Below are 57671 nucleotides of genomic sequence, written 5' to 3' on the forward strand. Positions count from 1 at the left end.
GGCTTCTGACCGGGTCTTCGATGGGAGTGATGGAGGGCGGCGGCTCTGGCTGGTTCCTTGCGCATTGGATGACCCATGGCGCGCCGCCGATGGATGCGCTGGCAGTCGACAGCCGTCGCTTTGGCCCATGGGCGGATCGCGAGTATCGGGTGGCAAAGGCGGTTGAATGTTTTGGCCTCCAGTTCGGAGTGCATTACCCGCATGAGGAACGCCCCGCCGCACGCGGCAAACGCCTGACGCCGCTTTATAACCTGATGCTGGCGCGTGGCGCACAGATGGGCGCGGCTTATGGATGGGAGCGCCCGAACTGGTTCGGCGCGCCCGCGCGGCTCACCTTCGGGCGGCCCGACTGGTTCGATGCTGTGGCGCAGGAATGCCGGATGGTGACGGAAGGCGCGGGCCTTGCCGATATGTCGGTCTTCTCGAAATTCGAGGTGAGAGGGCCGGGGGCGCGCGCCTTTGTCGATGCGCTTGGCTGCAATATGGCGCCGAAGACCGGGCGGGTGGGGCTGACCTATGCGCTGAGCCCGGCGGGCGGCACCGAGGCGGAATTCACGGTCGCCTGTCTTGCGGAGGATCATTTCTATCTGACTTCGGCTGCGGCGGCAGAGATGCGCGATGATGATCTTCTGCGTGCCCGGGCACCCGGATCTGATGTGGAAATCAGCCGGGTCAGTGACGATTTTGCGGTGATCGGTCTGATGGGCCCGGCGGCGCCCGCGATCCTCGGGCGGCTGACCTCTGACCCGTTCGGCGCCTGGATGTCGGTGCGTGAGATGACGGTCGCGGGGATCCCGGTCCGCGCGTTGCGGCTTTCCTATATCGGTGAGGCGGGGTGGGAGCTGCATGTCCCCGCCGCCCGCGCGGCAGAGCTGTTCCTCGCGCTGGAAGCCGCAGGCCAGCCCGAGGGGATCGGCTGTTTCGGGTCTTATGCGATGAATGCGATGCGGCTGGAAAAGGGCTATCCCGCCTGGGGTGCCGATTTCACCACCGAACGCACACCCGCCGAAACCGGAATGGGGTTCCTTGTGAAACCCGATCACGATTTCCCTGGCCGCGAGGCGCTTCTGGCCCGTATGGCCGACCCTGCGCGGTGGGAGATGGTGCTCCTGGAAATCGACCCCGGCGAAAGCGAGCCCTATTACGCGCATTCTCTCTGGCAGGGCGCGGCCCCGGTCGGCATCGTGACCTCGGCCGCGACCGGGCATCGGACCGGCAAGGTTCTGGCGCTTGCCTATCTGCGCGACCGGAATGCGCGGGATGGGCTGGAGGTTGAGATTCTCGGCACCCGCCGCAAGGTGCGGATCCTTGATCGTCCGCCTTTCGACCCGGACAATCTCCGGCTGCGGAGCGGAGTGACATGAGCCCCCCGGTGCCGCGCGCGGTTGCCATCGTCACCGGCGGCCTTTCCGGCATCGGTCATGCCGTGGCGCTGGATCTTGCGGCGCGCGGCTACCGCGTCGTGGTCGGCGCGCGTGATCTGGAAAGCCGGGCGCGGCTGGATGCTTTTGGCGCACTGACCGGGGCGGCGATTGCCGGCGGCGGCGAGGTCAGGGCCGATATGCTCGACCTCACCGATCCGGGTTCGGTTGCCGGGTTTTGCGAGCGCACGACCGAGCGTTTCGGCCCGGCGGATGTGCTGATCAACGCCGCCGGGATCACCGCCGAGCAGCCGGTCGAGGGGCATGGCGATGCGCTCTGGCGAGCCATCATCGACACCAATCTGACCGGTGCCTTCCGGATGATCCGGGCCTGTCTGCCGGGAATGAAGGCGCGGGGCTGGGGGCGGATCGTCAATATCGGGTCCACCGCCGCAACGGTGGGATGGAAGGACAATCCGGCCTATTGCGCCTCGAAAGCCGGGCTTCTGGGTCTGACGCGCTGTGTCGCGCTGGAGGGGGCTTCGCATGGCGTGACCTGCGTGATGGTCAGCCCGACCTGGGTCGATACCCCGATGATGGCCGCTGATCTGGCGCAGGTCGTGGCCCGTGAGGGCCGGGGCCGGAGCGTCGAAGAGGCCCGCGCAGAGATTGCCGCTGAAAACCCGCAGGGCCGCATCATCCAGCCCGGCGAAGTCGCGGAGCTTGTGGCTTTTCTGATCACCGATGCCGCCAAAGGCATCACTATGGAGGAGGTGAAGATCACCGGCGGCGCGCTCTGGTGAGCGTTTCCGGTGGGCAGAACACACCAGACAACCGACAGGGAGATTGCAATGACAAAGAAGAGCATGAATGCCGCTGTGTCACTTCTCGCATTGGCCGCCATGGCCGGTGGGCCGGCGCTGGCGGCTGACCCCGGCGCTGTCGATGAGCCGATAAAGCTCGCCATGCTGGAATGGACGGGCGCGCAGATCGCCGGCAAGGTCCAGGAAAAGGCGGACTATAAGGTCGACTATGTGACCGCCGGGAACTACCCGCATTTCCAGGGGCTTGCGGACGGAGATGTCGCGGCTTCGGTCGGGATCTGGCTGAATAATGTTGGGGATATTTACCCGAAAGTCCTCGCTGAGGGCAAATTCGAGGATATTGGCAGTCTTGGCCTGGCCACGAATGAGGGCTCGCTCTATCCGAAATTTATGGAGGAGCTTTGCCCGGCTTTGCCGTCATGGGAAGCGCTGAATGATCCGGAATGCGTGGCATTGCTCGCGATGCCTGACACGCTGCCGAACGGGCGGTTTCTGGATTACCCGGCCGATTGGGGGTCGCGCGCGGCGACGATCATCCTGGACAATAACCTGCCATTGACCGCGACGCCTTCGGGGTCGGAAGGGGCGCAGCTGGCCGAGCTCCGCGCAGCGGCAGCCGCGAAGACACCGCTGGTCATGATGTTCTGGGCACCGCATTTCATCCTCGCCGAGGGCGAGACCGGCTGGATCGGGATGCCGCCTTGCAAGGATCAGTCCAATGAGCATTGCATCATGCCGCCCGACGTCAACAAGGTGGTCTGGTCGGGCTTTGTGCCGAAATGGCCTGCCGCCTATGAGATCACCACCGAAGATCAGCAGAAAATGATGCTGGCGATCGACGAAAAGGGCCAGTCGCTGGATCTGGTGACAACCGAACGGGTCGCCGCGCATGAGGCGATCTGGCGCCCCTGGCTTGATCAGGCGCTGAACTGAGGCCGGGGCGGTGATGAGCGCCGTGGCATCAGACAGTATCACGCTCAGCTCCCGGGGATTGTGGAAGGTATTCGGACTACGGCCCGGCCACTACTTTGACACCACCGGCTGCCAGATCGACCCAGAGGCGCTGGTCGCGCGCCTCAGGCAGGAGGGGCATATTCCGGGTGTGGCGGATGCCACATTCGATGTCCGCAAGGGCGAGATTTTCGTCATCATGGGGTTTCCGGGTCGCGGAAATCGACGCTGGTGCGCTGCCTCTCGCGGCTGCCGGATATCGGACATGGGGTGCTGGAATTCGAAGGACGGGATCTCTCGCGCATCTCGGGGCGTGAACTGACCGAAATCCGGCGGCGCAAGATGGGGATGGTGTTCCAGAGCTTTGGGCTGATGCCGCATCTGACGGCACTGGAAAACGTCGCCTTCCCGCTGAAACTGCAAGGCGTAGCGAGAAGCCTCGCGCCGGACCCGGAACTGTGGTTCCTTGATGAGCCGTTTTCGGCGCTGGATCCCCTGATCCGGCGGCAGATGCAGGATGAATTCCTGCGGCTGCAGCCCCAGCTGAAAAAGACCATCATCTTCATCACGCATGACATTATGGAGGCCTGCCGGCTTGCCGATCGTATTGCGCTGATGCGGGGCGGGCAGATCATCCAGATCGGACCACCGGCTGAAATCCTGCTGCACCCGGCTGATGACTATGTCGCGCGCTTCACCGCCGAGGTGGCGTTGAGCCGGGTGATACGGGTGCGCGATCTGATGAGCCCCGGCGGGATATCGGGTGCCGCAGACGGCCCCGAGGTCGCGCCTGAAGCCTTGTCAGAGGCGCTTTTGCCCGATCTTGCCAGCGGGCAGCGGAAGTTCGCGGTCGCCGGCACGCGGGGAATGGTACTTGAGTCCGAATCGGTTCTGGCGGTGCTGCGGCGTGATGCCTCTGGCAGGGAGGAACTGTGATGCGGCATTTCACCCGGGAAGAGATGATCTGGGCGGGGCTCGGTGCAGCTTGGGCTGAACCAGACCATCATGGCGGCGCTGTCGATGATGGTGATCGCGGCGCTGGTGGGCACGCGCGAGCTGGGCCAGCAGGTCTGTGTTGCCCTGTCAAAGGCCGATGCCGGAGCGGGGCTGATCCCGGGGGCATCATCGCCGCCATCGCACTGGTCGCGGACCAGCTGTTGCGGGCGCCAGACGGCAGATCCGGAGGGAAATCCGGCGGGAAGACATGACGCAAAAGGGCAAGAGGAGGGTCAGATGAACAGGATCTACGCTTTGTGGTCACATCCGCGGTCGATGTCGACCGCGATGGAGCGGGTGATGCGCGAGCGCGGGGACCTCGACTGCGCGCATGAGCCGTTCATGTATGACTACTATGTCCATCGCGCGATAAGGCAGATGCCGCATTTCGATGTCCGTCCGGATCACCCGGTCAGCTATCCCGCGATCCGCGACCATCTGCTGGCGCGGGCGGCGAAGGGCCGGTTTTCTTCAAGGACATGTCTTATTATGTGATGCCGCATATCCTGGCGGATGCGGCCTTTGCGCCGCATCTGGTCAATGCCTTCCTGATCCGCGACCCGCTGGCTTCGATCACCTCTTACTACAGGCTCGACCCGGAGGTCAGCCTCGACGAGGTCGGGCTCGAGGCGCAATGGCGTCACTACAGCGCGCTGAAGGCGGCAGGCCGGAACCCGGTTGTGCTTCGGGCCGAGGCGGTGCGCGAGGACAGTCGCGGCACGATGGCGCGGTTCTGGCAGGCGGTCGGGCTGCCATTTTCCGAACGTGCCTTCACCTGGCAGGATGAAAAGCCGAAGGACTGGGATCAGGTCGGCGGCTGGCATGGGGATGTCAGCGCTTCAAAGGGGATCCGCCCGCTGAGCGCAACCGAGGCCGGGGAAGCGCGCACCAAATTTGACGCTCTCGCCCTGACGCATCCGCGTATGAAACGCGATCTGGCGCATCATTTGCCCTATTATCAGAAGCTTCTGGCCGAAGCTTTGTGCTGAACTGGCGGGTCGCCGCGCGAATCGTCCTGGGGCGCAGAAAATGCCTCTCCTTTGACCCATGAGAAGAGAATAATTCCCCTGCCGGGGCGCAAAGTCTGACTGGCCCCTTCCCTTGCCGCGCCTTGCCGGAATCGAGACTATTTCGCCTGAAACCACAGGTGACCCCATGTCTTACGCAGCCGGCCCGGCCAGAGATGCCGGTCAGTCTCCCCCCTCCGGCCTTGCGCGGAGCCTCGCGGATCTGGCGCTGCGGCTGACCACGCGGCGGGCGGGGGATGGGGAGATCAGCCTGCCGCCCGGGCGCGAGCTCCGGCTGGCCTCGCCTGTCTGGTATGAGATCTGGTCGCGCGATGCGGCGCGGCTCGGGCGGCTGGGGGTTGCGGTCCTGCCCGAACAGATCGCCTCGCTGGCCTCTGACGAGCGGCAGGCGCTGGTCTCCGCTCAGCTGGCGCTGAGCGGGGCGGGGCCGGGGCTGCCAGACTGGCTGAAACCGGCGCTCAGCCGGGCCAGAGCGCGCCTGGAGATGCGGCTTTCCTGGCTCGACTGAGCTCCTTCGCTGTCTCAGCTTTTGCCGATCCAGGGCAGGAAGCGCCGCTCCATCCAGCGCAGCAGGATCTCGGAGATCGTGGCCAGAGCCGAGATCACGAGGATCCCCGCGATCACCATATCGGTCACCAGAAACTGCGCCGCCGACTGGATCATATAGCCAAGGCCCCGTGTTGCCGCGACCAGTTCAGACGCGACCAGCGTCGTCCAGCCCGCCCCGAGCGCGATACGCATGCCGGTAAAGATCGATGGAAGGGCCGCGGGCAACATCACCTCGCGGATCAGTTGCGCACGGGTGGCACCAAAGGTGCGGGCGGCGCGGATCTGGTTTTCGCCCGCGGCTTTGACGCCCGAGACGGTCGAGATCACGATGGGCGCCAGCATGGCGATGCCGATCACGAGGATTTTCGAGCCTTCGCCAATGCCGCACCAGATGATGATCAGCGGCAGATAGGCCAGCGGCGGCAGCGGGCGGATGAATTCGACCAGCGGATCGAGGATGCCGCGCCCGATCTTGGACGTGGCGATCAAAAGTCCGACCGGCACCCCGATCAGCATGGTGAAGAACAGCGCGGCAAAGACCCGCCAGAGGCTCGCGCCCATATGCTCCAGCAGCGTGGCATTGGCGTAGCCGTCAAAGGCCACCCGGGTCAGCGCCGCCCAGACCTTTGCGGGCGAGGGCAGGAACACGGGCGAGGCCCAGCCCGCCCAGGAGGTCAGTGCCCAGATCAGGATCAGCCCGCCGATGGTGGCCGTGCCCAGCAGCAGCCCCCAGGGCAGGCGCAGCTTTGGCCGGTCGCCCCTGGTGTGCGGCGTGCTGAGGGCGGAGGTATCTGCGGTATTGTCGGTCATCAGGCGGGCTCTTTCTCATAGATCGCGGCCAGCAGGCGTTCGCGGGCGGCGATAAAGCCGGGCTCGGATTTCAGGGCGCGCGGGTCTTCGCCCCGGATGAAGCGGCGGCCATAGTCATAGCTTTCCTGAAAGCTGATGCGGCCCGGATCCGGCGCAAGGACCACGACCGAGGTCGACAGAAACAGCGCCTCCTCGACCGAATGCGTGATCAGAAGCGCGCCGGTATGGCTCTGATCCCAAAGCTGAAGCAAAAGCTCATGCATCCGGTCGCGGGTCATGGCGTCAAGCGCGCCAAGGGGTTCATCCATCAACAGGAAATCCGGCCCCGAGGCCAGCGCGCGGGCAATCCCCACCCGCTGTCGCTGCCCGCCGGAAAGCTGCCAGATATGTTTGTCTTCCTGACCTTCCAGATGCACCGCCGCCAGCCAGCGCCGGGCGGTGGCCTCGCGCTCGTCCCGCGCCACCCCGGCCAGTTTCAGCGGCAGCGCGACATTCTCGACCACGGTGCGCCAGGGAAACAGCGCGTCATCCTGGAACACCACCGCCCTGTCCGGGCCCGGCCCGGTGACAGGGGCACCGCCGATGCTGACCTGACCGGAACTGGGCTGCAAAAAACCGGCAGCCAGGTTCATCAGTGAGGTCTTCCCCGATCCCGACCGCCCGATGACCGAGATGAAATCACCCTGCGACAACGACAGGGTGACGTCTTTCAGCACCGGGGTGGCAGTGCCGGGATAGGTCAGGGAGATATGCGACAGGCTGAGAACAGACATGATGCGACTTTCAGAACGGCAAAGCCCGGCGCCGGGAAAGGCGCCGGGATCCGGGGCTTTTCGCCCGGGCGGATTACTTCAGCGCGGCCTCGGCAAAGCCTTTGTTCACAAAGGCGCTGTAATCATCCTTGGCGGTCGCCGAACCCTGTTCCTGCAGGAAGGCGGCAGTGTTTTTGATGGCTGCCGCAGTGGCGCCGCCAAGGAAGGCATCTGAGGTCTGGTCTTTCAGCCCGGCAAAGACATAGCCCTTCAACAGCGCCGGCACGTCTGCCGCAGGTGCGCCGGTCAGCTCGGCGATCTTCTTCGCCGCGTCACTGTCGGCCCCCCAGGCGGCGGGGTCTTTGATATAGGCATCGGTCGCCTCGCCGGTCACTTTGACGAAAGCGGTGACGATTTCGGGATGCGCCTCGGCATAATCCTTGCGCACGATCCAGGCGTCAAAGGTCGGGCCGCCCCATGCTGCCACGTCAGAGCTGTCGGCCAGAACCGTGCCGCCGGTGGTCTTGATCTGGTTCAGCACCGGATCCCAGATATAGGCGCCGTCAATATCGCCTCGCTCCCAGGCGGCCGCGATTTCCTGCGGGCGCAGGTTCAGAAGGTTCACCTCTGAAGCCGGGATGCCCCAGTGTTTCAGCGCCGTCAGCAGCGAATAATGCGCGGTCGACACGAAAGGCGTCGCGATCTTCTTGCCCTTGAGGTCTTCCGGTTTCTCGACCCCCTTGACGGCCAGCGCTTCGGCTTCGGCGATATTGCCGACGATATAGATGGTCTCGATCGGCAGATCCTGCGAGGCGGCTGCGGTCAGCGGCGACGAGCCGACATAGCCAATGTCGATGGACCCCGCCGCAACGGCTGCGATGACATCGGCGCCGCCGCCGAACAGATGCCATTCGACATCGGCGCCGGTGGCGCTTTCATAGGTTTTGTCGGCCTGGGGCACGCGCGAGGGCTCGACGATCTGCTGCCAGCCGATCCGCAGCGTTTCGGCGAAAGCGGGCAGCGAGACGCCGGCAAGCAGGCCAGCAAGAGTCAGGGTGGTGGTCAGTTTGCGAAGGGTCATAATGGTCTCATTCCGGGTTGTCACAGGCTGCCAGGGCGGCGTTTGCATGGGTCAAATCTGGCCGGGAAAGCCGTTTCAGGCCATTCTGAAGAGGCCACCGGTTAAAGCGAGCGCCATTTGCCGGCCCCGCGGGGAGGAGAAGAATATTCCCCTCCCCCGGTCAGCATCGCCTTTGAGGGGGCAGAATCAGCCGGTGTCGCCCAGTTTCCCGGCGCTCCGGTGTTTCAGGCGGTTGCGGTTTTGGTTTCACTCGATATAAGATGTAATAACATAACGTATTGAGGTCGCCATGCCCGCCAGCCCCCATCCGAACCTGCCCCGCTCCGGAGATCGACGCCTGCCTGTGACCGTGCTTTCGGGCTTTCTCGGCGCCGGTAAGACCACGCTCCTGAACCATATCCTCAACAATCGCGAGGGCCGCCGCGTCGCCGTCATCGTCAATGATATGTCCGAGGTGAATATCGACGCCGACCTTGTGCGCAGCGGTGCCGAACTGTCGCGATCCGAGGAAAAGCTGGTCGAGATGACCAATGGCTGCATCTGCTGCACCTTGCGCGATGATCTCCTGAGCGAAGTCCGGCGCCTCGCCGAAGAAGGCAGGTTCGACTATCTGCTGATCGAATCAACCGGAATTGCCGAACCCCTGCCGGTCGCCGCGACCTTTGACTTTCGCGACAGTGACGGCGCTAGCCTTTCGGATCTGGCGCGGCTGGATACGATGGTCACCGTGGTCGATGCGGTCAATCTGACGGCGGATTTCTCAAGCCATGATTTCCTCGCCGATCGGGGCGAGAGCCTTGGCGAGGCTGACACCCGCAATCTGGTCAGCCTGCTGACCGACCAGATCGAATTTGCCGATTTGATTGTCCTGAACAAGGCCGGGCTGGCGGGGCCGGTGCGTCTTGATCAGGCCCGCAAAATCATCCGTGCCCTGAACCCCGGGGCGCGGCTGATCGAGACCGATTTCTCGCGCGTTTCGCCCTCGGACATCTTCGATACCGGGCTTTTTGATTTCGACCGCGCCCATCTGCATCCGATGTGGGCGAAGGAGCTTTACGGCTTCGCGGATCACCAGCCCGAGACCGAAGAATACGGCATTTCCTCATTCGTTTACCGCGCGCGTCAGCCGTTTCATCCGCAAAAGATCTATGACCTGTTCAATGGCGATCTGCCGGGGGTGATCCGGGCGAAGGGGCATTTCTGGATCGCCTCGCGCCCGGACTGGGCGGTGGAATTCTCGCTTGCAGGCGCGATTTCAGGGGTCACACCACTGGGGCGCTGGTGGGCGACGGTGCCGCGTGATCGCTGGCCGACCCATCCCGAGGGGCTGGATCAGGTCATGCAGCATTGGGCCGAACCCTGGGGGGATCGCCGGCAGGAGCTGGTCTTTATCGGCGCGGGCATGGATGAGGCGGCGATCCGGGCAAGCCTTGATGCGGCGCTGATGCCGGAGGCCGGGACAGAACGGGCAGGGACGACCTGGGCCGATCTGCCCGATCCCTTCCCCGACTGGTCCCGGCGCGAGGCGGTCTGATCCATGACGCGCAATCTGGTGACAAGCCTGCGCGGACGCGCCCGCCCGCGCCCGATGGAGCGGTTTGACCGCCTGCCGCCCGATCTGCGCTGCTGGCTGTCGCAGGCGGTGCTGCCCTGGAGCCCGCATTCCGCTCTGCGGCTCTGGACGCGGCTGCGGCGTGAAACCGGAGGAGACCTTGCCCGGATGCTGGAACGGCTTAATCAGGCAGAACAGAGACTGATTTCGCGCGATGCGCCTGTCATCTGGGGTGGGCCACGCCAGGAAACGCCCCGACCCGCCGGGACTGCAATTCCAGGGCTTGTTTCTGGCGGCGCGGCGTTCTGCCCGGATGATCCCTTGCGCAATGGCGCTGGTCTCACGGGGCGGTGAATTGCGGCCGCCACGGGGCGGCGGGTATGAAGGAGTATGGTCTTGCGGCTCCTCTCTCTCCTCGCCTGGCTCGCGCTGCCGCAGATGGCGCGGTCGCATCCGCATGAATTTGTCGATACCGGCCTCACTTTCCGGTTCGATGATCAGGGATCGCTGGCGGCGGTGTCGGTCGAATGGGTCTATGACGACCTCACCTCGCTTCTGATCCTGAGCGATCTGGGCATGGATAGGGATGGCGACGGCATCCTGACGGCAGAAGAGGCGGAGAGGCTGAACGAGATGGCGACAAACTGGCCCGAGGGCTTCGACGGCAATCTCTGGCTGAGCCAGGGAGGCAGGCCGGTTGCGCTTTCGCGCCCGCAGGAGGGGGCGGCGGACCTATGGGAGGGGCGGATCCGCATGACCCATATCCGCGCCTTGCCCGAGCGACGCGACCCGGCCGGCGGCGAAATCCGCCTCCAGGCCTATGATCCGTCTTATTACATCTTTTATGATCTGGCCGGAACGCCTGGCGTCCAGGGGCAACCTGGCTGCCGCGCCCGGGTTGAGCCCGCCGACAGTCGCCGCGCGCAACAGCTCTATGATGAGGCCCTCGCACAGCTGAGCGATGCAGAGCTGGAGGCCGGGACCTATCCCGAAATCGGCGGCGCCTTTGCCGATACAGTGCTGCTTGACTGCGAGACACCATGAGGGGGCGGCGGTTTTTGCTGCCGGGGCTGGTTCTGCTGGTCTCCCTGATCGCGGTCGCGGTCTTTACGACGGGGCTGGATGACGGGTTGGCGCGCCGGCTGATCCAGGTCCAGCGTGAGTTTCAGAATGCGCTCGGTCAGTCGCTGCGGGCGCTTCGCGCCGGAGAGGCCGGGGCCGCGACCGGATTCCTGGGTCTCTGTTTTGCCTATGGCTTTTTTCATGCGCTTGGGCCGGGGCACGGCAAGGCGCTGATCGCCGGCTATGGTTTCGCAAGCCGCGCCACGCTGCGACGTCTCATCTGGATTGCCGGGCTTGCAGCGCTTGGCCAGGCGCTGGTTGCGATTGTGCTGGTCTATGGCGGGATCTGGATGTTCGAGGGCGCGCGCGACCGGATCGAAGGGCTGGCCATGGTGATCGAGCCCCTCGCAATGCTGGCAATCGCCGGTCTCGGGGCCATGCTGTTGCATCGCGGGCTGCGGCGGTTGCGGCCCGCAATGGTCCATACGCATCATCACCATGACGAGACCTGTGGCTGCGGCCATGGTCATGCGCCCGGCCCCGAACAGGTTGCCGCCGCCTCCGGCTGGCGCGAGGTTCTGGCGCTGGTGGCGGGGATCGCGTTCAGGCCCTGTACCGGCGCATTGTTCCTTCTGGTCCTGACCTGGAGGCTGGGGATCAACGGGCTGGGGATCCTTGGCACAATCGTGATGGCGGCGGGCACCTTCCTGATCACAGCGCTTGCGGCGACCCTCGCGGGCTGACCCGCCAGGGTCTGACGCTGGCCTTGCCCGGCGCCAGCCCGCGCCTCTTTGCGGCGGCCGAGATCGTGACCGGCGTGATCGTCATGATCCTTGGCCTGAGTACGGCGTTGAGGTTGCTTTAGGACAGCACCTCGCTGGACGCCAGGGCCCAGACCCGGGTCTGCCCGAGGTTCGGTCTCTCGGGATCACGGTGAGCCATATCGGCGGCGCGTCGGTCCTGCCCGATCTGCCCGGCCAGATCCCGCCGGACTATCAGATTGCCTGCTTCACCGCAAATGGCGTTCATGCCCTCCTCCCCCCGCGCGCAGGATCGCGAAGCCAGGGAAGACCGTTACCGCCGGCTCGATTACGCGCAATCAGGTGCTGCGGGCCCTCAAATTCCTCGGTCGCGATTTGTGGGGACGCTCAAGCGGCTGTTACCGCCGGAGCCGCGCCGAACCGAAAATGCATTGTCTGAAACTCTTGCGCCACCGCCTCATGGCGCATGACTTTGGTCGTAAGGTCGCTGACCTGCAGGTCCCTGTGACCGTTCAGAATCGCGACACCACCTTCGGCACATCTCGGAAAAAGGCCGTGCGATCAGGCCGTCCCGGGATAGCCGAAACTCGACCGTCAGCTGAAATTTGCAACATAGCCATCGGCGCTTATCGATCATCTCGCGGTGAGACGTTCGCGATGGCGATGGTGGAAGAGGCCGCCGACCGCATACCCCGCCGCCAATCCAGGGGGGCTCGGCGATCCGCACCAGCATTGGGAAGCGAAAACCATTCGCCATTCTGCGCAGGTGGCGGTTGGCCAGGGACTGAGCTGTGACCCCGCATTCAGGAACGGGTTTGACCGCGCGAAGGCTGCGCCCTTGCCTGATGTCCGGGCGTTGTTTGGCCTCTGCGAGGGGATCCCGCCGGCGCTGAGCGGCACCGTGAGTTCCGATGTGGTGACGGGTGCGACGCCAGATCAGATGCCGGTCTGCCGCCGCGATCACCGCCCCGGCCTGCGGGACGCGATCAGCACCACGTCGCCGCCGCCGCCATCGACGTCAAACACACCAAAAGCTACGCCGCTGATCAGGCCGGCATTGACCTGAACGGCGGTGTCAGAGCCAGGGAGTCTCCCGCTCGCAATGCCCGTCAGTGACCCGTTAATCACGATGCGGGTGCTGGTGGAGCTGCTGCCAGAGATGCCCGGCCCGACCGGGGAACTGACCGGGGCACCAGCAAGGATCTCGACCGGAAGCTTGCTGCCCGCAGACCAGCAGAGAGCGTGACTGCAGGCATGGAATTCGAGGGCATCAGCGATCTGCTTCGAACTTACGCTGCCCGTGATGACGATGTAGCGTGAGCTTAGGACAGTGCATTTCGGCCGAGAGAAAGGCTGTCGGCACTGCCAAAGTCATGAGGAATTTCTGCGCCGGCATTGGTTCCGGGTGCATAGAAGAAGGCCTTTCACGTTTCGCAAGAAAGGGTATCGTCTCATGCCCTGTCTGAGGGGCGCATCAAATGGCGCCACCGGGACGGGGCAGGCACAGCGTGACGTAACCGCCCTGGTCCTGAATTTCGTCAGCACGATTTGGAAGGCGATCCTTTCAGGGTCGTTTCGGGCGGCGTCAGCTGCGGCGGAAGGTGAGGTTCAGCCGCAGGTCACCGCAAACCGGGTGGGTGCCCGGTTTCAGCGCATCGATCCCGTGGAAGTAAAGTCGCGAGGGGCCACCCCAGACCACGACATCGCCATGTAAAAGCGGAATCTTCCGCGCCGGGTCGCTGCGGTTCAGCCCGCCAAAGCGGAAGATCGCGGCAAGGCCCAGCGAGACCGAAACGATGGGCTGTGAGAAATCCGCCTCATCCTGATCCTGGTGCAGCGCCATTTTTGCGCCGGGCTGGTACCGGTTGATCAGGCAGACATCCGGGGCAAAGCCGGGATAGCCGGCCTCTGTGGCGGCATCCTGCGCGAGGGCGCGGAAGGCGGCCGGCATAGCGGGCCAGGGCGCGCCGGTTTCGGGATCAAGCGCCTGATAGCGATAGCCGCGCCGGTCGCTGACCCAGCCGCCGCTGCCGCAATTCGTCATCGCAACCGACATGGCAAAGCCGCCGCGCGTGACCATATGGCGGAAGGGCGAGATGGCGGCGACCGCCGCGATCCCATCGGTCAGCGCATGGGCCTCGGGGCCTGCAAAATACCTGAGCAGCACCGCACCGGGGGCCAGGTCTTCGCGACCCCGTTGCGGGAGGTCTGCATCACCGAAAAGATCTGTCATTGCCGTCTCCGCCGCTTATCGCAGTATCGCCTCCCGAACGGCGGAGCGCAAAAGAAAAGGGCCGTCCCGGGCTGATCCCGGGCGACCCCATCCGTCTTGCAACCGGTCTTCTGGCCTGATCCGAAGATCAGCCGTTGACCAGGTCTTTAAGAGCTTTGGCGATGGTGAATTTCACCTGCTTGTCGGCCGGTTTGGTCATGGTTTCACCGGTGGCCGGGTTACGGACCTGACGCTCGGGGCGCTCTTTGCAGGCCACTTTGCCGAGGCCCGGCAGGGTGACTGCACCACCTGCAGTGACTTCCTTTGCCACCACATCAGCAATCGCATCCAGTGCGGCCGAAGCGGTTTTCTTGTCGGCGCCCATTGCTTCGGCAAGGGCAGCCACAAGCTGGGTCTTGGTCATCGGCTTGGACATTGGTGTCTCCTGTTCTCGTTCGGCTTGTCCTTCTGATCCCGGGCCTGCAATTGCGGCTTCGGGACCCCCTTTTCAGGGCTGTCGCTCAGTCACCTGGAAAGTGGGGCGAAATCAAGCCCCAGAACGCAGCCGGGGCTGGAAATCAGCGGTTTTCACCGGAATTCCCTATGTCTCACAGGAATGCGGTTTCCTCAAAGCTGCGCAATTTGCGCGAATGGATGCGTTCCAACGGGGTTTCGCGCAGCAGCTCCATCGCGCGGATGCCGATCTGCAGGTGCCGCCCGACCTGGGCCTGGTAGAATTCGGTCGCCATGCCGGGAAGCTTCAGCTCGCCATGCAGCGGTTTGTCGGAAACGCAAAGCAGCGTCCCGTAAGGCACCCGGAAGCGGAACCCGTTGGCCGCGATGGTGGCCGATTCCATATCCAGCCCCACCGCGCGCGACTGCGACAGCCGCCGCACCGGGCCGGACTGATCGCGCAATTCCCAGTTGCGGTTGTCGATGGTGGCGACCGTGCCGGTGCGCATGATGCGCTTGAGCTCGTAGCCTTCCAGCCGGGTGACCTCTTCGACCGCGTCTTCCAGTGCGATCTGGATCTCGGCCAGCGCCGGGATCGGCACCCAGACCGGCAGGTCGTCATCCAGCACATGATCCTCGCGCAGATAGGCATGGGCGAGGACGTAATCGCCAAGCGCCTGGGTGTTTCTGAGCCCGGCGCAATGGCCGACCATCAGCCAGGCATGCGGGCGCAGGACCGCGATATGGTCGGTGGCGGTTTTGGCATTCGACGGGCCAACACCAATATTGACCAGCGTGATGCCGTCGCCATCCGGGCGTTTCAGGTGATAGGTCGGCATTTGCGGCATTTTCGACGGAAGGAGGATCCTGCCATCCCCGGAGGTGATCTCCTGATCGCCGGTTGCGACAAAGCTGGAATAGCCGGAATTCGGGTCATCAAGCGCCGCGCGGGCGAAGGCCTCGAATTCATCGACATAGAACTGGTAATTGGTGAACAGAACATGGTTCTGGAAGTGCCGCGGGCTGGTTGCGGTGTAATGCGCCAGCCGTGCCAGGCTGTAATCGACGCGCTGCGCGGTAAAGGGCGCGAGCGGCATCGAGCCATCGGCGAAATGTTCGAGCGTTCCGTTGACGATGTCGTCATTGGTGGTCGCGAGGTCCGGCACGTCGAACACATCGCGCAGCGGGAAATCCAGCGCGCCGGCCTGGGGGATGATCAGGTCGGGCTGACCCGCCACCGCGAAATGCAGCGGGATCGGCGTGACCGAGGGGCCAATGGTGACCGGCACCCCGTGATTGCGGACCAGAAGGCCGATCTGCTGGATCAGATAATTGCGAAACAGATCAGGGCGGGTCACGGTGGTGGAATAGGTGCCTGGCCGCGCGACATGGCCAAAGGACAGGCGGGTGTCGACATTCGAGAAACTGTCCACCACAAGGCGGATTTCCGGGTAATAGGCGCGGATCCGGTTTGTCGGTCGGCCAGTGATCAGCGCCTCGCGGAACTGGCTGATCAGATGGGCGGTGGCCTCGTCATAAAGCACATGCAGCCGGTCAACGGCTTCGGTGGCATCGGTGAAGCTTTGCGCTTCGCTCGGGTCTGGCAAAAGAAGGATCGACACTTGTCCGTTTTGTCCTTTGGATCGCTGCGGCCTGACGGATGATCGGGAGAGACATCCGGCGGGCCATCTGGCTGAGTTAAGCGCAAAGCGGGGCGCTGAGGCAAGTGAACTCCAGGTAACGGGGCGCGGGGGCCGAGCGGGGCGCTTGCAGTGGCGCGCGTGCAGAGAGATAGTCGCGGCCATGAAAACACTGCTTTCTCTTGGACATGGATATTGCGCCGCCGCGCTGGCGCGCGGGCTGTTGGCCGAGGGCTGGACCGTGATCGGCACCACCCGCGATGCGGCAAAGGCGGCGGCGTTTGAGGCAATGGGCGTCGAGCCTCTGGTCTGGGATCCGGCGCGGGGCGCGGATCTTGCGCCTGCACTGGCGCGCGCCACGCATATCCTGCATTCCGCGAGCCCCGATGAGGCGGGCGATCCGTTCCTGAACGCCTGGCCCGGGATTCGCGAGGCGCAGGTGGAATGGATGGGATACCTTTCGACCACCGGAGTTTACGGCGATACGCGTGGCGCCTGGGTGGATGAGACCTCGCCGGTTTTGCCGGCGCGGGCGCGTTCGGGCGAGCGGGTCCGCGCCGAGCGCGACTGGCTGACGAGCGGGCTGCCGGTGCAGGTGTTTCGCCTGGCCGGGATTTACGGGCCGGGGCGCGGGCCGTTTGAGAAGATCCGCAATGGCTCGGCCCGGCGGATCCTGAAAGAGGGCCAGGTGTTCTCGCGTATCCATGTCGATGACATCGTGCAGGTGCTGCGGGCCTCGATGGCGGCGCCCTGGCCGGGGCGGATCTATAATGTCTGCGACGACCTGCCCTCATCCGCCGCCGAGGTGCTGAGCTTTGCCGCCGGTCTTCTGGGCCTGCCGGAGCCGCCGGCGGTGGAATTTGCCGAGGCGAAGATGGGGCCGCTTGCGCGCAGTTTCTATGAGGAATGCCGGCGGGTCCGGAATACGCGGATCCGGGACGAGCTGGGGGTGCGGCTTTTATATCCGGATTACCGGGCGGGGCTGCGGGGGATCCTCGCGGCTGAGGGCTGAGCGGGGTGCTGGAGGCGGGAGCCTCCGGCGGGGATATTTAAGAGACAGAAAATGAGCGGGGCCGGAACAGGGCCTGGGCGAGGCGTGATGGTGACGGTTCCGGATTTCAGTTTTGAGGCGGAGGCGCTGGCAGGTGGCGCCACCTGTGTCGTGGGTGTCGATGAGGTCGGACGCGGACCGATTGCGGGACCGGTGACGGCGGCGGCGGTGCGGCTGGATCCGGGAAATATCCCCGAGGGGCTCAGGGACAGCAAGGCGATGAGCCAGGCGGCGCGCGAGCGGCTGTCAGACTGGCTTTTGACCCATGCGGCCGTCTCGGTCGCGCATGCCAGTGTCGAAGAGATTGACGAGATCAATATACTGCGTGCCAGCCATCTTGCGATGGAACGGGCGGTGGCGGGGCTGGGGCAGGGGCAGGGGCAGGGGCAGGGGCCCGATTTCGCCCTGATCGATGGCAATCTTTTGCCGCGCGGTCTGACGATCCCTGCCCGGGCGCTGGTCAGGGGCGATGCCCGCTGCCAGTCGATTGCCGCCGCATCAATTGTCGCCAAGGTTGCGCGCGACCGGATCATGGTGGATCTGGCGCAACAGTTTCCCGGTTATGGCTGGGAGCGGAATGCCGGCTACCCGACAAAGGCGCATCTCCAGGCGCTCCTGGATTTTGGCGTGACCCCCGTGCATAGACGCTCCTTCAAACCTATCCACAACATCTTGTATCAAGATGTTTATGTAAGCCTTTGATTCAATAAACAATTTGACGTCGAATCAGTTCTGACTCATCTTTATCCACAAGACGGCACACAAGAATTGCCGCGAGCAGAGGCAGAATATGGCGACGAAAAAAGCACCGGCGGAGCATGCGCTTCCGCTGAACGAAATTCTTGCGGGTGATTGCATCGAGATCATGGAGAGCCTGCCGGCGGGCTCGGTGGACCTGATTTTTGCGGACCCGCCCTACAACCTTCAGCTGAAGGGCGATTTGCACCGGCCGGATAATTCCAAGGTCGATGCGGTGGATGATCACTGGGATCAGTTCGCCTCTTTTGCCACTTACGATGAATTCACCAAACGCTGGCTGGCGGCTGCAAAGCGGCTTTTGAAGCCCAATGGCGCGATCTGGGTGATCGGGTCTTACCACAATGTCTTCCGTCTGGGTGCCGAGCTGCAGAACCAGGGCTACTGGATTCTGAACGACGTGGTCTGGCGCAAATCGAACCCGATGCCGAATTTCAAAGGCAAGCGCCTGACCAATGCGCATGAGACCCTGATCTGGGCCTCGAAAGACGAGAAAGCGAAATATACCTTCAATTACGAGGCCTTGAAGGCCCTGAACGAAGGCATTCAGATGCGCTCGGACTGGGTGATCCCGATCTGCACCGGGCATGAGCGTCTGAAGGACGAGCATGGCGACAAGGCGCATCCGACGCAAAAGCCCGAGGCGCTGTTGCACCGGGTATTGCTGGCGACGACCAATCCGGGCGATGTTGTGCTGGATCCGTTCTTTGGCACCGGCACCACGGGGGCTGTCGCCAAGATGCTGGGCCGCGATTTCATCGGGATCGAGCGCGAGGAGGCCTATCGCAAGGCCGCGCTGGAGCGGCTGGCACGGGTGCGCAAATATGACGCTTCGGCACTGGAGATCACCGGATCGAAACGGGCTGAACCGCGGGTGCCCTTCGGCCAGGTGGTGGAGCGCGGCATGTTGCGCCCGGGTGAGGAGCTCTGGTCGCTGGGCAATCGCTACAAGGCCAAGGTGCGCGCCGATGGCACGCTGATCGGCAATGATGTCAAGGGCTCGATCCACCAGGTGGGGGCGGCTTATGAGCGTGCGCCGTCCTGCAATGGCTGGACCTACTGGCATTTCAAACGCGACGGGAAAATGATCCCGATCGATATCCTGCGCCAGCAGATCCGGGCCGAGATGGGGGCCGATGCAGGTGGAGTTGCACGCCCGAACTGACGCGATTCCCATAAGATACACGAACGCCTGCGCCCCGGTCCGCCTGGGGTGCCACTGCCCCGCCATGTTTACATGGCGGGGCCTTTTGGTTGCGCGCGCCCTGGAGGGTCAGATGTTCTTCGCGGCGAAAGTCGCGAATTTTTCCAGCACGGTGCCGAGGAATTTTGCGGTCTCTGGTTTCAGCCCGCCCTTGTCATCCAGCATGTTCTGCACCTGGGCCAGATAGGCTTCTGGCTGCTGCAGCGTTGGCATGTCGAGGAAGACCAGCGACTGGCGCAGATGGTGATTGGCGGCAAAACCCGAAATCGCGCCCATCGAAGCCGAGATCACTGCAGCTGGCTTGCCGCCCCAGACACTGTGCCCATAGGGGCGCGAGCCGACATCCAATGCGTTTTTCAGCACCGCCGGCACCGAGCGGTTATATTCCGGCGTGACAAAGATCACCGCCTGTTTCGCCGCAATTGCCTTGCGGAATGCGGTCCAGGCAGCGGGTGGGGTGCCCTCGTCCAGATCCTGGTTGTAAAAGGGCAGATCCCCGATCGGGATGATCTCAAGGGTCATGCCCTCGGGTGCAAGGGCCTGCAGCCCTTTGGCGACCGAGAGATTGTAAGACCCGGCGCGCAGGCTTCCGACCAGGACGGCGACTTCCAGCTTGGACATTTGAAGGCTTCCTTCTGTTGATCCATGCATTCAGTGTTACGCATTACGGCCCGGGCGTCACAGGCTCTGTGCGGATCGGCAAGGATCAGCCGTGAGGCTCAGCCGCGCCCGACATAGGGCATCGCGGTCGCCATGATCGTGGTGAAAAGCGTGTTCACCGACAGCGGCTGGCGCGCGATCATCACGATGGCTTCGGCGACATGGGCGACATCCATCACCGGCTCGGGGCGGATGCTGCCATCGGCCTGGAGCATGCCCCTGGGCATTTCAGCCGTCATCGGCGTTGCAGCATTGCCGATATCGATCTGGCCGACCGCTATGCCATGTTCGCGCCCCTCAAGTGCGAGGGATTTGGTCAGCCCGGTCACCGCATGTTTCGACGCCGCGTAAGAGATCGTCTGCGGTCGTGGCACATAGGCCGAGATCGAGCCATTGTTGAGGATGCGCCCGCCTTTGGGATCTTGCACCAGCATCTGCCGCCAGGCCTCGCGCGCGCAATAGAAGGCGCCGTTCAGGTTGATTGCAATCACCGCATCCCAGCTGTCCGGCGTGGTATCCTCGACCCGCGCCTGGCCGCCAAAGGCACCGGCATTGTTGAAGAGGAAATCGATCCGGCCAAAACGCGCGACGATCTGCGCGAAAGCCTCGCGGACCGCGTCGGACTGGCTCAGATCGGCGGTGACGATCAGCGCGCGGTCGGGATCTGCGCTGTGCGCCGCCGTTTCCGCCAGGGGCGCCTCGCGACGGCCGATCAGCGCGCAGCGATAGCCCGCCGCGATCAGCGCCTGTGCCACGGCGCGCCCGATCCCCGATCCGGCACCGGTGATCACCGCGACCGGCAATTCGCTTTGTGTCATCTCAGCCCTCCCCGGCCTCGGTAATATCCACCGAATGACGGCCCTCCTGCTGGCCGTCAAGCCGCAGCATCCCCGTCACCGGCGCCACATCACCATAGTCGCGACCCATGCCGACATCTATATGATCTGCGCCGGTGAAACAGGCATTGGTCGGATCATAATCGATCCAGCCGCGCTGGCTGCCGCCCCAGGCCCTGACCCAGGCATGCATCGCATCGGCGCCAATGAGGCGCTTTCGCCCGGGCGGCGGCAGGGTACGCAGATAGCCTGCCACATAGGCTGCCGGAATGCCGAGGCTCCTGAGGCCGCCCACCATGATCTGCGCGAAATCCTGACAGACGCCATGGCGTGCGGCAAAGGCCTCGGCCGGCGACGTGTTGACATCGGTGGCGCCGGTCTCGAACCTCATATGGTCATGGAGCATGAGGCCAAGCCGTTCTGTCACCACCGCCACGCTGTCTCCCGTCCTCAGCGCGCCGGCCGCAAAATCGCTGATGGCGCCCACCTCTGGGATGCGGCGCGAGGGCAAGTGGTAATGCAGCGGCGATGTCGGCCCGAGGCTGCGGCATTGCGCGATCTCGGGGCCGAGTTGGGTGACCGGCATCGAGAGGTCGAGGCCCCCGGGCTCTGCCAGCCGCTCGACCTCGGCTTCAAGGCGCAGCTCAAGCCGCGTCAGCCCGGCGGGGATCGCCGCCTCAACGACAGCAGTGCCGAAAAAATCGGTAAAAAAGCCCAGCTCGCCCGGTTCCGGCTCCAGCGTGACCTGGGATCCCAGAAGACGCTGGCGCCCGGGCAGAGTGGCGGGAAGGATGCGGAAATGCTGCCGCCCGGCGCCGCTGGGCCGGTCGAATTCATAGCTGATCTGCAGACGCAGCTTATAAAGGCTCATCGGAAATAGCGCTCCGAGATCAGGTCTGAAACCTCGCCCAGCCGCATCTGCACGGCATAGAGCGCTGCACTGTCGAGCGTTTCCGGCGTAGCGGTGGCGAGGTCGGTCTGCAGCCGCAGCAATGCGCGTGCCGGGGCGCTCAGCCGGTTTTCGACCAGGGCCTCGGGCAGCATCCGGATCAGATCCATCATGCCATCGACCTGGTTGCGGATCGCGCGCGGGTTCAGCGGGTCCAGCGCCAAAAGCCCGATCACCGGCCCGCGCCCCGAACTCATGGAATAGCGGCGCCGATGGATCATGACGGAATCGCCCAGCTCGATACACAGGTCGATGCCGCCGGGGTCGGCTTCGGGATCTGTCAGCGCCGCCAGCCAGCCCGCCATATTCCGGGCGCGTTCCTGCATCCGGCCCAGCGTCAGGAAGCGCCAGCCGATCAGCCGGTACATGTTTTCATGCACCAGGCCCGAAAAGCCCGCGAGCTTGCGCAACAGCGCCGACAGCGCCTGGGCTGCATCATCGCCCGGGGTGACCTGCTGCGCCAGGCGTCGTGCCGATTTATCGAGATCCGTCAGCGCCGCCCAGCCATCGGTCGAGAAGCGGTCGCGCAGCTGCGCCGCCGAGGTGAGCGCGCGCCCGATCGTGTCCAAAAGCCCCTCGGGAATCGGATCGGCAGGGTCGAGACCGGCAAATTCCAGGAGCTGATCGGTCTCGGCCAGCAGCGGCAGTGATCCGGTGCCGCTTACAGCGATGCGGCCATGATGCGCGCGCAACAGCCGCACCATGCCCTCGCTGCGTTCGACATAGCGACCCAGCCAGAACAGGTTGTCAGCGGCGCGGGCGGGCAGCTCATCGGGTTCGGGCATGCCGCTCTGCCCTGCCGGGCGGCTCATCAGCGTATCGCCGTCCACATGGTCAGGCGAGATGATCCAGACATCCGCCGCCCCTCCGCCGCGCTGCATCGCCAGCGCCGCCGGGTCGGTGGTGGCGCCGATCCGGGCGAAACCACCCTGCATCACCTTCCACCCCGAAGCGGTGCGCGCGAGATAGACCCTGAGCGACATCGGGCGCGGCGTGATCCTGCCATCGACCAGGGCGGGGGTGGTTGAAAGCCGCACAACCTCTTGCGCCACCAGCGCGCCCTGGTCACGTTCCAGCCGGTCACTCAGGGCGTCTGGCGTCAGGCTGGCCGCCGCCAGCGGGTCATCCATCCGGTCATAGGGCAGGCCGGTGCCAAGCGCGGGCGACAGGATCATGCGATCTGCTGCTGCCATCACGGCCTGGCGGGCCGCCGCATCTCCGCACCACCAGGTCGCGATATTCGGCAGCATCAGCTTTTCCCCGGTCAGGACCGGCGCGAGGCGCGGCAGGAAGGCCATCAGAGCCCGCGTCTCCAGCACGCCCGATCCCGGCGGGTTGACCATCGAAAGCCCGCCCTGGCGCAGCGCCGAGACGAGGCCCGGCGTGCCAAGCCGTGAGGCCGGGTCCAGCTCCAGCGGGTCGGCGAAAGACCCGTCGAGCCTGCGCCACAGCACATCCAGCGGCTTGAGGCCCGAGACAGTGCGCAGCATCAGCCGGCCGTGTTCGACCGTCAGATCCTCGCCCTGAACCAGGCTGATGCCCAGATATCGTGCAAGCCAGGCTTGTTCATACCAGGTCTCGTTCCAGGGCCCTGGTGTCAGGATCGCCACCCGCGCGGCAGGATCCGTCCGCATCGACAGGAGGTGATCGCGAAACTCGCGGAAGAACCCGGCAAGCCGGTGCAGCTGCGGACCAAAAAGCTGCGGCCCAAAGGCGCGGGTGGTGGCGACCCGGGTCTCAAGCGCATAACCCGCGCCCGAAGGTGCCTCGGTCCGGTCAGCGAGCACCCACCATTGCCCGTCGGGGCCGCGCCCGATCTCAAAGGCGACGAAATGCAGGAAATGGCCGGAGCGTGGCGCGATCCCGACCATCGGCTGCGCCCAGGCGGGGTTGCCCGCCAGCAATTCGGCCGGCAGATGCCCCTCTGCGACCATCCGGTTTGGCCCGTAAATATCCGCCATCAACAGTTCCAGCAAATCGGCGCGCCGGATCAACGCGGCGGAAAGCCGGGTCCAGTCGGCCTCGTCGATCAGCACCGGCAGATGGCTCAGCGGCCAGGGGCGCTCGACCGAAGCCGTACCGGCAGAGGTGTCATACTGCCGGTAAATCACCCCGGAATCGCGCAGGTAAAGATCGGCGCGCTCGATCGCACGGGTCAGATCAGTGTCGGAAAGCGTTTCCAGATGGTTGATTAAGGGCCGCCAGAGCGGGCGCATCTGCCCGTCCGGCCCGATCAGCTCATCGGGGACGCCGGGCAAAGGGCGGTACGCTGCCAGGCCGAAATCGTGACGCGGCTCTGATCCGGAAGGCGAAGCTCTGGCCGGAACCGAAGGGGAAGGCAAGTCACCAGTCATGGCTGGACCAGATGCCGATGGGGCGTCTCAGGTCAAGGGTCAGCGGGAATTCCGGGTGCCGGGTCTCGGCCTGTGGCTGCCAGAGATTGCCGGTGCCGCCAAAAGGCTGGAACCGCGCGAGGCGCCGTGCCTCCGCCTCGTTGCCGTTGACCGGGAAAGTGTCGTAATTCCGCCCGCCAGGATGGGCGACATGATAAGTGCAGCCGCCCAGACTGCGCCCCGACCAGCGGTCATAAAGGTCAAAGGACAAAGGCGCCTGGGATTTCAGGCGCGGATGGATGGCCAGTGCCGGCTCCCATGCCTTGAACCGGAGGCCCGCCACCGCCTCGCCGCTGCGGGTAGCGGTCAGGGGCAGCTCGCGCCCGTTGCAGGTCACGGCATAGCGGGATGGGTCGGCGGTGGTCAGTTTCACCTGGAGCCGTTCGGTCGAGCTGTCGGTATAGCGCGCGGTGCCGCCAATGGCGCCGGTCTCGCCCAGAACATGCCAGGGCTCCAGCGCCTGGCGGATCTCGATATGGGTGCCCTCATAATCCACTTCGCCGCAGAAGGGGAAACGGAACTCTGCCTGCGCGCTGAACCATTCCTCTTTCAGATCAAAACCATGGGTGCGCAGATCGGCCAGCACATCGCGGAAATCCTGCCAGACGAAATGCGGCAGCATGAAACGGTCATGCAGGCTGGTTCCCCAGCGGGTCAGCGGGCCGGAGGACGGAGCGTTCCAGAATCGTGCGATCAGGGCGCGGATCAGGAGTTGCTGAGCCAGAGACATCCGCGCATCCGGCGGCATCTCGAAGCCACGGAATTCGACAAGGCCCAGCCGGCCGGTCGGACCATCCGGAGAATAGAGCTTGTCGATGCAGATCTCGGCGCGGTGGGTGTTGCCGGTCACATCGGTGAGCAAGTTTCTCAGCAGCCGGTCGGTCAGCCAGGGCAGCGGCGGCTCTCCCTCGGATGGCGCGGGGATCTGCGACAGCGCGATTTCCATCTCGTAAAGCGCGTCATGGCGGGCCTCGTCGATCCGGGGCGCCTGGGAGGTCGGGCCGATGAAGAGGCCTGAGAACAGGTAAGACAGCGAGGGATGCCGGTTCCAGTGCAGGATCAGTGAGCGCAAGAGGTCAGGGCGGCGCAGGAAGGGGCTGTCGAGCGTTGTGGCACCGCCGACCACGACATGGTTGCCGCCCCCGGTGCCGGTATGTTTGCCGTCGATCATGAATTTCTCGGCGCAAAGACGGCTTTGGCGGGCATCCTCATAGACGCCATTGGTGATCGCGACGCAGTCTTCCCATGAGGTGGCCGGGTGGATATTCACCTCGATCACACCCGGATCGGGGGCAACGCGGATCACATTCATTCGTGGATCATGCGGTGGCTGATAGCCCTCGATATGGACTTTCAGACCCAGTTTTGCCGCCGCCGTCTCAGTTGCAGCCAGCAGGTCGAGATAATCCTCAAGCCGCACCACCGGGGGCATGAAAACCGAAAGCCGCCCCTCGCGCGGCTCGATCGACAGCGCGGTGCGAACGGCACCGCCCAGTTCGGAACCGGCGATCTGTTCGGTGATCTGCTGGCCTCCGGGCGCGGCGGTAAAGCTGGCGCGGGGCTGCGGATTGGCGTCGGGTTTCGGCAGGTCGGGGCGGGCTTCGGTCGGATCGGCAGGGTTCAGCCAGGGGTATTCTGCGGCGGAGAGATGCTTCAGACTGCCGAGCGGCAGCCGGTAGCCGACCGGGCTGTCACCGGGGGTCAGAAAGACCTTGCCGCGACGCATGGACCACAATTCTGACACCCATTTCCGCCCGTGGTCGCGCCCCTGCCAGGGCTGCACCGGCAAGACATAGCCGACAGGCTCCGTCAGCCCGCGCGCGAAGACCTGCGAAATGCGATGCCGCGCCTCGGGGTCTTTCAGCTCGGGGTTTTCCGGGGTGACGTTCTCGGGAAGCATCGCCTCTTTCACCAGCCATTCGGCGGGGTCTTCATAGGCGGGCAGAATGAAATCCTGCGGCAGATCAAGCTGTAGCGCGATTTCCGACAGAAGCGCCGCCGCCTGTTCGGGCGTCGCGCCCTGATCCTCGCCTTCGGGGGCGATCAGGCTGGCATCTTGCCAGACCGGATGGCCGTCCCGCCGCCAGTAAAGTGAAAAGGTCCAGCGCGGCAGCGTCTCGCCCGGATACCATTTGCCCTGGCCGTAATGCAGAAAGCCCCCCGGCGCGAAACGGTCGCGCAAGCGGCGCACCATCTGATCGGCCAGCGCGCGTTTTTGGGGCCCGACGGCTTCGGAATTCCATTCCGGGCTTTCGAAATCATCAATCGAGACGAAGGTCGGCTCGCCGCCCATGGTGAGCCGCACATCCCCCGCCGCCAGCGCCTGATCGACGCGGGCGCCAAGGGCGGTCAACTCCTCCCAGGCCGCATCGGAAAACGGTTTGGTGATGCGCGGATGCTCCGAGATCCGGGTCACGCGCATGTCGAAATCGAAACCGACATTGGCCTGCCCCGTAAAACCGCCGGTGATCGGGGCGGCATTCCGGTAATGCGGTGTCGCGGAAAGCGGGATATGGCTCTCGCCGGTCAGAAGGCCCGAGGTCGGGTCCAGCCCGATCCAGCCGGCGCCGGGCAGATAGACCTCGGCCCAGGCGTGAAGATCCGTGAAATCGACCTCGGTTCCCGAGGGGCCATCCAGCGCCTTCAGATCTGGTTTCAGCTGGATCAGATAGCCCGAGACAAAGCGCGCAGCGAACCCCAGATGGCGCAAAAGATTGACCAGCAGCCAGGAGCTGTCGCGACACGACCCCGAGGCAAGTTGCAACGTCTGCGCCGGCGTCTGGACGCCCGGCTCCATCCGGATCAGGTAGTTCACCTCTGAGGCAATCCGCGCGTTCAGCCCGACGATGAAATCGACAGTGCGCAATGGCGCGCGGCTGATCGAGGCGAGCAGGGCGTCGAATTCGGCGCCCTGTGGCTCCACCTGGCGATAGATCGACAGGTCCTGGATCAGATCGTCGGGATAGGTGAAGGGAAAGGTCTCGGCGCTTTCCTCGACGAAGAAATCAAACGGGTTGTAGACGGTCATATCGGCGACCAGATCAACCTCGATCTTCAGCTCGCGCACGGGTTCAGGAAAGACGAAACGTGCCAGCCAATTGCCGTAAGGGTCTTGCTGGTGGTTGACGAAATGACCGCCGGGGCTGACTTTCAGGCTATGGCTGATCACCCGGGTGCGCGAATGCGGCGCCGGTCGCAGCCGGATCACCTGGGGGCCAAGCAGGACCGGCTGGTCATAGATGTAATGTGTCAGGTGATGGATTGCGGCCTTGATCGACATCGGAACTTCCTGTTGGCGGCCGGCAACATGTTCCACCCCCGGCCCGGAACCCCAGAGTTCAGGGCAAATCCGGGCCAGACAAGGGGGGTTTGCCATCTCTTCGCGCAATTGGCGCAAATCCGGGCAATAACTGCCCGCCAATCGGGCAGTCCGCGGGGGCCTTACCCGTCAGCGGTTGTGACCGGCGGCGGCACCAGCGGCGGCAAGGCATTCGTCTGCGGCTGGCGGCGCGCCTCGTCTTCAAGTATTTCGCGCTGCCATTCCCGCCAGATCGACATCAGAAGCGCCATCAGCACCGGCCCGACGAAAAGCCCGACAATGCCCATGGTCTTTACCCCGCCGATCAACCCGAAGAAGGTCGGCAGGAACGGCAGCCGCACCGGGCCACCGACCAGCATCGGGCGGATGGTCTTGTCGACGATGAACAGCTCGACCGTGCCCCAGGTGAAGAGCGCGACCCCGGCCCAGGGCGAGCCCGAGGCGACCAGATACAGCGAGGCAAGGGTGAAGGACAAAGGTGCGCCGCCGGGGATCAGCGCCATGACGGCGGTGATGACGGCGAAGGTGACGGGCGAGGGCAGGCCCGCGAAGTAATAGGCGATGCCCAGAACCACGCCTTCGCCAATCGCAATCAGCGTCATGCCGGTCACTGTGGCCGAAATGGTGGCGGGCGCGATGCGCGACAGGCGGTTCCAGCGTTCGGGGAGGATGCGGGCACCGACGCGGTCGATCTGTTCCACCACGCGGTCGCCGTCACGATAGAACACGAACAGCGCGATCAGCATGAAAACGAGGTTCAGGAACAGGTGGAAGGCGGTCGATCCCGCGCTGAGCACGCCGCGATAGATCGAGCCGATATTCTCGCCCGAGATCAGCTGCACCAATTCCCCAAGGCCGCCGGGATGGCCAATGGTCGCGCGCCATTTGTCATCTATCCAGCCGCCGACCTGCGGCAGTTCGACCAGCCAGTGCGGCGGCGGTGTGCCGGTGCTGTTGATGCGGAACCCCCAGGAGATCCAGTCACGCAATTCGTGGAAGGCGTAGAACAGCGCCGCAAGGATCGGCAGCACCAGAAAGCACAAAAGCACAAGCACCAGTGCCGTGGCGGTCAGGGTGCGCCCCAGCTTTGGCAGCGAGCGTTCGCGCAGGGGCCAGCTTGCGACCGCGATCACGGTGGCGGCCAGTACGGGCACGATAAAGCCGTAGAAGAAATAGACCGAGGCCGCGAGGATCGCGAGCAAGAGCCAGCGCGCCGCCGAAATATCGGTGATCAGCGGGCGACGATATCCGTGCCGCGTTTCCCCGGCAAAGGGTGGCTCGGGGCGGGAGGGAGGTCCGGGGCGGGAAGGGGTCGTCGTTGCGGCCATGTTCCGATCTTTTCCATTTTCCGGCATAGTCGCGCCCCGGGGCGCCAGTGTCGAGATGCCAGTGTCAGGACAGCGGCACTATGGATCGCAGTTTCATGAGACATTCCGATGAAAATCTCTTTTCTGCGGCAGGATTTTCGCGGCACTATGGCCGCGATGTCACCACCCACAGATGGGGTGGCGCCCCGCGAACTGCAAGTGTTTATGATCTGCAAGTGGTTGCTTTTCCGGATCGTTTTGCGATTTTGCCAATCTCCCGGAAGAGTGGGCAGGGCAGGAATTTCTGGCCCGCCTCTGCCCCTTCGCGACCGCAGAGGTTGTGATGCATATATTTGCAGATTATGGCCAAAACCGAAAACGACTGGAAACTCAGGGCGATCCTGACTGGAGGCGAAGCTATGGCTCCGAAATTTGGCACCAGCGGCCTGCGCGGCCTCGTGACTGAACTGACCGACGCATTGGTGGCGGATTACACCCGCGCCTTTCTCGCGGCCTGCCCCACGGAAGGCGGCTCGGGCGGCGGGTTGTTTGTCGGCGAAGATCTGCGGCCCTCAAGCCCTGGCATTGCGCGTGTGGTGATCGAGACCGCGCTGAAGGAGGGCGTTGATGTCACCGCCTGTGGCGCGCTCCCGACGCCGGCGCTGGCCTGTCTCGCGCGTCGGGCCGGAGCGGCGGCGGTGATGGTGACCGGCAGCCATATCCCCGCCGATCGCAACGGGCTGAAATTCTACACCCCTGCAGGCGAGATCACCAAAGAAGATGAGACCGCGATCCTTGGGGCCCTTGGCCGCGATCCGGGTAATGCCGCCCCTGACGGCCGCAGGTTGCAGGAGGCCGGGGGCAATACTGCCTTTATTCACCGCTATGTGTCGGTCTTCGGCCCTGATGCGCTGCAGGGGCGGCGGATCGGCGTTTACAGCCATTCGGCGGTCGGACGCGAGGCGATGCTGTCAACGCTGCGCGGACTTGGCGCCGAGGCGATTGAGTTTGGCCATTCCGACAGCTTCATCCCGGTCGATACCGAAGCCGTTGACCCCGATGTTGCGCGCCAGATCGCGATCTGGGTGGCAGAGAACGGCCTTGATGCCCTGATTTCGACCGATGGCGATTCCGACCGCCCGCTTTTGGCAGATGAGACCGGGCGCATCGTGCCCGGCGATATCCTCGGCCAGATCGCGGCTGCGGCGCTTGGGGCAGATACGGTGGTGACGCCGGTTTCCTCGAATTCGGGTGTGATGCGCAAGGGATTTGCCTCGGTCAGGCGCACCAGGATCGGCTCGCCATTTGTGATCGCTGCGATGGAAGCGGCGGGCGGGCGCGTGGTGGGATATGAAGCCAATGGCGGCTTCCTGCTGGGCTTTGACGCGGCGCTGGCCGGTGGCGTGATCCAGGCGCTGCCGACCCGCGATTTCCTGCTGCCGATCCTGATGGTGCTGATTGCGGCGCAGGGCGGCACGGTCTCGACCCTTGTGGCGGGTGAGCCACCGGTCGTGACCCTGTCGGACCGGCTGCAAGAGATCGCGCCAGAGCGCTCGGGCCCCTTTCTCACGCGGCTGGTCCGGGATGCGGGCGCACGGGCGGCCTTTCTCGCCGGGCTTGGCCAGGAGGAAAAAGCTGTCGATCTGACAGACGGGTTGCGGATCACCCTGGCGACCGGCGCCATTCTGCATCTGCGCCCCTCTGGCAATGCGCCCGAATTCAGGCTCTATACCGAGGCGGAAGATGCGGTTGCAGCACGGAATTTGATGGATCGCGGGCTGACGGCGCTGAGGCAAGAGCTGATCGGATAAAGGTGATTTATGGCTGAGACACGCAAAGCGCTGGTGACGGGATCTTCGGGCTTTATCGGCTATCACCTCTGCCGTCGCCTGCTGGCAGATGGCTTCCAGGTGATCGGGCTCGACAATATGTCCGATTACTATGACGTGACACTGAAACAGCGCCGCCAGGCGATGCTGAGCCAGGATCCGGGCTTCCAGGTCGTGAATGATTCGGTTGAGACACCCGGCCTGATGATGCAGCTGTTCGAAACCCATCGCCCCGATGTGGTGATCCATCTCGCCGCCCAGGCCGGGGTGCGCTATTCCATCGACAACCCGCGCGCCTATCTGGAAAGCAATATCGTCGGCACTTTCGAGATATTAGAGGCAGCCCGCGCCTTCCCACCGCAGCATTTGCTGCTGGCCTCGACCTCTTCGGCCTATGGCGCCAATACGAAGATGCCCTATGCGGAAACCGACCGCGCCGATCATCAGATGTCGTTCTATGCCGCGACGAAAAAGGCAACGGAAGGCATGGCGCACAGCTATGCGCATCTCTTCGGCCTGCCGGTGACGATGTTCCGCTTTTTCACGGTTTACGGACCCTGGGGGCGCCCGGATATGGCGCCGATCAAATTCACCGCGAGAATTCTCAGAGGCGAGCCCATCGACGTCTATAACCATGGCGAGATGAAGCGCGACTTTACCTATATCGACGACCTGGTGGAAGGGATCCGCCTTCTGATCGACGCTGCCCCTGTGACGCCGGAAAATGGCCAGGTGTCCGAAGGCGACAGCCTTTCGCCGGTGGCGCCCTGGCGTGTGGTGAATATCGGCAATTCCGAAGCCGTGGAGTTGGATGATTTCATCGCAGCCATCGAGGCCGCCACCGGGCGCAAGGCGATCCGCAATCTGATGCCGATGCAGGCCGGTGACGTACCCGCGACCTGGGCCGATGCGAACCTGTTGAAAAGCCTGACCGGTTATCAGCCCAAAACCCGCGTGCCCGAAGGGGTGGCGGCTTTCGTCGCCTGGTATCGTGACTACTACAATGTCTGAGGGCGCGGGCTCTGTCGGCTCGCATACCTGCAATGCGCTGGCCCCGGGCGGAGTTCATCCCGCTCGCCCTTGACAATCTCCCGACCGGCTGGGGCGAGGGGGAATGGACTGCTGGCGCAGTATAAGCCGGTGACGCTTTTCGCGGCGCTGGCAGCAAATACCGGCTCAATCAGAGCATTTGCCGAGTGTCGCCATCCCTGACCCTGTTCCGGCAGGCGACCCCGACCAAGAAATATCAGTAAGCCCTTGTTTTCAAGGGTGCTATTTCGCATCAACGGCTTGGCAGGGGAAAAGGTGAGAGGCTGGACAACGACCCAAACGGATCTCGTTACGGCTGCTTCCTTCCGGACCTGACCGGGTTGGCGAGGCGTTCACCCGCGCCAACCTCTCAAGTCCGATATAAGCGGCCTGAAAGGCTGACGCAAGAGGGGCTCAGATGGCGAGACCGGCAAGGCGGGCGCCCGCCAGCAGGTCATCGGCGATGTGATGTGCCCAGCGGCCTGTCGGGCTGACGACGTCTTTCACCTGCACCACGGTGCAGCCGGCGCGATGGCCGGCCTCAGCGCCGGTCTCGCTGTCCTCGAAGACCAGGCAGCGCGACGGGTCGAGATCCAGCATCTCTGCCGCCATCAGATAGGGCTGCGGATCGGGCTTTGGCCGCGTCACCTCGTCCAGCGTGATCACCCCGGCAAAGGCCGCATGGATGCCGGTCAGCTCAAGCTTGCGCAGCGCGCCCGGGCGCCCCGACGAAGTCACCAGCACCGCAGGCACCGCGAGCCCGTCAAGGAGCTGGCGCGCGCCGGGTTTCAGATCAAGGCCCGCTTCGAGATCTTCGTAAAAGGCGCGGTGCAGATCGGTCTGCAGCTGTACGGCGTCCAGTCCCGGCAGCGTCTCACGCAGATATTGGGTGACTGCGGGCTCATCCTTGCCGATCAGCTCATGAAGGAAATCGGGTTCGACCGGATGGCCATGATCCGCAAAAACCCGCATGTTAGAGCGTAGCGCCAGCGCCTCGGTATCGACCAGAGTGCCGTCGAGATCGAAGAAAACCGCGTCAAACATATTCATCCTCAGCCATTGAATCCGCTGGCCGGACCCTGCACCATCACAGATGCAGACGAAAGCGCGAAAAGCCTGATGGCATCAGCCCGATTGGCTCGGGACGCAGCAAGGCGGCGGAGTCGAGCCGCTCGCAGGCGCCGCTTCCACTGTCAAAAAGCACCGAGGTGCCCGGCATCGGCGTGAAGCGCCAGCCGGGGTGGTCATCTGAGACGATCCGCTCCTTTTCGCGGATATAATCGGCGATGATCCCGGTACAGTTGCGGCCCTCATCAAGGACCACTTCACCGGCGGGGCGGCGGGGGTCGTCGGTTATGTAATTATTGACGACGAGGATCACAGGATCGTCTGGCCCAAGCGGCCGGCCGTCGATCATGAGGCCCTTGATGCGGCCCTTGCCGAAGGGGCGCGCGATCCCGGGCGGGGCAGGGGGCAGGCTCAGGTCGATCTGATAGACGGCACCGATGGCAGCGGCATAGCTGAAGGCCGGAATCACTGGATTGGTCAGGATCTGGTCAGGTTTGCCCGGCAGGATCTGGTTGAAGAGTGTGCAGGCAAGGTCAAGCCGCCTGGCCAGCTCCGCTCCGGTGGTCAGGAGCGCGGTCAGCGTATTTGGAAACGGATAAAGGCTGAACACGTGGCGCAGCGAGACATTTCCCTGCGGAATGTCGACGTAGTTCATCGGCCCGCCGCGCCCGCCAGAGCGGAAGGACGAAACCAGCGCCACCATCGGCAGTTTGCTCCATGGCCCGCCGTCGAGGCGTGCGCGGGCATGCGCGCTTAGTGCAGCCCCGATCAGACGCATCGCCTGGCCGTCCGCGACATTGGCAAACCAGGACGAGACCGGCATCGCGACCGTCCCAAGCCGCTGTCGCATCCGGAAAAGCGCGGCGGAGTGATCCTGGGCCAGCGCAAGCCGCAAGGGGGCCGAAGCCTCGCGGATCGTGCGCGACGGCATCCCGGCAACCGTTTCCTGGCCGGCGATCAGGTGCGCCCGGCTGCGCGTCACCTCCCATCGGCGGTTCGGGATGCCGCTCACCGGGCTCAGCCAGAGGTCGATCACCCCCAGATGCGAGCCTTCATGCCCCGGTTGCACCACCGGCTTGCCGGAAATATGGCCGCTGATCCCGTTCACCCTTGGGTCGGAATAGCTGCGCAGGTCGGGAAAGGTCAGGTGGCTATGGCCGGCAATCACTGCATCAAGCCCGGGGATCCCGGCAATCTCGACCGCCTGGTTGTCTTCGGACACACCTGCAACCGGCTGCGCGATGCCGGTATGGGCAAGACAGATCACGATATCCGCCCCCTGCGCCCGCAATTCTGGCACCCAGGCGCGGGCGGTCTCCTCCATCTGCCGTATCTCGAGCCGGTCCCGGATCCAGCGCGCATTCCATTGCAGCGTCTCGGGCGGCGTCAGGGCGAAAATTCCGACAGTGACCGCGCGCCGCGTCCCGTCCGGAAGTGCGATCTCGCGGGTCAACAATGTTGCAGGCGTGGTGAAATGCCGGTCTGCAAGCGGCGTTGACGCCTTCTCCACCAGGACATTGGTGGAAATCACCGGAAAAGCGGCACCCTCAATCGCGCAGCTCAGCGTTTCGAGCCCGTAGTCGAATTCATGATTGCCAAGCGCCACAGCATCATAGGAAAGGGCGTTGAAGGCTGTGATCGCGGGATGCGGCCGTCTGCCGCGCCGCGTCGTTCCGATCTCGGCCAGGGCGCCACCCTGCAGAAAATCCCCGTTGTCGAGCAAAAGAGAAGCGGGCGCAGTGCGGCGCGCTTCGGCGATCAGACAGGCGATCTGGGCGAGGCCGGTGCCGGGAAGCTGGCGATTTGCGAAATAGTCATAGGACAGCAGCTGCGCGTGAAGGTCGCTGGTCGCGATGATCCTCAGCAGGCCGGAGCCGTCAGGCGGCGTTTCGCGGGCAAAGACCAATCCTCCGGACCAGAGCCTGTCAGGTTCAGAAGACATGCTGCCATGCCTTCGAAGGGGGTGAGAGTGCAACCATTGCGGTCATATTTGATTGAAACACGGTCGACATTCAAATGAACAACTGAAGGTTGTCACGCCGCTGGCTCAGCCGCAAGCCCCCACGGAAAACTCTGCCGGATGCGTGGCGAAGGGGCTTTTCGGCGCCTGTCCGGCATGTCATCACCGCCTGAAGATCCCTGAAGGCTAATGCGGTGGAGCAAGTGATGCAACAGGCCAGTTCCGTGACTTTTGGCGGCACCGGGCGCGACAGGGGCCATGAGTTGCGCTCTGACGCCGAGGCGCTGGCGGCGCTTCTTGCAGGCGGGCTGATCCTGCCGCTATGGCGCGGGATGCCGCTGGCCGATGACACCACATTGGGGTTTGTGACGACGGGGGATCCGTTGCTGGCCGATGCCCCGCCACCGGTTTTTCTGGGTCTCTGGCGCGAGAAGGGTGTTTTTGCCGCTGATGTCTCGTCCTGGAAGCCGGAAGAGGGCCTGCCGACCGAGACGGTTTTCGATGCCGGGCGGCAGCCGCATCCGCTGGCACCGGCGGGGCGGCAATTCATCGAACTGCGCCAGATCATGGCAGCGCTTGACCCGGACGAGGCCGAGATGGCCGCAACCGCCCGGGCGCTGCTGGAATGGCACCGCAGCCATGGCTTCTGCCCGTCCTGCGGGGCGAAATCCGAGACCGGCGGCGCCGGCTGGCACCGCAAATGCCCGTCTTGCAAGGCGATGCATTTTCCACGCACCGATCCGGTGGTGATCATGCTGGTGACCCGGGGCAATGACCTTCTGCTCGGCCGCAGCCCGGGCTGGCCCGAGGGCATGTATTCGACGCTTGCGGGCTTTGTCGAGCCGGGCGAGACCGTCGAGGCTGCGGTGTGCCGCGAGGTTCAGGAAGAGACCGGCGTGATCTGCGGCGCGGTGCGCTACCTTGCCAGCCAGCCCTGGCCTTTCCCGGCCTCGCTGATGCTGGGCTGTCATGCTCAGGCGCTCAGCGATGAGATCATTCTCGACCCGGTCGAGCTGGATCACGCGCTCTGGGTCAGCCGCGAAGACATGGTGCGGGTGGTCAATGGCACGCATGAGGCGGTGCGACCGCCACGCCAGGGCTCTATCGCGCGCTATCTTATCGAAAGCTGGCTTGCCGACCGGCTGGATTAAGGGGATTGTTGCAAATCCGGTGGTGAAAGCCGGCATAAAACTACGGCGAAATATCTGACGATACACAGGATATATCTGAAATAACACCGCGCCAGGGTTTAAGGTCGCGGTATCTCCGGCAAGGTTGCGCCGGTACAGTTTTCACCCGCCGTTTCGCCTCGCAGCTGTGGCGGTCTGCGGTCTGGCATATAACAACACTGACAGTCAGGTTCTGACATATGAAATTCAGCGCGAAGCAGGATATTGAGGCACCACTGGACTTTGTCTGGCAGGAAGTCATCGATTTCGAACATTTCGAGCGCATGGCCGTGCGGCGCGGTGCAGAGGTCGAGCGGATCGATCATCTGAAACGCCCGGAGGCCGGCATGGCCTGGCGACTGCGTTTTGCCTATAAAAGCAAGCCGCGAAAGGTGCTCTTGCGCATTGCCGAGCTGAGCCCGCCCAACGCGCTTGACCTCGACCTCGACAGCCCTTCCGTGGCGGGCGGGGTGCGGCTGGAATTGCTGAGCCTCGCGCCGAAGCGCACGCGGGTATTGCTGGTTGCCGAGACCCGCCCGAAGACCATCGCAGCGCGGCTGCTGATCCAGTCGCTGCGCCTGGTCAAGGGCCGCACGCAGCGCAGGCTGGACGGGCAGATGGGCAAATTCGCGAAGATGATCGAAGAGCGCTGGCTGGAAAGCGCTGGCTGACCAGGGGCAAGCGAGCCATCAGGGCCAGGTCTCAGGTATCACTGGCCTAAGGCATCAGGGTCAGGCGGGCATCCCGCCATCGGAATCGTCGCCGGCCTCTTCCAGCAGGCGGCGATAATCCGGGATCTCGATCAGCCGCTTTCCATGCAGCCGGATGACCCCGTCGCGCTTCAGCGCCGAGATCTGGCGGCTGACCGTTTCCAGCGTCAGGCCAAGGTAATCCGCCATCTCTTCGCGGGTCAGCGGCAGCTCGACCGAGGCCTTGCCCAGCGTCTCATGCACCTTCAGCGACGCATCGCGCCGCGCCACAATCGCCAGCAGCGAGGCGATCTTTTCACGCGCGGTCTTGCGGCCCAGCAGGAGCATCCATTCGCGCGCCGCATCCAGCTCGTCGAGCGTCATTTCCAGCAGGCGCTGCGCCACATGCGGGGTTTTCACCAGCATGTCCTCGAAGGGTTTGCGGCGAAAACAGCACATCACCAGATCGGTCGTCGCGGTGACGTCATAGGTCGCGGTTGCCCGCCCCGGCCTCCCGACGAAATCCGAGGGCAGCAAAAGGCCCACCATCTGGCGCCGCCCGTCTTCCATCGTCTGGGTGAGGGTGGCGATGCCTGAGACCACCGAGGCCACGAAATCCATCCGGTCCCCCGACCAGATCACCGTCTGGCCGGCCTGAAAGCTGCGGTAATATTTCAGCTGCTCCAGCGTATCCATCTCGTCGCTGTCACAACGGGCGCAAACGGCACGATGGCGGATCGGGCAACCGCCGCACTCCATGTGCAAAGCCTGTTTGTCGTGCAGCGTCAAATTCACGCCGGGTGCCTCATTCAAAATCATTGATCTGCGTCAAGGAAGCAGAGCCTGCGCCGCTTTAGGGTAGAGCCATGACGCCAGATAAGCAACTTGAACGGCTGGGACTTTTTGACGCGAAGGTGCCCCGCTATACCTCATACCCGACCGCGCCGCAGTTTCGGGACGGGATCGGGGCGCCTGAGTTTACCTCCTGGCTGGCGCAGATCCCGGCCGGGTCGGGCATATCGCTTTATCTTCACGTGCCTTTCTGCCGCAGGTTGTGCTGGTTTTGCGCCTGCCGCACCCAGGGCACGCAATCCGAAGACCCGGTGATCGCCTATGCCCGGACACTGCGCGACGAGATCGCACTGCTGGCGCGGCATCTGCCTGAGAATGTTACGCTTTCCAGGCTGCACTGGGGCGGTGGCACGCCGACCTTGCTGCCGCCGGACGAGATCCTGCGTCTGACGGATGCGATTTTCTCGGTCGCTCCGATGGCACCGGGCGGCGAATTCTCGGTCGAGATCGATCCCAATGAGGCGGATGAGGCGCGCCTTGATGCGCTGGCGCAAGCGGGGATGACCCGGGCCTCGATCGGGGTCCAGGATTTCGATCCCGAGATCCAGAAAGCCATCGGCCGCGACCAGAGCTACGCGCTGACAAAGCGCATTTCCGACGGGCTGCGCGCCCGTGGCATCACCAGTCTGAACGCCGATATCCTTTACGGGCTGCCGCATCAGGACCGCGCCCGCATCGCTGATTCGGTGCAAAAGCTGCTCTCACTGGGGCCGGACCGGGTGGCGCTCTACGGCTATGCCCATGTGCCCTGGATGAGCCGGCGCCAGCAGCTGATCCCTTCGGAAAGCCTGCCGACTCCGCAGGAACGCCTGGCTCTGTTCGACACCGCCCGGGCGCTGTTTGCCGCCGATGGCTATGACGAGATCGGCATCGATCATTTCGCGCTGCCCTCGGATGGCCTGGCGAAGACCTGGAAAGAGGGCCGGCTGCGGCGGAATTTCCAGGGCTATACCGATGATCAGTCGGGGGTGCTGGTGGGGCTTGGCGCGTCGTCGATCTCGCGCTTTCCCCAGGGCTATGCGCAGAACGCCCCCGCCACGGCCGCCTATACGAAAGCGATCCGCGAGGGGCGGTTTTCGATTGCCAAAGGCCATGCTTTCCAGGGCGAAGACCTGATGCGGGGCCGTATCATCGAGGCGCTGATGTGCGACTTCCGCGTCTCGGGTACGGAACTGACGCGTGATTACGGTGCCAGCCCGACCCGGCTTGCGGCGCTGTTTGACGCGGTCAGCCTGCGGTTCGGGGATATGGTCCTGCGCGACGGCGCCGACCTGATCATCCCGCCCTGCGGCCGGCCGCTGACGCGGATGATCGCGCGGATGTTTGACGCCTATGACAGCGCGAAGGCGCAGCATTCGGCCGCGGTCTGATCCTTACGCGCCCTGCACCAGGCTTTCGACCAGCGCGACCTGGGCTGGCAGGCAGACCCGCTTCAGATCATATTTCGCGACCACCTCGGCGCGGGCGCGGGCGCGGATCGCGTCAAACCGCCCGGGTTCGGCCAGGCATTCCGCAAGCTGGCGCGCCCATGCTTTCTGGTCGAAGAAATCCACCAGAAGCCCGGTCTCGCCATGGCGGATCATCTCTTCGACCGGCGCGGTACGTGACCCGACGACCAGAGCGCCCGCCGCCATTGCCTCGACCATCGACCAGGACAGCACGAAAGGATAGGTCAGATAGGCATGTGCCCGACTGACCTGCATCAGCCGCAGATAATCGGCATAAGGCAGCTTGCCGGTGAAATGCACGCGGGATAGATCAAGCCGGTCCTTCACCTTATCCAGGATGATATCCTTCCAGCCCTTCGCACCCTTCGGGGCGGCACCATAGCTCACCTCATCGCCGCCCACGATCACCACCTGGGCATTGGGGCGTTCGCGCATCAGGCGCGGCAGCATCCGCATGAAGATATGATAGCCGCGATAGGGTTCGAGATTGCGGTTCACGAAGGTCAGCACCTCGTCCCCGGCCCGCAAGACCTGGCCCGATGGCGTGGTGAACTGCGCGCGCGGATCGGGGCGGACGATGTCGGTATCGACGCCGTCAAAGATCACATCCACCATCGGGCGCAGCGTGGCGGGCAGCGTCGAGGCCTGCCATTCGGTCGGCGCGAGCCCGCGATCGGCATGAACCAGTGCCTGACCGAGATGCGCGGCGCGGCCCTGGGCGATCATCACCTGGTCAAAGCCGCCGGGCGAAAATTCGGGGTCAAAGCCCACATCCTGACCGGCGCCGCGATAGTAGAATTCGGAATAGACCAGCAGTTTCGCCTTGGGCCAGACCTCTTTCAGAAAGAGCGTCTCGCCCCAGCCGGAATGGCCGATGATCAGATCGGGCGAGAACCCCTCGCGGTCGCGGATGGTCATGGCGGCGCGGGCCGCAACCACCCCCCGGTCGGAATTTGTGGTGTAATTGCGCCCCAGACGCGTGGCACGGGGATCGACCGGGTCGGGCGTGAACTTGTAGTGCCAGGTCTTAACCGGCGAGGGCCGGTCATTCCCGTGATCGGTCAGCGCGCGGCAGTCATGTCCACGCCGCACCAGTTCCGGCGCCAGATGTGGGAACTGGCCAGGGAAATTCTGGTGGACAAAGAGGATCTTCACGCATCCTCCCCGAGGGAGCCTGTTGCAGCGCCTTCGGGAGCCTCTTCTGCGCTGACCGGGCGCAGATCACCAAAGGCGGCTTCCATCAGCGCGCGGGTGTAATCGCTGGCGGGGCGGCGGAAAACCTGTTCGGTCGTACCGGATTCGACCACATCCCCCGCCCGCATCACCATGACCTTATGCGACATGGCGCGGATCACCCGCAGGTCATGGCTGATGAAGATATAGGCCAGCCCCCATTTCCGTTGCAGCCCGCGCAGGAGTTCGACGATCTGCACCTGTACCGTCATGTCCAGCGCCGAGGTCGGCTCGTCCAGCACCACAAGTTTCGGGCGCAGGATCATGGCGCGGGCAATGGCGATACGCTGCCGTTGCCCGCCGGAAAACTCATGCGGGTAGCGGGTCATCATCTCGGGGTCGAGCCCGACCTCACGCATGATGTCTGTCACCATATCGCGCGGGTCGCGGCCCGGTTCGACGCCATGCACGCCGAGGCCTTCGGCGATGATCTGTTCCGCCGTCATCCGGGGCGAGAGGCTGCCGAACGGGTCCTGGAACACGATCTGCATGTCGCGGCGCAGATCGCGCAGTGCCTGGCCGCGCAGCCGCGAGATATCCTTGCCCATGAAAAAAACCGGCCCCTCCGAGCCGATCAGCCGCATCAGGGCCAGCGCCAGCGTGGTTTTGCCAGAGCCGCTTTCGCCGACAATGCCCAGGGTTTCCCCGGCACGGACCGCGACATTGGCATCGTTCACGGCTTTCACATGCCCGACGGTGCGCTGAAGGAAGCCCTTGGTGATCGGGAACCAGACTTTCAGATGTTCAGAGCGGACCACTTCCGGGGCGTCAGCTGCCACCGGCCCGGGGTGGCCTGCGGCCTCGGCCGCCAGCAGTTTTTGCGTATAGGGGTGCTGGGGGTTGCCGAATACCTCGGCGGCTGGCCCCTGTTCGACGATCACCCCGTTTTGCATCACGCAGACCCGGTCGGCGATGCGGCGCACGATGTTCAGATCATGGGTGATGAACAAGAGGCTGAGGCCTTCGGACGCTTTCAGCTCGGCCAGCAATTCAAGGATCTGCTTCTGGATCGTCACATCCAGCGCGGTGGTCGGCTCATCCGCGACCAACAGCTCTGGCCCATTGGCCAGCGCCATGGCGATCATGACGCGCTGGCGCTGCCCGCCCGAAAGCTGATGCGGCCAGGCGTTCAGCCGGCTTTCCGGGTCGCGGATGCCGACCTTGGTCAAAAGCTCAATCACCCGCGCCCGCGCTTTGGCGCCGCGCAGGCCCTGGTGCAGTTCCAGGCTTTCGGTGATCTGCCGCTCGATCGAATGGAGCGGGTTCAATGAGGTCATCGGCTCCTGGAAGATGAAGCTGATATCATCGCCCCGCATCTGGCGCAGCTCGGCCTCTGAGAGTTTCGCGATGTCGCGCCCCTGCCAGGAGATGGTGCCCGAGACCGTGGCGTTATCGGCCAGAAGCCGCACGGTCGACAGCGCGGTCACCGATTTCCCGGAACCGCTTTCGCCGACCAGGGCCACTGTCTCGCCCTTGCCCACAGAGAAAGACACGCCCTTCACCGCCTCGATCTGGCGACCGTCCTGGGAAAAGCTGACGCGCAGGTCTTTTACGTCAAGCAGGCTCATCGGAAGGTCTTTCTCGGGTCGAATGCGTCGCGGATGCCTTCAAAGATGAAGATCAGCAGCGTCAGCATGATGGCGAAGGTGAAGAAGGCGACAAAGGCCAGATGCGGCGATTGCAGATTGGCCTGGGCCTGGCGCGAGAGCTGGCCAAGGGATGGCGCCGACAAGGGCAGGCCAAAGCCCAGGTAGTCGAGCATCGCCAGCGTGCCGATGGTGCCGGTGACCATGAAAGGCAGCATGGTCAGCGTGGCGACCATCGCATTCGGCAGCATATGGCGGAACATGATCTGAAGATCGGGCACCCCAAGGGCGCGTGCCGCCCGCACATATTCGAAATTCCGCGCGCGCAGGAATTCGGCCCGCACCACACCGACCAGCCCCGTCCAGCCGAACAGCACCAGAAGGAACACCATCAGCCAGAAGCTCTTCGCCCAGATCGCGGTCAGGATGATGATGACATAGATCGAGGGGATCGAGCCCCAGAGCTCGATCACGCGCTGGAAAATCAGGTCGGTCTTGCCGCCGAAATATCCCTGGACAGCACCCGCTGCGACACCAAAAAGCCCGTTCAGCACCGTGACGATCAGCGCGAAGGTGACGGAAAGGCGGAAGCCATAGATCACGCGGGCCAGCACGTCACGGCTGGCCTCATCGGTGCCCAGCCAGTTCTGCGCCGAGGGGCCGGCAGGGGCGCGACCGCCGGTATCGACGATGGTGCTGTATTGATAGGGGAGCGGTGCCCAGAGGATCCAGCCCTTCCGGACCGGCTCGCCCATGACGGTACCCTTCTCGTTCAGCTCGGCCATGACAGCGGCAGTGTCATTCTCGCATTCCGCGCTGCCGCCGGTCATGATCAGACATTGCACCTCGGGCTGGCGATAAGTGGCCTCGGTGCGCAGGACACCGCCAAAGCGGGTCTCGGGTAGAATTTGAGGAAGGGCATGTGCCAGCTGCCCTGATAGCGCACCAGCAGAGGCCGGTCATTGGCGATCAGCTCTGCCCCGAGCGTCAGCACATAAAGCACGCCGAAAATGATCAGTGACCAGAAGGCCCGCCGGTTGGCTTTGAAATTGCGCCAGCGGCGCTGGTTCAGCGGCGAAAGTGCCATCAGCCCGCCCTCTTCGAGAAATCAATACGGGGATCGACGAGCACATACATCAGATCCGAGATAATCCCCACGACCAGCCCGATCAGCCCAAAGGCAAACAGCGTGCCGAACATCACCGCAAAATCGCGTTCAATCGTGGCACGGTATAAAAGCAGCCCCAGACCGTCCAGCGTGAAGATCATCTCGATGATCAGCGACGAACCGAAGAAAACCCCGAGGAACAGTGCCGGAAAGCCCGCAATCACGATCAGCATCGCATTGCGGAAGACATGTCCGTAAAGCACGCGGCGTTCTGACAGGCCCTTGGCGCGGGCGGTCATGACATATTGCTTGCGGATCTCGTCAAGGAAGCTGTTCTTGGTCAGAAGCGTCAGCGTGGCAAAGCTGGCGATCAGCTGCGCCGTCACCGGCAAAGTGATATGCCAGAGATAATCGCCGACCTTGCCGATCCAGGACAGGCTGTCCCAGTTGTCCGATGTCAGCCCCCGCAGCGGGAACCATTGCCAGTAGGTGCCCCCGGCAAACAGCACCATCAAGAGGATCGCAAACAGGAAGCCGGGGATCGCATAGGCGGCGATGATGATGCCCGAAGACCAGGTGTCGAACGAGGATCCGTCCTTCACCGCCTTGCGGATGCCCAGCGGGATCGAGATCAGATAAGCGATCAGCGTCGACCACAGGCCCAGCGTGATCGAGACCGGCATTTTCTCGATGATCAGATCGACGACCGAGATCTTGCGGAAAAAGCTCTCGCCAAAGTCAAAGCGCGCATAGTTCCACATCATGATGCCAAAGCGCTCCCAGAACGGGATCATTTCTTTGTGGCAGGCCTCGTTGCGGATGTCGCGTCTGCCGGTGAAACCATCGTCACAGATGATACGGGCAAAGCCGAATTGCTCCTCAAGCTGTGCCCGGTATTCGGGGGAAAGGCCTTGCGCGCCGGTATAGCCCGACTGGCCCGCGTCGCCGGTTCCGGCATCACCGCCCGCCCCGGCGATCCCTGCAATGGAATCGCCAGACCCCTGCAGCCGTGCCTCGATCTGATCCAGCGGGCCGCCCGGCACCACATTGGTGAGGGCGAAATTGATCAGCATGATGCCGAACAGGGTCGGGATCACCAGCAACAGCCGTCTGAGAATATAGGAGCCCAAGGTCGTCCCGCCTGTTCGTTCAAAATTCGGTCGTGAGAGGATCGGTCAGAAGAGAGATCACTGTCGCAGCGCGCCGCTGGCCTTCAGAGCAGCGGCTTTTTCCGCGTTGACCCACCACCAGCTCAGCTCGCCTGTGGCATAGGGCGGCAGCACGGCGGGGTGTTCATACATGTCGTAATACGCGACCCAGACCTCGGGCTTGTGCCACATGGGCACGCGGAACCTGTCGGCGCGCAGCACCCGGTCAAGGGCATGAACCGCCGTGGTGACCTCGTCGCGGGACTGTGCCGCGACGATGACATTGATCAGCCGGTCCACCGCCGGATCTTTCAGCCCGGCAAGGTTTCTGACCGAGACATCCGCCTCGGCCGATCCGATCCATTGGCGCAGGCCGGAATCGGGGAAGTAGTCAAAGACAAAGAAGGTACTGGTGAAGTCGAAATCATAATCCGGGTTGCGGGTCCGCACCTCATATTGCGCGGAATCGATCTGATTCACGCCGGCATCAATGCCGACCGCGCGCAGGTTTTCGACAAAGGGCGCCAGGATCTTTTCAAAGGTCGGGTTGTCGTCAAGGATCTCAAGCCGCAGCGCCACGCCTTTTGCATTGCGGCGGATGCCTTTGTCATCCACCAGCCATCCCGCCTCATCGAGCAGTTTCGACGCCTTGAGGAGGGACTTCCGGTCCAGCAGCTTTCCGGCATCCGAGACGGGCTGCGAATAGGGCGCGTCGGTCAGAATCCCGGGCGGCAGCAATCCTTCCCCGACCAGGGGTTCCAGCAGCGCGACCTCTTCCGGCGCGGGCGGGCCTTCTGCCTGCAACCAGGAATTTTCCCAGAAGGAATTGATCCGCTGGTATTTGCCGAAGAACAACGTGTCGTTGCTCCATTCAAAGTTGAACAGGATCGCAACGGCCTCGCGCAGTCGTGGATCCTGCCAGATGCCGCGGCGCAGATTGAAGACCCAGGACTGGCCGTTGGAAACTCCGTCACGGGGCAGTTCTTCCTTGCGGACGCTGCATTCAGCACGGCGGGGAAATCGTAGTTCAGCGACCATTGCCGCGCGACGTTTTCCTGGCGGAAAGTATAGGCGCCGCCTTTGAATCCTTCGAAACCGGCATTGGCCTCGGCGAAATATTCATAGCGGATCACGTCGTAATTGTTCATGCCTATGCCGAAAGGCAGATCCTGCGCCCAGTAATCGGGATTGCGCCGATAGCTGATCGTGGTCGGGCTTTTCGCTGGCAGAACAGGCACATAGGCGCCGGTCCCAAGGAAGGGCTGCATCGAGCCCTGTTCGAGATCCATGTCCCGCGCCTCGTAATCGGCCTTTGAGAGGACCGGCAGCCCGCCAACCATCGCCGGCAGGTGACGGCTGGGCACGCCGGGCTGGAAAGTGAATTTCACCCGCAGCGGGTCAAGTGCCTCGACCGAGGCCACCTGGGCCTCAAGCTGCGGACGAAACTCGGCAAGGCCCTTGGTGAGAAAGACGTTGTAGGAAAACACCACATCTTCGGCACTCAGCGGCGAGCCATCCGAGAACCGCACATCATCGCGCAGGTTGAAGATCACCCAGGAGCGGTCTTCGGGGAATTCCATCGTGGTGCACATGAGGCAATAGGATGAGCCGATCTCGTCGGCGGTGCCGGTCAGGATCCCTTCCAGCATCATCGTGGCGCCCTGGGCCGCGCGGCCCTGGACCGAAAAGGGGTTCATCGAATCATAGCCGTCCTGAATGGCCTGCATGCTGAACTCGCCGCCTTTTGGCGCGTCGGGGTTCACATAAGGCAGGTAAGGCATATCCGCCGGATGCAGCAGCGTGTCGGAATTGAAGGTGGCAATCCCATGCGAGATGATCACGCCGGTTTCGGCCTCAGCCACGAGTTCTTGTGCATCGGCGGGCGCGGCTGTCGGCGTGACTTCGGCCGGAGCGGCCTCCTGGGCGCGCAGGGCGCCGGCGGTCATCAGGGCCGCAGCCAGCGCGAGGGTTCCGGTCAGCAGGACGGCACGCATCCGGGACAGGGGGGCGGGATCCCGGACCATGATCGCGGGTTTGCCCGCCATCATCCGGCCTTTGTCGCCCCTGCGATCCGCCCTTGCCGCCATTCCATCCCCCGGTTTCTGCCAGTTCCGGATTGTGATGCTAAAGCCATGCCGCGCGGGGGGAAAGGCGCGAATGCGTTACTCTGGTGATGCGCGACTGAAAAAGGCCGCACCAGAAAGGTGCGGCCATTGTTTTCAGCGGAATTTTTCCCCGGATGGCGGGGAAATCCGTTATTGTTGCTGTTCCAGGAAGGCGATCAGGTTGATGCGCTCATCCTGCTTCGGCAGGCCTGCGAAAGACATCTTGGTATTGGCGGCAAAGGATTTCGGCGCGCGCAGGAAATGGTCCAGCTCTTCCGCATCCCATTTCGTGCCATCGGTGCCGTGATCCGCCATCGAGGAGGAATAGGCAAAGCCCGCAGAGCTGGCGATCTGGCGGCCAACCACACCGTTCAGATGCGGGCCGGTGCCGTCGGTGCCATCAAGCTTGTGGCAGGCCTTACATTTGTTGAAGACCTTTTCGCCCTTGGCCGGATCTGCCGTCGCCATCAGCGCGGCAATATCAACCACCTCGGCCGGTTCGTCGCCGCCGGCAGCTGCGCCGGTGTCGATCGTATAGGCCTGGGCGACCTCTTCGCCATGACCGCCGCCATGCGGCGCGGTGCTGTAAAGTGCAGACGCAGCCCAACCCCCCAGCAGCAGCACAAGAAGTGCGCCACAGACAGCTCCGGTCGCCTTGGTCATCGTCATTGTGTCGAACATGTCGAACGCATCCCTTGGTCGTCTTGCCCGGTATTAGCCGCTTCCCTGCATGGCTTGCAAGGTGTAGGAGCGCGACCAATCGCCTCTCATGTGCGAAACCCGCGATTTTTCAGGAGTTCATGCCATGTCCGCATCGGTCGCCGACACCAGATCCGGCCTGATTTCCTTTCAGGGCGAGCCTGGCGCCTATTCGCACCAGGCCTGCGCTCAGGCGCGGCCGGGGATGGAGGTGCTGCCCTGCGGCACTTTCGAGGAGGTGGTCGAATCTGTCCGCGACGGTCGGGCAGATCTGGGAATGCTTGCGGTCGAGAACTCGACCTATGGCCGGGTGGCGGATGTTCACAGCCTGTTGCCGAATTCGGGCCTGCATATCATCGACGAGACTTTCGTGCGGGTGCATGTGAACCTTCTGGGGGTAAAAGGCGCGCGCGTGGCGGATGTGCGTGAAGCGCATGGCCATGTGGTGATCCTGCCGCAATGCGCGGGTTTCCTGAGAGAGCACAATATCCGCGGCGTGATCAGTTCGGACAATGCCAAGGCCGCGCGTGAGGCGGCGGAGGCGAATGACCCGTCCCATGCGGCGCTGGCGAGCGAGCTTGCGGCCGAAATCTACGGGCTCGACGTGCTGGCCCGCCATATCGAGGATCACGCGAATAATACCACCCGCTTTCTGGTGATGAGCCGCGCGCCCGATCACCGGCGCCGGGCCGAGAAAATGGTCACGACCTTCACCTTCCAGGTCCGCAATATTCCGGCGGCGCTTTACAAGGCGCTTGGAGGTTTCGCGACCAATGGCGTCAACATGACCAAGCTGGAAAGCTATATGGTCGGCGGCCATTTCACCGCCACCGCCTTTTACGCCGATGTCGAGGGCCATCCCGAAGATCCGGCGCTGGCGCGGGCGCTGGAGGAGCTGAGCTATTTCACCACCGAGCTGAATATCCTCGGTGTCTATCCGGCCTCTGGCGAGCGGCGCTGAGCCGCCCGCCACGGTTCCGGGCGTTTAATGTGCCATGAATACAGGGACTTCGGCGCTTTCCAGCATATTGCGGGTGGCGCCGCCCAGGATCGCCTCGCGGAACCGGGAATGGCCATAGGCCCCCATCACCAGCAGGTCGGCGCCGATATCCTGGCATTGCCGCGCCAGCACATCCGAGACGCGCGGCAGGGTGCGCGCCAGCACGGAAACCTCGGCCCTGACCCCGTGACGCACCAGCATCTGGCACAGATTGCCACCGGGGTCTGATCGTTCGGGCCCGTTCGCCGACGGGTCGACCACGGTGATCACCACCTCTTCCGCGCGCTTGAGCAAAGGCATCGCACGGCGCGCGGCGACCATTGCCTCGCGGCTTTGATTCCAGGCCAGAACGACCCGTTTCGGCAAAGCCGCAGGCAGACCGGAGGCGGGCAGCACGAGGACCGGCGCTGCGCCGTCGAACAGGGCGGCTTCAAGCACCGCTTCGCCTTCGGCGCCCTGATCATCGCCATAGGGCTGCGGCAGCACCACCAGATCGCTGTAGCGCGCGCGGGCACCGACCAGCTCTCCGAGGGCGCCCAGCTGACAGACCGCCGAATCAAGCGACCAGCGCAGGTCCTGGCCCTGGGCTTCGAGCGCCGCGCGCAGGCGTTTTTCGCGCAAGGCTGCCTCTTCGGCGGCGCGTTCCATCGCCACCTGCATGATCACCGCACCGGTGCCGATATAGGCATAACCCAGCTGCGAGCGGTCCACCCCGAGCGCGAGCGTTTCAAGATGCGCATCCATCGCGAGCGCGAGTTTCGTGCCCGCATCCACGGCGGTTCGCGTGCCGGTCTCTGAACTGGCGATGGTGAGAAGCGATTTATAGGCCATGACCCGTCTCCCGCAGGGTTGTCGGAGGTTCATTCACAACCAGAACGCTAGAGGCCCGGCCCGGGTTCCGCTTTGATGGAGGTCAAATTCCTGTGCGTGTCCGATGCTGTGTTTCAGGCCGTGGCAAGATGCCACAGCGCCTGGACGTGTTGACGCAGATCAAGGCGCGCGCCCCCCGTCTATAGCACAAGGCAAACAGTCCGGAGGTCTGTCAGGGGGGATCCAACCCCCTCAGACGCCGTGGATATAAGACGAGGGAACGCCTTATGTGGGATTACGTCAAACTGATCGCGCTTGGCCTGATCGCGGTTCTCGCCGCGATCGCGGCCAATTTCGCGCGCGATCTGGCTTATCAGGTCAATGCGATCACGGTCATGCTGGCTGCCGCTATCACCTTTGTGGTGGTGCTGCGCGGCGTTGGTGAACCGAAGGTCATCAACAAAAACGAATATCTGGACGGTGTCGTCCGCGCCGGCGTGATCGCCACCGCCTTCTGGGGCGTTGTCGGCTTTCTGGTCGGCGTCGTTATCGCGAGCCAGCTGGCCTGGCCCTGGCTGAATTTCGAATTCCTGCAGGGGATCGGCAATTTCGGGCGTCTGCGCCCGCTCCATACCAGCGCCGTGATCTTTGCCTTTGGGGGCAATGCGCTGATCTGTACCGCGTTCTACGTGGTGCAACGCACCTGCGCCACGCGGCTCTGGGGCGGCAATCTGGCCTGGTTCGTGTTCTGGGGCTGGAACCTGATGATCATCCTGGCGGCGAGCTCCTATGTCCTCGGCGGCAGCCAGGCCAAGGAATATGCCGAGCCCGCCTGGCATATCGACATCTGGATCACCATCGTCTGGGTCGCCTTCCTCGCGGTCTATGCCGGCACGGTGATGCAGCGCAAAGAGCCGCATATCTATGTGGCGAACTGGTTCTACCTCGGCTTCATCATCACCATCGCCATGCTGCATATCGTCAATAACATGGCGGTGCCGGTCTCGATCTTCGGGTCGACCTCGGTGCAGGTCACCGGCGGCGTGCAGGATGCGATGATCCAGTGGTGGTATGGCCATAACGCGGTGGGCTTCTTCCTGACCGCAGGCTTCCTTGGCATGATGTATTATTTCGTGCCGAAACAGGCCGAACGCCCGGTCTACAGCTATAAGCTGTCGATCATCCACTTCTGGGCACTGATCTTCCTTTATATCTGGGCCGGCCCGCACCACCTGCATTATTCCGCGCTGCCGGAATGGGCCTCGACCCTTGGCATGGTGTTCTCGATCATCCTGTGGATGCCGTCCTGGGGTGGCATGATCAACGGTCTGATGACGCTTTCGGGCGCCTGGGACAAGCTGCGCACCGACCCCGTTCTGCGGATGATGGTTGTGGCGCTTGGCTTTTACGGCATGGCCACCTTCGAGGGCCCGATGATGTCGATCAAATCGGTGAACTCGCTGTCGCATTACACCGACTGGACCATCGGTCACGTTCATTCCGGCGCGCTTGGCTGGAACGGGCTGATCACCTTCGGCGCGCTTTACTATCTGACGCCGAGGCTCTGGAACCGCGAGCGGCTTTACAGCCTGGCGCTGGTGTCCTGGCATTTCTGGCTGGCGACCATCGGCATCGTTCTCTACGCCTCGGCGCTTTGGGTCTCGGGGATCATGGAGGGCCTGATGTGGCGCGAAGTCGACGCCAATGGCTTCCTCGTCAACGCTTTTGCCGACACCGTGGGCGCCAAATATCCGATGAACGTGGTGCGCACATTGGGAGGGCTTCTCTACATGGGGGGCGCGCTCATCATGTGCTGGAACCTCTGGATGACCGTCCGTGGTCAGGAAGCGAAAGCACCTGTCAATGCCAACAACGCCATTCCGGCGGCGTGAGCGAGGGTTAAATGTCCATACTCGACAAACATAAAAAGATCGAAACCCACGCGACGCTGTTGATGGTGCTGGCCTTTATCGTGGTCGCGATCGGCGGTCTCGTGCAGATCGTGCCGCTTTTCTATCTCGAGAACACCATCGAGAAGGTGGAAGGGGTTCGCCCCTATACCCCGCTCGAACTCGCGGGCGCGCAGGTCTATAAGAACGAGGGCTGCTACAACTGCCACACTCAGATGATCCGCCCGATGCGGGACGAGGTGACGCGCTATGGCCATTACAGCCTTGCCGTCGAATCGATGTATGACAAGCCGCATCAATGGGGATCGAAACGCACCGGGCCGGATCTGGCCCGGGTGGGCGGGCGCTATTCGGATGAATGGCATGTGGATCACTTTACCGATGCCAAACAGGTGGTGCCGGAAAGCCTGATGCCGCCCTATGGCTTCCTGAAGAACAAGGTGATCGACGGCAGATATATCGCCGATTCCCTGAAGGCGAGCCGCATCGTCGGCATTCCTTACACCACTGAGATGATCGAAAACGCGCAGGCCGATTTCCTGGCCCAGGCCAATCCGGATGCCGACAGTTCCGGCCTGGAGGCACGTTACGGCGAGGCCGCTTTCGGCCGCGCGGTCAATGTCCGGAACTTTGACGGCTCGCCGAAGATCACCGAGATGGATGCGCTGATCGCCTATATGCAGGTCCTGGGGACGATGGTCGATTTCTCGACCTTCACCCCGGATCCGACACGCTGAGGGGGGTAAAGGATGGAACTCTATTCATTCCTGCGCGCCACCGCCGACAGCTGGGGCCTTCTGCTTATGTTCCTGATGTTTGTCGGCATCGCGTTCTGGGCCTTCCGCCCGGGCAGCCGGAAGACCCATGACGAGATTGCCAGCTCGATTTTCCGCAATGAGGACCGCCCCCGGATTGAAAATTCCGCGGCGGGCCCCGCGGAGCCCCGCAACAGCCAGCAGACGGAGGCGTGATTCATGTGCGCCAAAAAGATTACCAAAGTCGAACGTGACGTTCCGACCACCGGCCATGACTGGGATGGCATCCAGGAGCTGGACAATCCGATGCCGCGCTGGTGGGTCTGGGTGTTCTATGCCTGTATCGTCTGGGGCATCGGTTATACCATCGCCTATCCGGCCTGGCCTTTGCTGACCCGTGCGACGCAGGGTGTGATCGGCAATAACGAACGCGCCAATGTCGCGGCAGAGATCGCCGACTGGAATGCGAGGAATGCCGGCAACCGTGAAAAGCTGGTGGCGACCGATCTGAACGCGATCGGCGATGATCCTCAGCTTGCGGCTTTTGCCGAAAATGCAGGGGCTGCGGTGTTTCGCACCAACTGCGTTCAGTGTCATGGTGCAGGTGCGGCCGGGATTCAGAGCCTCGGCTATCCGAACCTTCTGGATGATGACTGGCTCTGGGGCGGCTCGATGGAGGCGATCCATCAGACCGTCAGCCACGGGATCCGCAATACGACCGATCCGGATGCGCGCTACAGCCAGATGCCTGCTTTCGGAAAGGATCAGCTGCTGGAGAAACCGCAGATCGCCGAAGTGGTGGAATATGTGCTGCAGCTTTCGGGCCAGGAGCATGACGCCGTGCTGGCCCTGGCGGGGGCGACGGTCTTTGCCGATAACTGTTCCTCCTGCCATGCCGGGACCGGCAAGGGCGACCGCGAACAGGGCGCGCCCGATCTGACAGATGCGGTCTGGCTCTATGGCGGCTCGCGCGAGGCGATCACCTATAGCGTCAACAATGCGCGGTTCGGGGTGATGCCCGACTGGGCGGGGCGGCTGTCCGAGGCCGATATCCGCGCGGTCAGCTGGTATGTTCACAGTCTTGGCGGTGGCGAGTGATACATGAGACGGGCCCTTCGGGGCCCGTTTTCATATCCGGGGGCGCAGAAGCCGCCAGGCCCGCCGGCTGCGAGGGCGGGGGGCGGTTTTTGATTCTCCGACAGCCGCGGGCGAGTGCGCGCGGCCCACGCAACCTGAGGGGGCGGGCTGGCAAATAGTGGCCGCGCCATGGCAGTAGCGGCAGGATCGGGGAGGGGGGCGCATCCGATTAACAAATTAACATTTCATATAAAAAATCATGATCCCTGACGCGATCTCCCGGGGGTTTCGTCCTGAAAGCACCGCGAACCTGCCCGATTTGAGCCCAAAACAATGGACATGGTCTGACCATGTTCAGTCACGAGTCAGGGCAGGCAAATGTCAGGCCAGGTTTTGCAGTTTGAGGAAGAAGGCGGTCACCGGTTTGTTGTGGCGGTCAGAGCACGGCGTTTGGGGCAGACGGATCTCTTCGCGCGCCTGTCCAGTCCCCAGCCGGCTGAGTTCAGGTCGCGGCGGGCCGGTCGTGGTGCGGTCAGGACTGGCGGGAGCGGCCAGGATCCCGGACAGGACATGGCATGTGAGACCGCCTCCAAAGACCAGGCCGGAGCCTTGTAGCAACCGGCAGGACGAGCCCTGGCGTGCAGGGACTGGTCCGTTTTGATGTCTGTAAGCGGCCTGTCCGCAGCAAATTGAGAGGCCTTCATGACGAAGGGTAACATCAGGCTGAAGCATCGCGAGGGGTTCGGGGAACTGAACCGCTATTGGTCGCGCCTGGCGGATCTTGAGAAGGCGGTCGAGGATTTCTACGATTACTCGCTGGCCTTTGTCGAAGAGCCGATTGACCGGGTGCTGGACAAGATCCGGTCTTTTGAGCCGTCGGTCTCGGTGATCGGCCAGATCAAGGCCGGGAAAAGCACGCTGGTCAATGCGCTGGTGGGCGAGACCGATCTCTTGCCCTCAGATGTGAACCCCTGGACTTCGGTGATCACCGCGCTGCATCTGAACAGCCGGCACCGGCCGATGAATACCCGCGCGCTGTTTCGCTTTTTCGACCAGCATGAATGGGACCGGCTGGTCGCAACCGGGGGCCGGCTTGGCGAGATGGCCACCCGCGCCGGGTTCGAGCAGGAGGCCGATGAGGTGCGCGCGCAGGTCACGCAGATGCGCCAGAGCACCGAGGCGCGGCTGGGGGCGGATTTCGCCAGTATCATCGGGTCGAACCATTCTTTCCCGTACCTCGATAAGGAAACGATCAACCGCTACATCTGCTACGGTGACCCGTCCGACCTGAAGGACGCATCGGGCGACGGCGTCTATGCCGATATCACCAGGACCGCCGATCTTTATATTGACGCCGAAGGGCTGCCGTCGGGCCTGTGTATCCGCGACACGCCCGGCGTGAATGACACATTCATGATGCGCGAGCAGATCACACTCAACGCGATCCAGGACAGCCGGATCTGCGTCGTTGTGCTGTCGGCACATCAGGCGCTTTCCACCATGGATGTGGCGATCCTGCGCATCATCTGTGCCGTCGAGGCGCGCGAAGTGGTGATTTTCGTCAACCGGATCGACGAGCTGGCCGATCCGAAGGCCGAAGAGGAAAAGATCCGCGCCTCTATCCGCCGCACATTGGCGCGGCTGGGGCTGGATCAGGATATCCCGATCCTGTTCGGCTCGGGCTATTGGGCGAATTTCGCGCTCTCGGGCAAGGGCGCGCTGATGCCGCGCAGCCTTGCCTCGCTGCAACAGCTGCATCCCGATCTGGATATCACCGACCATGAGGCGCTGCGCGAGGCGGCGTTCGAGGCCTCGGGCGTGCCCGCATTGCACCGGCTGATTGCCGAACGTGTGATCGATGGCCCTGGGGCGGCTTTCCTGAAAGACATCGAAGCCGAGATCAAACTCATCATCGAGATGAGCGAAGCGGTGGATTCGGCGGCGCGGTTGCGCGATGCCGGGATGGCGGTTCTGACCATCAGCCAGGAAGAGCTGATGCTGAAGGTGGCAGATTCGCTGCAAAAGGTGATGACCACATTTGACGCGGCAGCCGTTGATCTGCGCAGCGCGTTGCACGAACGCCTGACCCGCGCCCGCGAAACCTTTGTCGATTCCGCGGTCGAGGCGCTGCAATCGCATATCCAGGCCTTTGGCGAGACCGGCTCCTGGGATCACGACCCGACCGGCCTGCGGATGATGATGCGCACGGCCTATCTTTCGTCCTGTGCCAGACTTCGCCGCGAGGGCGAGATCAGCTTTGAATCGGTGCTTGATGCAGTGCAGGACGTGCTGCAAAACGAGCTTGGCGTCTATCGCAATGCCGCCAGCATCGATTTTCCGGAACAGCAGCAACATAGCGCGCCGACCGTGCTGGCCCGCACGCTGTCCTTCGATCTTCAGGGCACCTGGTGGCATCGGATCTGGGATACCGGCGCGACCGGCAGGCTGGCAGGGCGCTTCCTGCGTTTTGGCCAGGCGAAGAAGGTCGAAAAGAAATACCGTGCGCTGATTATCGAGGAGACCCAGCCGCTGATCGACAATCTGCTGACGGATTTCTTTGATCCGGCGGTCGCAGCCACGCGTGAAATCGTCACCGGATTTGCGCTGGATCAGAGCCGGTTCTGCGAGGCGCTGCTGGAGCGGCTGCATGAAAAGGGGCCGGACGAGAACAAGGCCGGGCAGTCGGATGAGACCAGTCTCGCCCGTCTGGCCGAGATGCGGAGGTTGTCGGCGTGAGGAGCTTCTGGAACCGCAGGAAACCGGCCGATCCGGTGGCTGAACGCCCTGGTGCTCCGGTGCAGCGCAAGCCGCGCATCCTGATCGCGGGCGAATTCAGCGCCGGCAAGACCCAGCTGATCAATGGGCTGGTCGGCGGGCTGATCGGCGGCCCGGTGCTGCCGTCGAATGTCACCGCGACCGCGCTGCCGCCGGTCTGGCTGGTGCGCGGCGAACCGGCGCTGATCCGTGTTGGCCTTTCCGGCCGGGGCGAGCCGCTGGCCGATCTGAACACTGTCGATCTGGAAAAGACCCAATATTGCTTGATGGCGCATCCGGCACCCGTCCTGACCGGGATGGATATTATCGACACGCCCGGCAATTCCGATCCGAACATGGCGGCCGAGACCTGGCAGCGCATGCTTGAATTTGCCGATGCAGTGGTCTGGTGCACCAATGCAACCCAGGCCTGGCGGCAAAGCGAAAAGGCGGTCTGGCAGGCGATGCCGGCGCGGCTGCGGCAGAATGCGACCATGGTGGTGACCCATGCCGATCTGCTGGGCAGCCCGGCCATGGCAGACCGCGTGTTGCAGCGCGTCCAGCGCGAGGCCGGCGCGTTTTTCGAGAGCTTCCTCATGGCGTCTCTCTTGCAGCGCGAAGATCTTGACCGCATCGCGGCCCGTCTGCGTATGGTCAGCGGCAGTGTGCGGCAGGATGGGGCGCCCAATACGCTGATCGGCCAGTTCGCGGCCTCGGTGCCGGTGCGCGTCACGACGCCTGAGCCGGCGACCGCATCCGTTGCGACCGGGGCTGCGGCCCCGCAGCCCGCTCCTGCCCTGAAAGCGCAGAATGAGGCCGGGGAGACCCCCGATCTTTCCACATCACCGCGCGCTGCGGTCGGGGCCAATGTCCTGCAGCTCGTGCGCAACCGCCGCCCGGAGGAGGCCGCGCCCGAAACCGCGCCCGAAACCCCGCCTCCGGCACGCGCGGCTCTGGTCCGTGCCGCGCTGGCCGGGGCAGAGAGCGGGCATGCGCGCAGCCTCTGGAACGAAATGAGCCAGAGCGTTGACCACAGCGATCCGGAATCGCTGCTCGCCGCTGTGGATCATTTTATCGCCCGGCTGGATGCGCAGCCCGCCCAGGCCGGCGCTGTGAATAGTAACTCTGTGAATAGTGGCTCTGCCAGTGGTGCCGGACGTGCCGGTTTCTCTGCGGATTTTTGTGAGTGAGGAGCTGACATGCAAATTGCACCTGACCAGCGCCAGGAACTGAATTTTCTTCGGGATTCCCTTGACGGGATCGACAAGGTCATCAGCCGTGACATGCGTCCGGGCTTTCGCGCGCTGCGCGAGCGGCTGGACAACTGGGCCGCAAAAGTCGCGGTGATCGGTCAGGTCAAGGCCGGCAAATCGACCTTTCTGAACGCTTTCCTTTACAGCCATGATTTCCTGCCCTCGGATGTGAACCCCTGGACTTCGGTCGTCACCAATATAAGGGTGAACCTGCCCGGTGACCCGGTGATGGGGGCCAAATTCGAATTCTTCGGCAATGCTGACTGGAACGAGATCGTCAATGGCGACAGCCGCATCCGCAAGCTGACCGAACAGTTGCTGCCGGGCTTTGACACCCAGCTTTTGCGCGAACAAAGCGACCAGATGCGCCGCCGCGCCGAGGAACGGCTTGGCAAGCGCTATGCCGATCTCCTGGGGACGGCGCATGATTACGACTACGTTTCCTCCGATCTGCTGCGCAGCTATGTCTGCGCCGGGGCCGAAGATGAGACCGATCCGACGGCGGCAGGGCGTTATGCGATGCTGACCAAAGTCGCGAATGTCTATATGCGGCTGCCGGAATTCCAGGTGCCGACCATCATCACCGATACGCCCGGCGTGAATGACCCCTTCCTTGTGCGCGATGAATTCACCTGTCGCAGCCTCGACAAGTCGGATGTTTTTGTCATCGTCCTGTCGGCGCATCAGCCGCTGACCGATGTCGATATCGCGCTGATCCGGATCCTCGCGAAACAGGATAACAAGGATGTCCTGGTCTTCGTGAACCGGATCGACGAGCTGGACGATTACGACACCGATGTGCCGCGCGTGATCGAAGATGTCTCGCGGCGTCTGTGCGGTGCGATCCCGGATATTGATTTCACCATCGTGGCCGGTTCGGCCTGGATGGCGGATCTGACGCTCCAGGACGGGATGAGGCCGAGGCCGATCGCGCCGCTCTCGATGACACCCGCCTCGCGCGCTATATCCATTCGCGCTACGGCTATCTGCCCGATGACCGCTGCGAGCGCCTGATGCTCGCCTCTGGCATGCGCGACGTGAAAGTGGCGCTGTCACAGCTGATCGATTCAGGTGTCGGCCGGTCGCAAATGGCGCAGATCAAGGCCGATATCCGGGCCGAGCTGAATGGCGCGCTGTTTGTGGCGCGGCGCGAACGGGCCTCGCTGCAAACCCAGGCCGGCAGCGTCAACAGTGAGGTCGCCACGATGGCGATCGAGGATCTTCAGCTGGAGATCGACGCCATCCGCAAGGTGCAGACCGAGCTGGAAGGCCATGTCGAGAATGCCGAGGTGCAGATCGAGAAAGTGCTGACCAGGTCCTGGTCCAGGCTGGAAACCCGGCTGATTGGTATGATCGAGAGCTTTATTGAAGATCAGAAGCCGGAATTCGAGGCGCGGATCATGGCCGGAAAGCTGCGTGGCGAGACGGCGCGGGCGATGGAAATCGACCTCTCGCCTTTGCAAAAAGTCATGGAGCGCGAGCTTACTTCTGCCTGGAGGAACTCGCGCGCGGGCACCGATGTGGTTCTTTCGAACGGGCTGTCATCGTGCCAGCAAACCATCAAAGACCGCTTCCAGGAACGGGCCGAGGGGATCGACCTTTCCGATCTGCCCTATGATGAATTCGTCTCGACGCTGACGCTGGCGAAACGGTCGCTCAGGGTGAATTTCATCTCGAATCGC

49 protein-coding genes, 1 other RNA gene and 3 pseudogenes (2 of these 53 only partly in view) are annotated in these 57671 nt (G+C 63.5%); 29 read left to right on the plus strand and 24 right to left on the minus strand.

Annotated features, from left to right (window positions below; genetic code table 11):
- The 7 genes from QNO18_RS04385 to QNO18_RS04415 form a co-directional block, all read left to right on the plus strand.
- Nucleotides 1-1364, plus strand: partial view of an FAD-dependent oxidoreductase gene (locus QNO18_RS04385; protein WP_283176698.1) — the 3' portion only. 1039 nt of this gene lie to the left of the window's left edge; 1364 of the gene's 2403 nt are visible here — the last part of the coding sequence; its start codon lies off the left edge, out of view; its stop codon occupies nt 1362-1364.
- Entirely contained in the window at nt 1361-2164 is an 804-nt protein-coding gene (locus QNO18_RS04390) for an SDR family NAD(P)-dependent oxidoreductase (RefSeq protein ID WP_283176699.1), read from the plus strand. Before QNO18_RS04385 ends, QNO18_RS04390 begins: the two co-directional genes overlap by 4 nt.
- 48 nt (nt 2165-2212) lie before the next feature.
- On the plus strand, nt 2213-3118 hold the full coding sequence (locus QNO18_RS04395; protein ID WP_283176700.1) for a glycine betaine ABC transporter substrate-binding protein: 906 nt from the start codon (nt 2213-2215) through the stop codon (nt 3116-3118).
- Nucleotides 3119-3367: 249 nt separating this feature from the next.
- On the plus strand, nt 3368-4072 hold the full coding sequence (locus QNO18_RS04400) for an ABC transporter ATP-binding protein (protein WP_349293835.1): 705 nt from the start codon (nt 3368-3370) through the stop codon (nt 4070-4072).
- Between the two features lie 42 nt (nt 4073-4114).
- Nucleotides 4115-4627: a hypothetical protein gene (locus QNO18_RS04405; RefSeq protein WP_283176701.1), complete on the plus strand. Its 513-nt coding sequence runs from the start codon at nt 4115-4117 to the stop codon at nt 4625-4627.
- Nucleotides 4612-5121 carry a hypothetical protein gene (locus QNO18_RS04410; protein ID WP_283176702.1) on the plus strand — a complete coding sequence of 170 codons (510 nt, stop codon included), beginning with the start codon at nt 4612-4614 and terminating at the stop codon, nt 5119-5121. The genes QNO18_RS04405 and QNO18_RS04410 overlap by 16 nt, the downstream gene beginning before the upstream one ends.
- Before the next feature lie 166 nt (nt 5122-5287).
- Nucleotides 5288-5668: a hypothetical protein gene (locus QNO18_RS04415; protein WP_283176703.1), complete on the plus strand. Its 381-nt coding sequence runs from the start codon at nt 5288-5290 to the stop codon at nt 5666-5668.
- Between the two features lie 14 nt (nt 5669-5682).
- Here QNO18_RS04415 and QNO18_RS04420 read toward each other — a convergent pair whose 3' ends face one another.
- The 3 genes from QNO18_RS04420 to tauA form a co-directional block, all read right to left on the minus strand.
- A complete protein-coding gene (locus tag QNO18_RS04420; RefSeq protein ID WP_283176704.1) occupies nt 5683-6519 on the minus strand; it encodes an ABC transporter permease subunit in 837 nt (278 codons plus the stop codon).
- The gene (locus QNO18_RS04425; protein ID WP_198835697.1) at nt 6519-7292 is read right to left on the minus strand and encodes an ATP-binding cassette domain-containing protein; all 774 of its coding nucleotides are present in this window, start codon (nt 7290-7292) and stop codon (nt 6519-6521) included. Before QNO18_RS04425 ends, QNO18_RS04420 begins: the two co-directional genes overlap by 1 nt.
- Nucleotides 7293-7365: 73 nt before the next feature.
- Nucleotides 7366-8352 carry a taurine ABC transporter substrate-binding protein gene (tauA, locus tag QNO18_RS04430; protein ID WP_283176705.1) on the minus strand — a complete coding sequence of 329 codons (987 nt, stop codon included), beginning with the start codon at nt 8350-8352 and terminating at the stop codon, nt 7366-7368.
- A 289-nt stretch (nt 8353-8641) separates the two neighbouring features.
- Here tauA and QNO18_RS04435 point away from each other — a divergent pair, with 289 nt between their 5' ends.
- The 5 genes and pseudogenes from QNO18_RS04435 to QNO18_RS04455 form a co-directional block, all read left to right on the plus strand.
- The gene (locus tag QNO18_RS04435; RefSeq protein ID WP_283176706.1) at nt 8642-9886 is read left to right on the plus strand and encodes a GTP-binding protein; all 1245 of its coding nucleotides are present in this window, start codon (nt 8642-8644) and stop codon (nt 9884-9886) included.
- A gap of 3 nt (nt 9887-9889) precedes the next feature.
- Entirely contained in the window at nt 9890-10258 is a 369-nt protein-coding gene (locus tag QNO18_RS04440) for a DUF6525 family protein (RefSeq protein WP_283176707.1), read from the plus strand.
- Nucleotides 10259-10300: 42 nt separating this feature from the next.
- Nucleotides 10301-10948: a DUF1007 family protein gene (locus tag QNO18_RS04445; RefSeq protein WP_283176708.1), complete on the plus strand. Its 648-nt coding sequence runs from the start codon at nt 10301-10303 to the stop codon at nt 10946-10948.
- Between the two features lie 14 nt (nt 10949-10962).
- Nucleotides 10963-11709, plus strand: a complete 747-nt coding sequence (locus QNO18_RS04450) for a high frequency lysogenization protein HflD (RefSeq protein ID WP_283176709.1) — start codon at nt 10963-10965, stop codon at nt 11707-11709.
- A gap of 166 nt (nt 11710-11875) precedes the next feature.
- Nucleotides 11876-12246: pseudogene (locus QNO18_RS04455) on the plus strand (IS5/IS1182 family transposase); the annotation flags it as partial.
- A 1066-nt stretch (nt 12247-13312) separates the two neighbouring features.
- On the opposite strand, the gene alkB reads toward QNO18_RS04455, so the two are convergent.
- The 3 genes from alkB to QNO18_RS04470 form a co-directional block, all read right to left on the minus strand.
- Nucleotides 13313-13960 carry a DNA oxidative demethylase AlkB gene (gene alkB, locus QNO18_RS04460; protein WP_283176710.1) on the minus strand — a complete coding sequence of 216 codons (648 nt, stop codon included), beginning with the start codon at nt 13958-13960 and terminating at the stop codon, nt 13313-13315.
- Between the two features lie 127 nt (nt 13961-14087).
- Complete coding sequence (locus QNO18_RS04465) at nt 14088-14375, minus strand: HU family DNA-binding protein (RefSeq protein ID WP_092900635.1); 288 nt, start codon at nt 14373-14375, stop codon at nt 14088-14090.
- A gap of 172 nt (nt 14376-14547) precedes the next feature.
- Complete coding sequence (locus tag QNO18_RS04470) at nt 14548-16014, minus strand: AMP nucleosidase (protein ID WP_283176711.1); 1467 nt, start codon at nt 16012-16014, stop codon at nt 14548-14550.
- A gap of 181 nt (nt 16015-16195) precedes the next feature.
- Between QNO18_RS04470 and QNO18_RS04475 the strand changes: the two genes are divergently transcribed.
- The 3 genes from QNO18_RS04475 (at nt 16196) to QNO18_RS04485 (ending at nt 19004) form a co-directional block, all read left to right on the plus strand.
- The gene (locus QNO18_RS04475) at nt 16196-17044 is read left to right on the plus strand and encodes an SDR family oxidoreductase (RefSeq protein ID WP_283176712.1); all 849 of its coding nucleotides are present in this window, start codon (nt 16196-16198) and stop codon (nt 17042-17044) included.
- 84 nt (nt 17045-17128) lie between these two features.
- Complete coding sequence (locus QNO18_RS04480; RefSeq protein WP_283178741.1) at nt 17129-17785, plus strand: ribonuclease HII; 657 nt, start codon at nt 17129-17131, stop codon at nt 17783-17785.
- Nucleotides 17786-17873: 88 nt separating this feature from the next.
- On the plus strand, nt 17874-19004 hold the full coding sequence (locus QNO18_RS04485; protein ID WP_283176713.1) for a site-specific DNA-methyltransferase: 1131 nt from the start codon (nt 17874-17876) through the stop codon (nt 19002-19004).
- Nucleotides 19005-19112: 108 nt separating this feature from the next.
- Here the strand turns inward: QNO18_RS04485 and QNO18_RS04490 are convergent, their stop codons facing one another.
- From QNO18_RS04490 to QNO18_RS04515, 6 genes are all read right to left on the minus strand, one after another.
- Entirely contained in the window at nt 19113-19664 is a 552-nt protein-coding gene (locus QNO18_RS04490; RefSeq protein ID WP_283176714.1) for an NAD(P)H-dependent oxidoreductase, read from the minus strand.
- Nucleotides 19665-19762: 98 nt separating this feature from the next.
- A complete protein-coding gene (locus QNO18_RS04495; RefSeq protein WP_283176715.1) occupies nt 19763-20521 on the minus strand; it encodes an SDR family oxidoreductase in 759 nt (252 codons plus the stop codon).
- Nucleotide 20522: 1 nt separating this feature from the next.
- A complete protein-coding gene (locus QNO18_RS04500; protein WP_283176716.1) occupies nt 20523-21410 on the minus strand; it encodes a transglutaminase family protein in 888 nt (295 codons plus the stop codon).
- Nucleotides 21407-23704: a circularly permuted type 2 ATP-grasp protein gene (locus QNO18_RS04505; protein ID WP_283176717.1), complete on the minus strand. Its 2298-nt coding sequence runs from the start codon at nt 23702-23704 to the stop codon at nt 21407-21409. The genes QNO18_RS04500 and QNO18_RS04505 overlap by 4 nt, the downstream gene beginning before the upstream one ends.
- Before the next feature lie 127 nt (nt 23705-23831).
- Entirely contained in the window at nt 23832-27161 is a 3330-nt protein-coding gene (locus QNO18_RS04510) for a transglutaminase family protein (protein ID WP_283176718.1), read from the minus strand.
- Between the two features lie 161 nt (nt 27162-27322).
- On the minus strand, nt 27323-28528 hold the full coding sequence (locus QNO18_RS04515) for an AI-2E family transporter (RefSeq protein ID WP_283176719.1): 1206 nt from the start codon (nt 28526-28528) through the stop codon (nt 27323-27325).
- A 398-nt stretch (nt 28529-28926) separates the two neighbouring features.
- On the opposite strand from QNO18_RS04515, the gene QNO18_RS04520 reads away from it, so the two are divergent.
- On the plus strand, nt 28927-30318 hold the full coding sequence (locus QNO18_RS04520; RefSeq protein ID WP_283176720.1) for a phosphomannomutase: 1392 nt from the start codon (nt 28927-28929) through the stop codon (nt 30316-30318).
- A 9-nt stretch (nt 30319-30327) separates the two neighbouring features.
- Nucleotides 30328-31347 carry an NAD-dependent epimerase/dehydratase family protein gene (locus QNO18_RS04525; protein ID WP_283176721.1) on the plus strand — a complete coding sequence of 340 codons (1020 nt, stop codon included), beginning with the start codon at nt 30328-30330 and terminating at the stop codon, nt 31345-31347.
- 292 nt (nt 31348-31639) lie between these two features.
- Here the strand turns inward: QNO18_RS04525 and ffs are convergent.
- From ffs to QNO18_RS04540, 3 genes are all read right to left on the minus strand, one after another.
- Nucleotides 31640-31738, minus strand: an RNA gene (ffs, locus tag QNO18_RS04530) — signal recognition particle sRNA small type.
- Between the two features lie 41 nt (nt 31739-31779).
- Nucleotides 31780-32409 (minus strand): HAD family phosphatase, encoded by a 630-nt coding sequence (locus tag QNO18_RS04535; protein WP_283176722.1) that lies wholly within the window; start codon nt 32407-32409, stop codon nt 31780-31782.
- Between the two features lie 43 nt (nt 32410-32452).
- Nucleotides 32453-34375 carry a metallophosphoesterase gene (locus QNO18_RS04540; RefSeq protein ID WP_283176723.1) on the minus strand — a complete coding sequence of 641 codons (1923 nt, stop codon included), beginning with the start codon at nt 34373-34375 and terminating at the stop codon, nt 32453-32455.
- A gap of 224 nt (nt 34376-34599) precedes the next feature.
- Between QNO18_RS04540 and nudC the strand changes: the two genes are divergently transcribed.
- A complete protein-coding gene (gene nudC, locus QNO18_RS04545) occupies nt 34600-35544 on the plus strand; it encodes an NAD(+) diphosphatase (RefSeq protein WP_283176724.1) in 945 nt (314 codons plus the stop codon).
- A 218-nt stretch (nt 35545-35762) separates the two neighbouring features.
- Nucleotides 35763-36233 (plus strand): SRPBCC family protein, encoded by a 471-nt coding sequence (locus QNO18_RS04550; protein WP_283176725.1) that lies wholly within the window; start codon nt 35763-35765, stop codon nt 36231-36233.
- A gap of 60 nt (nt 36234-36293) precedes the next feature.
- Here the strand turns inward: QNO18_RS04550 and fnrL are convergent, their stop codons facing one another.
- Nucleotides 36294-37040 (minus strand): transcriptional regulator FnrL, encoded by a 747-nt coding sequence (fnrL, locus tag QNO18_RS04555; protein ID WP_198835785.1) that lies wholly within the window; start codon nt 37038-37040, stop codon nt 36294-36296.
- 77 nt (nt 37041-37117) lie between these two features.
- Between fnrL and hemN the strand changes: the two genes are divergently transcribed.
- On the plus strand, nt 37118-38473 hold the full coding sequence (gene hemN / locus QNO18_RS04560) for an oxygen-independent coproporphyrinogen III oxidase (protein ID WP_283176726.1): 1356 nt from the start codon (nt 37118-37120) through the stop codon (nt 38471-38473).
- A gap of 3 nt (nt 38474-38476) precedes the next feature.
- Here hemN and QNO18_RS04565 read toward each other — a convergent pair whose 3' ends face one another.
- The 7 genes and pseudogenes from QNO18_RS04565 to QNO18_RS04595 all read right to left on the minus strand — a co-directional run bounded on the left by QNO18_RS04565 (nt 38477) and on the right by QNO18_RS04595 (nt 46412).
- Nucleotides 38477-39706: a glycosyltransferase gene (locus tag QNO18_RS04565; RefSeq protein WP_283176727.1), complete on the minus strand. Its 1230-nt coding sequence runs from the start codon at nt 39704-39706 to the stop codon at nt 38477-38479.
- Nucleotides 39703-41352 (minus strand): ABC transporter ATP-binding protein, encoded by a 1650-nt coding sequence (locus QNO18_RS04570; RefSeq protein WP_283176728.1) that lies wholly within the window; start codon nt 41350-41352, stop codon nt 39703-39705. Before QNO18_RS04570 ends, QNO18_RS04565 begins: the two co-directional genes overlap by 4 nt.
- Nucleotides 41349-42457, minus strand: a pseudogene (locus QNO18_RS04575) (ABC transporter permease). The gene QNO18_RS04570 and the pseudogene QNO18_RS04575 overlap by 4 nt, the downstream one beginning before the upstream one ends.
- Entirely contained in the window at nt 42457-43608 is a 1152-nt protein-coding gene (locus QNO18_RS04580; protein ID WP_198835733.1) for an ABC transporter permease subunit, read from the minus strand. The pseudogene QNO18_RS04575 and the gene QNO18_RS04580 overlap by 1 nt, the downstream one beginning before the upstream one ends.
- Nucleotides 43609-43665: 57 nt before the next feature.
- Nucleotides 43666-44664, minus strand: coding sequence for an ABC transporter substrate-binding protein (locus QNO18_RS04585; RefSeq protein ID WP_283176729.1), 999 nt, complete (start codon nt 44662-44664; stop codon nt 43666-43668).
- Nucleotides 44622-45713, minus strand: a pseudogene (locus QNO18_RS25605) (ABC transporter substrate-binding protein); the annotation flags it as partial. The gene QNO18_RS04585 and the pseudogene QNO18_RS25605, both read right to left, overlap by 43 nt.
- Before the next feature lie 168 nt (nt 45714-45881).
- Nucleotides 45882-46412, minus strand: a complete 531-nt coding sequence (locus QNO18_RS04595; RefSeq protein WP_283176730.1) for a cytochrome c family protein — start codon at nt 46410-46412, stop codon at nt 45882-45884.
- A 124-nt stretch (nt 46413-46536) separates the two neighbouring features.
- Between QNO18_RS04595 and QNO18_RS04600 the strand changes: the two genes are divergently transcribed.
- Nucleotides 46537-47391 (plus strand): prephenate dehydratase, encoded by an 855-nt coding sequence (locus tag QNO18_RS04600; RefSeq protein ID WP_283176731.1) that lies wholly within the window; start codon nt 46537-46539, stop codon nt 47389-47391.
- Between the two features lie 24 nt (nt 47392-47415).
- Here QNO18_RS04600 and QNO18_RS04605 read toward each other — a convergent pair whose 3' ends face one another.
- The gene (locus QNO18_RS04605) at nt 47416-48261 is read right to left on the minus strand and encodes a universal stress protein (RefSeq protein ID WP_283176732.1); all 846 of its coding nucleotides are present in this window, start codon (nt 48259-48261) and stop codon (nt 47416-47418) included.
- A 266-nt stretch (nt 48262-48527) separates the two neighbouring features.
- Between QNO18_RS04605 and ccoN the strand changes: the two genes are divergently transcribed.
- From ccoN to QNO18_RS04645, 8 genes are all read left to right on the plus strand, one after another.
- Nucleotides 48528-50132 carry a cytochrome-c oxidase, cbb3-type subunit I gene (gene ccoN, locus QNO18_RS04610; protein ID WP_283176733.1) on the plus strand — a complete coding sequence of 535 codons (1605 nt, stop codon included), beginning with the start codon at nt 48528-48530 and terminating at the stop codon, nt 50130-50132.
- An 11-nt stretch (nt 50133-50143) separates the two neighbouring features.
- Nucleotides 50144-50887 (plus strand): cytochrome-c oxidase, cbb3-type subunit II, encoded by a 744-nt coding sequence (gene ccoO / locus QNO18_RS04615; RefSeq protein WP_283176734.1) that lies wholly within the window; start codon nt 50144-50146, stop codon nt 50885-50887.
- A 12-nt stretch (nt 50888-50899) separates the two neighbouring features.
- Nucleotides 50900-51121 (plus strand): cbb3-type cytochrome c oxidase subunit 3, encoded by a 222-nt coding sequence (locus QNO18_RS04620; RefSeq protein WP_198835740.1) that lies wholly within the window; start codon nt 50900-50902, stop codon nt 51119-51121.
- 3 nt (nt 51122-51124) lie between these two features.
- Nucleotides 51125-52003 (plus strand): cytochrome-c oxidase, cbb3-type subunit III, encoded by an 879-nt coding sequence (gene ccoP / locus QNO18_RS04625; RefSeq protein WP_283176735.1) that lies wholly within the window; start codon nt 51125-51127, stop codon nt 52001-52003.
- A gap of 681 nt (nt 52004-52684) precedes the next feature.
- Entirely contained in the window at nt 52685-54718 is a 2034-nt protein-coding gene (locus tag QNO18_RS04630; RefSeq protein ID WP_283176736.1) for a dynamin family protein, read from the plus strand.
- A complete protein-coding gene (locus QNO18_RS04635) occupies nt 54715-55926 on the plus strand; it encodes a GTPase (protein WP_283176737.1) in 1212 nt (403 codons plus the stop codon). Before QNO18_RS04630 ends, QNO18_RS04635 begins: the two co-directional genes overlap by 4 nt.
- A 9-nt stretch (nt 55927-55935) precedes the next feature.
- Nucleotides 55936-57003 (plus strand): dynamin family protein, encoded by a 1068-nt coding sequence (locus QNO18_RS04640; RefSeq protein ID WP_283176738.1) that lies wholly within the window; start codon nt 55936-55938, stop codon nt 57001-57003.
- On the plus strand, nt 57003-57671 hold the 5' portion of the coding sequence (locus QNO18_RS04645) for a hypothetical protein (protein ID WP_283176739.1). Its footprint extends 387 nt past the window's final position; 669 of the gene's 1056 nt are visible here — the first part of the coding sequence; it begins with the start codon at nt 57003-57005; the stop codon falls past the right edge of the window. Before QNO18_RS04640 ends, QNO18_RS04645 begins: the two co-directional genes overlap by 1 nt.

The sequence above is a fragment of the Gemmobacter sp. 24YEA27 genome (assembly GCF_030052995.1).
Taxonomy (GTDB): domain Bacteria; phylum Pseudomonadota; class Alphaproteobacteria; order Rhodobacterales; family Rhodobacteraceae; genus Pseudogemmobacter.

Coding starts and splice junctions, on each gene's coding strand:
- QNO18_RS04390 (WP_283176699.1), top strand. CDS start 1,361: ATGAGCCCCCCGGTGCCGCGCGCGGTTGCCATCGTCACCGGCGGCCTT.
- QNO18_RS04395 (WP_283176700.1), top strand. CDS start 2,213: ATGACAAAGAAGAGCATGAATGCCGCTGTGTCACTTCTCGCATTGGCC.
- QNO18_RS04410 (WP_283176702.1), top strand. CDS start 4,612: ATGTCTTATTATGTGATGCCGCATATCCTGGCGGATGCGGCCTTTGCG.
- QNO18_RS04415 (WP_283176703.1), top strand. CDS start 5,288: ATGTCTTACGCAGCCGGCCCGGCCAGAGATGCCGGTCAGTCTCCCCCC.
- QNO18_RS04420 (WP_283176704.1), bottom strand. CDS start 6,519: ATGACCGACAATACCGCAGATACCTCCGCCCTCAGCACGCCGCACACC.
- QNO18_RS04425 (WP_198835697.1), bottom strand. CDS start 7,292: ATGTCTGTTCTCAGCCTGTCGCATATCTCCCTGACCTATCCCGGCACT.
- tauA (WP_283176705.1), bottom strand. CDS start 8,352: ATGACCCTTCGCAAACTGACCACCACCCTGACTCTTGCTGGCCTGCTT.
- QNO18_RS04435 (WP_283176706.1), top strand. CDS start 8,642: ATGCCCGCCAGCCCCCATCCGAACCTGCCCCGCTCCGGAGATCGACGC.
- QNO18_RS04440 (WP_283176707.1), top strand. CDS start 9,890: ATGACGCGCAATCTGGTGACAAGCCTGCGCGGACGCGCCCGCCCGCGC.
- alkB (WP_283176710.1), bottom strand. CDS start 13,960: ATGACAGATCTTTTCGGTGATGCAGACCTCCCGCAACGGGGTCGCGAA.
- QNO18_RS04465 (WP_092900635.1), bottom strand. CDS start 14,375: ATGTCCAAGCCGATGACCAAGACCCAGCTTGTGGCTGCCCTTGCCGAA.
- QNO18_RS04475 (WP_283176712.1), top strand. CDS start 16,196: ATGAAAACACTGCTTTCTCTTGGACATGGATATTGCGCCGCCGCGCTG.
- QNO18_RS04485 (WP_283176713.1), top strand. CDS start 17,874: ATGGCGACGAAAAAAGCACCGGCGGAGCATGCGCTTCCGCTGAACGAA.
- QNO18_RS04490 (WP_283176714.1), bottom strand. CDS start 19,664: ATGTCCAAGCTGGAAGTCGCCGTCCTGGTCGGAAGCCTGCGCGCCGGG.
- QNO18_RS04495 (WP_283176715.1), bottom strand. CDS start 20,521: ATGACACAAAGCGAATTGCCGGTCGCGGTGATCACCGGTGCCGGATCG.
- QNO18_RS04500 (WP_283176716.1), bottom strand. CDS start 21,410: ATGAGCCTTTATAAGCTGCGTCTGCAGATCAGCTATGAATTCGACCGG.
- QNO18_RS04505 (WP_283176717.1), bottom strand. CDS start 23,704: ATGCGCCCGCTCTGGCGGCCCTTAATCAACCATCTGGAAACGCTTTCC.
- QNO18_RS04510 (WP_283176718.1), bottom strand. CDS start 27,161: ATGTCGATCAAGGCCGCAATCCATCACCTGACACATTACATCTATGAC.
- QNO18_RS04515 (WP_283176719.1), bottom strand. CDS start 28,528: ATGGCCGCAACGACGACCCCTTCCCGCCCCGGACCTCCCTCCCGCCCC.
- QNO18_RS04520 (WP_283176720.1), top strand. CDS start 28,927: ATGGCTCCGAAATTTGGCACCAGCGGCCTGCGCGGCCTCGTGACTGAA.
- QNO18_RS04525 (WP_283176721.1), top strand. CDS start 30,328: ATGGCTGAGACACGCAAAGCGCTGGTGACGGGATCTTCGGGCTTTATC.
- QNO18_RS04535 (WP_283176722.1), bottom strand. CDS start 32,409: ATGTTTGACGCGGTTTTCTTCGATCTCGACGGCACTCTGGTCGATACC.
- QNO18_RS04540 (WP_283176723.1), bottom strand. CDS start 34,375: ATGTCTTCTGAACCTGACAGGCTCTGGTCCGGAGGATTGGTCTTTGCC.
- nudC (WP_283176724.1), top strand. CDS start 34,600: ATGCAACAGGCCAGTTCCGTGACTTTTGGCGGCACCGGGCGCGACAGG.
- QNO18_RS04550 (WP_283176725.1), top strand. CDS start 35,763: ATGAAATTCAGCGCGAAGCAGGATATTGAGGCACCACTGGACTTTGTC.
- hemN (WP_283176726.1), top strand. CDS start 37,118: ATGACGCCAGATAAGCAACTTGAACGGCTGGGACTTTTTGACGCGAAG.
- QNO18_RS04570 (WP_283176728.1), bottom strand. CDS start 41,352: ATGAGCCTGCTTGACGTAAAAGACCTGCGCGTCAGCTTTTCCCAGGAC.
- QNO18_RS04585 (WP_283176729.1), bottom strand. CDS start 44,664: ATGGTCGCTGAACTACGATTTCCCCGCCGTGCTGAATGCAGCGTCCGC.
- QNO18_RS04595 (WP_283176730.1), bottom strand. CDS start 46,412: ATGTTCGACACAATGACGATGACCAAGGCGACCGGAGCTGTCTGTGGC.
- QNO18_RS04600 (WP_283176731.1), top strand. CDS start 46,537: ATGTCCGCATCGGTCGCCGACACCAGATCCGGCCTGATTTCCTTTCAG.
- QNO18_RS04605 (WP_283176732.1), bottom strand. CDS start 48,261: ATGGCCTATAAATCGCTTCTCACCATCGCCAGTTCAGAGACCGGCACG.
- ccoN (WP_283176733.1), top strand. CDS start 48,528: ATGTGGGATTACGTCAAACTGATCGCGCTTGGCCTGATCGCGGTTCTC.
- ccoO (WP_283176734.1), top strand. CDS start 50,144: ATGTCCATACTCGACAAACATAAAAAGATCGAAACCCACGCGACGCTG.
- QNO18_RS04620 (WP_198835740.1), top strand. CDS start 50,900: ATGGAACTCTATTCATTCCTGCGCGCCACCGCCGACAGCTGGGGCCTT.
- ccoP (WP_283176735.1), top strand. CDS start 51,125: ATGTGCGCCAAAAAGATTACCAAAGTCGAACGTGACGTTCCGACCACC.
- QNO18_RS04630 (WP_283176736.1), top strand. CDS start 52,685: ATGACGAAGGGTAACATCAGGCTGAAGCATCGCGAGGGGTTCGGGGAA.
- QNO18_RS04640 (WP_283176738.1), top strand. CDS start 55,936: ATGCAAATTGCACCTGACCAGCGCCAGGAACTGAATTTTCTTCGGGAT.